This is a genomic window from Shewanella sp. ECSMB14101 (assembly GCF_000773485.1).
GTDB classification, from domain to species: domain Bacteria; phylum Pseudomonadota; class Gammaproteobacteria; order Enterobacterales; family Shewanellaceae; genus Shewanella; species Shewanella marisflavi.
This window is the reverse complement of the sequence record NZ_JSFF01000014.1, coordinates 57,672-115,342: the sequence shown is the minus strand read 5'-3', so window position 1 is coordinate 115,342 and position 57,671 is coordinate 57,672. Positions and strand designations below refer to the sequence as shown.

Sequence of the window (57,671 nt, the reverse complement as noted above, 5' to 3'; positions counted from 1 at the left end):
TCATGTTGACTTCGTTGAAGGTAGTCAACATCGCCGTAGAGTTCTTCGCTTCTAGCAGACGGTTAGCGATAGTCTTGCGCAGGCGCGTCATAGGTACACGCTTCTGGCTGCGCTCGCCAAGCGGAGCAACAACCGCTGGCTCAGCAGTTTTAGCCGCAGGCGCTGACTTAATAAAGGCTTCCACATCTTCTTTAGTGATACGTCCACCAACACCAGTGCCTTTAATCTTGGCAGCATCTAGGTTGTGCTCGGCGATCAGACGACGTACCGATGGGCTTAGCGCATCGTTAGACTCGTCAGATTCAGCCGCTTGAGGCGCTGCAGCTTCGGCCTCTTCCTTAGAAACTTCCTGACCAGCAACGGCGCCAGCAACAAACTTAGCAATAACGGCTTCCGCTAGCACTGTGTCGCCTTCTTCAGCCAGGAACTCAACGATTGAACCATCTTCAGGCGCAACCACTTCTAAAACTACCTTGTCGGTTTCGATATCGACTAGGTTTTGATCACGAGACACTTGCTCGCCAGCTTTAACATGCCATGTGGCGATGGTTGCATCAGCAACTGATTCTGGCAGTACGGGTACCTTAATTTCGATACTCATGGAAAGCTATCCTTTTTATATTGTCTATTACTACAGTTTTAATGCGCTATTAATTAAAGATTCTTGCTGCTGAGCGTGCAGAGCCGGATAACCACATGCGGGTGCTGCCGAGGCTTCACGACCTGCATAGGTTAATTGGGCACCGGCTGGAATGGCCGACCAGAAGTGGTGCTGGCTGCAATACCAAGCGCCCTGGTTCTGAGGCTCTTCCTGACACCAAACGAAATCTTTAACGTGCTGATACTGGGCGAGGATCTGCGCCATATCTTCGTGTGGGAACGGGTACAGTTGTTCTACACGAATCAGCGCAATGTTGGTCTGGTTCTCTTTACGACGCTTTTCAAGCAATTCGAAGTAAACCTTACCACTACAGAAGACCACGCGATCGACCTTGCTGCTATCAAGCTCATCAATCTCACCTATCACATTTTGGAACGTGCCTTCGGCAAGTTCTTCCATGGTCGACACGGCCAGCGGATGACGCAGCAGTGACTTAGGTGACATAACCACCAGAGGACGACGCATAGGACGCACCACCTGACGGCGCAGCATGTGATATACCTGAGCCGGTGTCGAAGGAACACACACCTGCATATTGTGGTTTGCACAAAGTTGCAGGAAACGCTCCAGACGTGCACTCGAGTGCTCTGGGCCCTGCCCTTCGTAGCCATGAGGCAACAGCATGGTTAAACCACACAGACGGCCCCACTTCTGCTCACCAGAAGAGAGGAACTGATCGATAACCACCTGAGCACAGTTAGCGAAGTCACCGAACTGGGCTTCCCAAATGGTCAATCCGCCGGGTTCTGCTGTGGCATAGCCGTACTCGAACGCCAATACTGAGGCTTCAGACAATACCGAGTCAGAAATATCGATAGGGCCTTGCATATCAGACAGCTGACGAAGCGGCAGATAGGCAGTCGCGTCATTCTGATTATGTAGCACAGCATGACGGTGGAAGAAGGTACCACGGCCAGAGTCTTGACCCGTAATGCGCACGCGCTTGTTGTCGTCCAAAATCGAGGCGTAAGCTAAGGTCTCGGCAAAACCCCAATCCAGTAGCTTGTCACCAGCAGCCATGGCCGCACGATCTTTGTAGATCTTAGCAACGCGTGACTGCAACTTATGGCTCTCGGGCACATAGCTGATCTTATCAGCCAAGGCTTTAAGGCGCGCCAGCGGCAATTCGGCAGGATAAGCCTCATCCCACTCGCGATTCAGATAAGGCGTCCAGTCAACTGTGTGCAGCGTCATCGGACGCCACTCTTTCACCACGCAATCACCCTTATCCAGGGCATCGCGATAGTCGTTGATCATCGACGTCACTTCATCTGCACCAAGCGTCTTCTCTTCGATCAGGCGATCGGCGTAGATCTTACGTGGTGTTGGATGCTTTTTAATCTTGGCATACATCAGCGGCTGAGTCGCACTGGGCTCATCGGCTTCGTTATGGCCATGACGTCGGTAACAAACCAAATCGATCACCACATCACGCTTGAACTCGTTGCGATAATCAACCGCAACCTGAGCCACAAAAGCAACGGCTTCTGGGTCATCAGCATTAACGTGGAAAATTGGCGCCTGAACCATCTTAGCGATGTCGGTACAGTACTCAGTAGAGCGGGTATCTTCAGTCAGGTTGGTGGTAAAGCCCACTTGGTTGTTAACCACGATACGGATACTGCCCCCCACTTTGAAAGCACGGGTTTGAGACATGTTAAAGGTCTCTTGGACAATACCTTGACCGGCAATCGCGCTGTCGCCGTGAATAGTGATAGGCATGACCTGCAGACCAGTCTTACAGCCGCGGCGGTCAAGACGTGCTCTTACCGAGCCCATAACCACAGGGTTAACGATCTCAAGATGCGAGGGGTTAAAGGCCAGGGCTAGATGCACATTGCCACCTGGCGTTTCGAAATCTGATGAGAAACCTTGGTGATATTTAACGTCACCCGAACCATTGAGCTCATCGCTATGCTTACCAGCAAATTCGTCAAACAGTTCTGATGGCTTCTTACCTAAGATGTTAACCAGCAGGTTTAGACGACCACGGTGAGCCATGCCCACGACAATCTCTTTGGTACCCGCTTCGCCACCGCGATAGATAATTTCGCGCATCATAGGCACTAGCGCATCACCACCTTCCAGCGAGAAACGCTTGGCACCTGGGAACTTGGCCCCAAGATACTTTTCCATCCCCTCGGCGGCGTTTAGGCCTTCAAGAATTCGGGTTTTAGTGCTTTTATCGTAATTAGCGCTACCTAATGATGGCTCCAAGCGTTGTTGAATCCAACGCTTCTCATCAGTATCCGTGATATGCATGTATTCCGCGCCGATAGCACCACAATAAGTGGTCTTCAGTGCTTTCACCAGATCACCTAGCTTCATGGTGTCGCCACCGTGAGCAAATGAACCAGTATTGAATTCACGCTCCATATCTTCGCTGGTTAAGCCGTGGAAGGCAGGGTCCAATTCAGAGACGGTTTCGCGTTTCCATATACCGAGAGGGTCCAGATTCGCATTCTGGTGACCACGGAAACGGTGCGCGTTAATCAACTGAAGAACTTTAACCTGTTTAGCGTCGACTTCGGGATCCGTCACACGAGCAGCGCTCTTGTGGCGGCCTTCTAACGCCAAACTACGGAAATATTCACGTACTTTAGAGTGGGCAGCTTCGGGTACATCTGCTGTTGCACCGTTGGCATATGGGAGGTTATCAAACACCGCTCGCCAGTCGTCTGAAACTGACTGAGGGTCCTCTTGATAGGCTTCATACATCTCTTCTACATAGGTCGAGTTCGCGCCACTCAAGTGAGACGAATCGAGCCAGGCTTTCATGATGCCTTGGTGCATTTCTATTCCTTTCAAACTTTATACACGTGTTTTTAGCCAAAGTATTGAAAATGCAATCCCAGTTAAATGCACTGCAATTGCAAAATATCTGCCGCCCCTAGAGTCCAGATTTCACGGCATGTGTAGTTCCATTACATAAAAGAGCCACTTCTCACATAGGAGAAGTGACTCTCAATGAGCTATATAATTATTAAAATTAGCTCAGTGTGTTGCATTTATACTGCTCGCTTCAGCAACATGGACTTAATGTGTCCAATTGCTTTCGTCGGGTTAAGTCCTTTCGGACACACATCAACACAGTTCATGATGCCATGGCAACGGAATACGCTGTATGCATCGTCAAGCTCAGACAAACGCTCTTCGGTCGCGGTATCGCGGCTATCGATAAGGAAACGATAAGCATGCAACAGGCCGCTTGGTCCGACAAACTTGTCTGGGTTCCACCAGAATGATGGACAAGCCGTTGAACAACACGCACACATGATACACTCATAAAGACCATCTAAGTGCGCACGCTCTTCTGGCGATTGCAGATGCTCACGAGCTGGCGTCTTTTCATCGTTGATCAGGTAAGGTTTGATCTTCTCATACTGCTTGTAGAACTGAGTCAGGTCGACAATCAGGTCACGCACAACAGGCATACCCGGCAGTGGACGTATTTCCAGTTTCTTACCCTTGAAGGTAGAAATAGGCGTAATACAAGCCAGACCATTCTTACCATTCATGTTCACGCCATCACTACCACATACACCTTCACGGCATGAGCGACGGAACGCCAACGTTGGGTCTTGAACCTTCAGCTGCATCAGGACATCCAATACCATCATATCGGTACCTTCAGCCACTTCCAGCGTGTAATCCTTCATGTAAGGCTTAGTGTCTACTTCAGGATTATAGCGATAAATAGCAATCTTCAAATTCATCTTATCTTCCTTAGTAGGTACGCTTGATTGGCGGGAAGGCTTCACGAAGCTTAGGCTCCATGTTCACCGCACGCTTGGTCATCTGCTCTGTCACAGGATCGAACAGGCTGTGGCATAACCAGTTGTCATCATCACGCTCGAGGTAATCTTCGCGTGAGTGCGCCCCACGACTCTCTTTACGGAAGTTAGCCGCGTAAGCCGTGGCGATGGCTGTTGCCATCAGGTTGTCCAGCTCTAGACACTCGATACGCTGAGTGTTGAACTCTTTTGAGTTATCAGACAACTTGGCATTGGCCAGACGCTCACGAATCGCCTTAAGCTCTTCGAGACCTTCTGCCATGGCGTCACCGCTACGGAATACTGAGAAGTTAAGCTGCATACACAACTGAAGATCTTTACGGATCTTCGCAGGATCTTCACCGTCTTTGTTACTTTCCCAACGGTTTAGACGCTCAAGTGATTTCGCGATGTCGGCATCGGTAGCATCTTTAGGATCAGCTGTCTCATCCAACGCCTTACCCAAGTGTTGACCCGCTGCGCGGCCAAAGACCACAAGGTCAAGTAGCGAGTTACCACCGAGACGGTTGGCACCGTGTACCGATACACAGGCAATTTCGCCTACGGCAAACAGACCAGAAACATCAGTTTCACTGCCGTCTTCATTCTTACGAATCACCTGACCGCTCACCTTAGCAGGTAGACCACCCATCATATAGTGACAGGTTGGCAATACAGGGATTGGGCCATCGGCCGGATCGATATGCGCGAAGGTACGAGACAGTTCACATACGCCAGGTAGACGTGCTTCGAGGGTCTCTTTACCTAAGTGATCTAGCTTAAGTAGACAGTGAGGACCTAATGGGCCATCGAGACCACGACCTTCACGAATTTCAGTCATCATAGAACGTGCAACCACGTCACGCGATGCTAAGTCTTTCGCGTTTGGCGCATAACGCTCCATGAAACGCTCGCCGTCTTTGTTTAGCAGATATCCGCCTTCACCACGACAGCCTTCAGTAACCAGTACACCCGCGCCGGCGATACCGGTTGGGTGGAACTGCCACATTTCCATATCTTGCATCTGTACACCAGCGCGCATCGCCATACCGACGCCGTCACCCGTGTTGATGTGAGCGTTAGTGGTAGAGGCGTAGATACGGCCAGCACCACCTGTCGCTAAGATAGTGGCTTTAGACTTGAAGTAAACAATCTCACCGGTTTCGATTTCGATTGCAGTACAGCCAACGATAGCACCATCTTCGTTTTTCACGAGATCCAGTGCGTACCACTCAGAGAAGACTTCAGTCTTATGCTTAACGTTCTGTTGGTAGAGGCAGTGGAGTAGCGCGTGACCAGTACGGTCGGCCGCAGCAGCGGTACGAGCTGCTTGCTCGCCACCGAAGTTTTTAGACTGGCCGCCAAAAGGACGCTGATAGATCTTACCGTTTTCGAAACGAGAGAATGGTAGACCCATATGCTCAAGCTCGATAATGGCTTCTGGACCGGTTTGACACATAAATTCGATAGCGTCTTGGTCACCGATGAAATCGGAACCTTTTACCGTATCGTACATGTGTTGTTCCCAATGGTCTTCATGGGCGTTTCCTAGGGCTACGGTAATACCACCCTGGGCTGAAACGGTATGAGAACGCGTTGGAAATACTTTAGATAACAGCGCGCAGCTCTTACCTTCTTTAGAAATCTGTAGTGCAGCTCGCATACCCGCGCCACCGGCGCCAATTACGATTGCATCAAATTCACGAACTGGAATACTCACTTAAACACCCCACACAATAACAATGCCAGCAGCCAGATAAGAAAGTGCTGCTACGACGAAGACGAATTGGAGTACGCCACGAACTGCGACCGGCTTAACATAGTCGGTTAGCACTTGCCAGATACCGATCCAGGAATGAACCAGAATGGCAACCAAGGCTAAAAGCGTAAACACTTTCATCGGCAAAGCACTGAATAACCCGTGCCATACGTCATAAGTGAGAGGAGCACTAGCGGCAATGAATCCTACTAAAAAAATAGTGTAACAAGTAAGGATCACGGCACTAGCACGAAGAAGAATAAAATCATGAACGCCACTGCGTCCAAGACTCGCTGCATTTGTTACCATACCCAAATCCCCGCAATGATTGACCATGCCGCAGCAATAACAAACGCGGCTTTCGCTGAAGCGTTACCTGAGTCCAACTCTTCCCAACAACCGGTATCCATAATCAGATGGCGTAAGCCAACAATCAGGTGATAGCCAAGCGCAGTAAGAATTCCCCAGACGACAAACTTAACGATGAAGTTATCAAATAGAGATTGAATGCCCGCGAAACTCTCAGCAGATGCGAGTGACTCACTCAACAACCAGATAAGAATGCCGACGGCAAACAGCATGATGACACCGGAAACACGGTGTAGGATTGACGCAATCGCTGTTGCAGGAAAGCGAATGGTCTGCAGATCTAGATGGACAGGTCTTTGCTTTTTCACGTTCTGCTCACTCTGCTCCATTGAGCATTATTTTTGTTATTGAACCTCTTTCGAACGAAATTTGACCAGCAAGCAAACTTACCACCTCCTCTCGCCTCAAAAGAAAAGTTGAAACAAACAGTTAACTAATTCAAAAAACACTAATTAAGCTTGTAAATAATGGTTTTCGAATTGGTTTGTTTGTAGCTCTTTCGAGCCGAAGCAAGTATACGCCCCACAAATGTCAAATACAAACATCACATTATGCAAATTTTGTTTTTTTGGTAAAAAATTCTAGCAAGTTGCTTTAATGACGGGCACTTACGTCAAATTAAGACCATGGTCTAACAAATTTAAACAGTTATTTAAATTGAAATGTGATCTAGATTCACTGTAAAGTATTGGCGTTTGACAAAGCCGCACTCACATAAGAATGAAGTAAGGAGAACGGGGTATGGCTGATAATATAGCCAAATTGGAACTACCAGGGAACGATTCGATTGAACTGCCTATTAAGAAAGGAACGGCGGGATTTGATGTTATCGACATCAGTAAACTCGGTAGCAAAGGTCATTTTACATTTGACCCAGGATTCCTAGCGACAGCATCCTGCGAATCAGCTATCACCTACATTGATGGCGCCCAAGGTATACTTTTACACCGTGGTTACGCTATCGACGAACTTGCCGTCGATTCAGATTATTTAGATCTTTGTTATTTGCTGCTTTACGGTGAGCTACCTAACAAGGCTCAATACGACAAATTTGTCTACACGGTAAAGACACACACTATGGTTAACGAGCAACTTGCGTCGTTCTTCCGTGGTTTCCGCCGTGATGCACACCCAATGGCTATGCTATGTGGTGTCACAGGTGCATTGTCTGCATTCTATCAAGACTCTCTCGATGTTAACGACGAACACCACCGCGAAATTGCGGCGTTCCGTTTAGTCTCTAAGATGCCGACTATCGCCGCTATGTGTTACAAGTATTCAATTGGTCAGCCATTTGTTTACCCACGTAACGACCTAAGCTATGCGGGCAACTTCCTAAGCATGATGTTTGCGGTCCCTTGTGAAGAGTACAAGGTTAACCCTATCATCGAGCGTGCTATGGACCGTATCTTTATCCTGCACGCAGATCATGAGCAAAATGCTTCTACCTCTACTGTGCGTCTAGCTGGTTCTTCAGGAGCGAACCCATTTGCGTGTATCGCAGCGGGTATTGCCTCACTGTGGGGACCTGCACATGGCGGCGCAAACGAAGCTTGCCTGAACATGCTAGAAGAGATTGGTACTGTTGATCGTATTCCTGAGTTTATCGAACGTGCAAAGGATAAAGATGATCCATTCCGTCTGATGGGCTTCGGTCACCGCGTTTACAAGAACTTCGACCCTCGTGCCAAAGTCATGCGTGAAACTTGCCACGAAGTGCTTGCCGAGCTTAAGGTTAACGATCCACTGCTCGACGTAGCGATGGAGCTTGAGCGTATCGCACTGGAAGATGAATACTTTGTGTCTAAGAAGCTTTATCCAAACGTAGACTTCTACTCAGGTATCATCATGAAGGCTATCGGTATTCCAACTAGCATGTTCACCGTACTGTTCGCTCTAGCGCGCACTGTAGGTTGGATTGCTCACTGGAAAGAGATGTTGGATCAGCCTGGTCACAAGATCAGCCGTCCACGTCAGCTTTACACAGGTTCGGCAGAACGCGGCTTCGTCAAACTAGATCAGCGTTAATCCCTGCCTAATCTTAAAAAGCACCCTTAAGGGTGCTTTTTTTATGCCTATCTCGCTTTATATACGCCTTTTTAAGCTTGTCCTTTTATGGCTCCTCTAAATATCACGCATCCATTATCACTCCATCCATGCCATGATGTTCTATACCTATTTTTTGCTCACATTCGGCCCGCCAAACAAGAGAGGCTTCGACTAAAATATTAAAGATACATTTTGTATCAAATCCAATTTGCGCTCCCTTGGCTAACAGTCATAACTTTAAGTAGTCAAAATCATCACTTGTTAAACATTTTCGCTACAAACCAATTAACAAGTTCATCAACTCAAGGGTTGAGTTGGTACAAACAATTGAAAAATATAGATTTAAAATTTTGGCACACCTTGTGCTTACTAAGGCTAATTGGATAAATAACATAGGTATCTTCACATGGAATCTTTTTCAAAGTTTAAGTTGGCACTTCCCCTACTATTTGTTGCCGTACTCAGTGCATGTGGCAATGAGGAAACAAAAAAAGAAGAAGAAAAATACGCCGTTCCCGTTGAAACCACGACTGTAATACAAGGTGACGTCTCCTCCTTTTATAGCACTACTGCAACCCTCGAAGCGCCTCAGGAAGCCGATGTCGTTAGCCGTATCGCGGGTCTTATCGAAGAGATTAAGGTTGAAGAAGGGGATCGCGTCACCAAAGGGCAACTGTTAGCCGTGATTGATGCGAAACGTCAACGCTACGACCTGGCGCGCTCTCAAGCCGAAGTGGAGATCATCGAACAAGAACTGAATCGTTTGAAGAAGATGGGTAATAAAGAGTTTATCAGCGCCGACTCCATGGCCAAACTCGAATACAACCTGCAGGCCGCCATCGCCAAACGCGACTTAGCAGCACTGCAAGTAGAGGAAAGCATGGTCCGCTCACCCATCGACGGTGTTGTCGCCAAGCGCTATGTCAAGGCCGGTAACATGGCCAAAGAGTTCGAGCAGCTCTTCTATGTGGTTAACCAAGATGAACTTTACGGCATCGTCCACCTACCAGAAGCACAGCTGCAGAGCCTGCGTTTAGGTCAGGAAGCTGAGCTATATGCCAACAAGCACACCAAAGAGACTGTTCACGCCAAGGTTCTTCGCATCAGTCCCATAGTGGACCCACAAAGTGGTACCTTTAAAGTCACTCTGTCTGTTCCGAACCAAAATGCCCAACTCAAGGCGGGTATGTTTACCCGGGTAGAGTTGAGATACGATACTCATAGCAATGTGATAACCGTTCCCTACAACGCTGTAGTCAATCAAGATAATCAATACGCCCTATATGTCGTCCAAGGTGACAATGCCCTGCGCCGCGAAGTCTCACTAGGTTACCGCGAAGCCGATACCGTTGAAGTCGTGTCTGGATTGGAACCCGGTGAGCAGATAGTGATCCGTGGGCAACAAAACCTCAAAGATCAGTCCTTAGTTGAAGTGATCAGCCAACTAGACGTTGCTCGCGCACAACAATAACGGGAACTCAGCTTATGTCGATTATTAATACTTCCGTTAAACGGCCGGTATCCGTGTGGATGTTTATGTTAGCCGTGATCCTGTTTGGCATGGTGGGCTTCTCTCGTCTGGCAGTGAAACTACTGCCGGATCTCAGCTACCCTACCATTACCATACGCACCCAATACGAAGGCGCCGCACCGGTCGAAGTAGAGCAGCTTGTCTCTAAGCCGATCGAAGAAGCCGCTGGTATCGTTAAAGGCCTGCGTAAGATTAGCTCCATCTCCCGCTCTGGCATGTCCGATGTCGTACTCGAATTTGAATGGGGTACAGACATGGACATGGCGAGCCTAGAGGTCAGGGAAAAGCTAGATACCATAGAGCTGCCGCTGGATGTGAAAAAGCCACTCCTGCTGCGCTTTAACCCTAACCTGGATCCCATAGTCCGTCTGGCGCTCTCCCTACCCGACGCCGATGAACAATCACTCAAGCAGATGCGTACTTTTGCCGAGGAGGAGCTAAAGCGTCAGCTGGAATCTCTTAGCGGCGTCGCGGCCGTCAGACTCTCTGGCGGTCTGGAGCAAGAAGTACATATTCAACTCAATCAGGAAAAACTGACCCAACTTAACCTTAATGCCGACAAGATCCGTGAGCGAATCGCTGCCGAGAACATCAACCTTTCTGCCGGTAAGGTGGTTCAGGGTGAGAAAGAGTATCTGGTACGTACGCTAAATCAATTTAACTCCTTAGATGAGCTTGGCCAGATCATCGTCTATCGCGACAAGCAAACCCTGGTGCGTCTGTTCGAGGTGGCCGACATCATAGATGCCCACAAGGAACGTAACGATATCACCCGTATCGGCTCGGCGGAATCTATCGAACTGGCCATCTATAAAGAGGGTGATGCCAATACGGTTGCTGTGGCGCGCAAGGTTAGCGCTAAATTAGATGCCCTCAAAAAGCTCAACGAAAAAGCGGAGCTTAAGGTGATCTATGACCAATCCGAGTTTATCGAAAGCGCGGTGAGCGAAGTCACCTCGGCAGCACTGATTGGTAGTCTGCTTTCGATGCTGGTGATCTATCTGTTCCTTAGAGACATAGTGCCGACCCTTATCATCTCTATCTCGATTCCCTTCTCCGTGATCGCCACCTTTAATATGATGTATTTTGCCGACATCAGTCTCAATATTATGTCACTGGGTGGTATCGCCCTGGCAGTGGGACTTCTGGTTGATAACGCCATTGTGGTGCTGGAAAACATCGATCGCTGTCGTAAGCTGGGAATGAATAAACTAGATGCCGCGGTAACAGGCACCAAAGAGGTAGCGGGTGCAATCTTTGCGTCGACCATGACGACTCTGGCAGTATTCGTGCCTCTGGTATTTGTCGATGGCGTAGCCGGTGCGCTTTTCTCGGATCAGGCGCTAACGGTAACCTTCGCCCTACTGGCCTCACTACTGGTCGCACTGACCACGATTCCAATGTTGGCATCGCGCGAAGGCTTTAAGGCGCTGCCCCACCTGGTACAGAAACGTGAAAAACCTGTGCTAGACACTAAAATAGCCAAGGTAAAGCATTACGGCGCAACCGTTTGCTCCTTCCCTTTCGTACTGCTATTTAGTTACTTACCGTCACTACTGCTAACCCTAGCACTGATACTCAGTCGCGCCTTCTCCTGGCTTGCAGGCTTGGTGATGCGCCCAATCAGCTTAGCATTTAACTGGTTTTATCATCTCCTCGAATACCTGTATCACAAGCTGCTGAGGCAGGCCCTGAAATTTACCTGGGTAACGCTGGCCATTGCCCTCACCCTCACGCTAGGCACCATGAGCTTGATCCCAAGGCTTGGCATGGAGCTTATCCCGCCGATGAACCAGGGTGAGTTCTATGTAGAGGTCCTACTGCCTCCTGGCACAGAAGTGAGCGAGACAGACAGAGTATTACAGAAGCTGGCTTTATCTATCAAAGACAGAGAAGATGTTAAACATGCCTACAGCCAAGCCGGTAGCGGCGGGCTAATGACTTCAGATACCTCTCGCGGCGGTGAAAACTGGGGGCGCCTGCAAGTGGTACTGGCCGACCACCAAGCCTTTAATGAGGTCACCCAGGAGCTGCGCACCACAGCGATGCGTATCCCTGAGTTAGAAGCCAAAATTCAACATCCTGAGCTGTTTAGCTTCAAGACGCCACTGGAGATAGAGGTGATTGGTTATGACTTAGCCCAGCTCAAGCAGACCGCAGATAACCTTATCAGCGCGCTGTCTGACTCGGATCGTTTCGCCGACCTTAACACCAGCCTGCGTGACGGTCAGCCAGAGCTTAGTATCCGCTTCGACCACGCTCGCCTGGCTGCCTTGGGTATGGACGCACCGACGGTTGCTAACCGTATCGCCCAGCGCATCGGCGGCACAGTCGCCAGTCAGTACACTGTCCGTGACAGAAAGATCGACATCCTGGTGCGCAGCGAACTCGAGGAGCGCGACCAGATCAGCGATATCGATTCGATGATCATCAACCCCAACAGCAATCAGCCGATCCCGCTGAGTGCCGTTGCCGATGTGTCTTTGAATCTGGGGCCCTCAGCCATCAACCGTATCAGCCAGCAGCGAGTCGCTATTGTCTCGGCTAACCTTGCCTATGGCGATCTCAACGACGCAGTAGTTGAGGCCAGAAGCATCATAGATCAGCAAAACCTACCAAGCTCGATTCAGGTACGTTTTGGTGGACAAAATGAGGAGATGGAACACTCCTTCCAGTCACTGCAAATCGCCTTAGTATTGGCAGTATTTCTGGTCTACCTCGTCATGGCCAGTCAGTTTGAGTCGCTCATTCATCCCCTGCTTATTCTTATCGCCGTACCTATGGCGGTGGGTGGCAGTATCTTTGGCCTGTTCATCACCCAAACTCACCTGAGCGTTGTGGTGTTTATCGGTCTTATCATGCTGGCAGGCATAGTGGTGAACAACGCTATCGTTTTGGTGGATCGCATCAATCAGTTGCGTCAGCAGGGCATCGCTAAGCTAACGGCCATCGAAGAAGCCGCGAAATCCCGCCTGCGCCCCATCATCATGACCACAATGACGACAGCCTTAGGTTTGGCACCTATGGCACTAGGCTTAGGCGATGGTAGCGAGGTACGTGCACCTATGGCGATCACCGTTATCTTCGGTCTGTCTCTGGCAACCCTGCTAACACTCGTGGTGATCCCGGCGCTCTACGCCCTGTTTGACCGCAAGGCATTTGATGCACCTGCCGAAGTCGCTCAAAAGGGAGAATGAGTATGAATATCACTCGTTTAGCCATCAGTCGGCCTGTGACCACCAGCATGTTCTTCGTCGCTATCTTGCTCTTTGGCTTAGCATCGAGTCGTCTGCTGCCTCTGGAGATGTTTCCTGGCATCGAGATGCCCCAGGTGATGATAGAAGTGCCCTACAAGGGCTCTACTCCCGCCGAAGTAGAGCGGGAGATCACCAATGTGCTAGAAGAGTCCCTCGCCACCATGGGAGGGATCGAAGAGCTGAGATCGCGCTCATCGCAAAATGGCGCCGAAATTGAACTCAGGATGAAGTGGGGCGAAAACGTCTCCACCAAGAGTCTGGAAGCCAGGGAAAAGGTGGATGCCGTGCGTCACCTATTGCCTAAAGATGTGGAACGCGTCTTTATCCGCCAGTTTTCTACCGCTGATATGCCGGTACTGACCATACGTATCTCTAGCGAGCGGGAACTCTCTGGTGCCTTTGACCTACTGGACAAGCAGCTTAAGAAGCCGCTTGAGCGAGTCGAAGGGGTCTCTCAGGTGAGTCTTTATGGCGTTGAACAAAAGCAAATTGAGATACGACTCGATGCCGATAAACTCAGCGCCACCGGCGTAAGCAGCACGGCATTACAACAACGTCTGAGCCAGGAAAACTTTATCGTCAGCGCCGGTACACTCAGGGCCAACACTAGGGTGTATCAAGTATCGCCTAAGGGCGAGTTTCGCGACCTTGATGATATCTCAGCCTTAGTGTTGATCCCTGGCGTGACCTTAGGGGACGTCGCCTCGATTCGCTACGCCCTGCCTGAGCGCCTGGACGGTCGTCATCTGGATCAGAAATATGCTGTCGGTCTGGATGTATTTAAGGAGTCCGGTGCCAATCTGGTCGATGTATCTGAACGGGTACTCAAGGTTATCGAAGCGGCTAAGCAAGATCAGCAGTTCAACGGCATCAAGCTGTTTATCATGGAAGATCAGGCCTATGGGGTTAAATCTTCCCTATCGGATCTGCTGACCGCAGGCTTAATCGGCGCCCTGCTCTCATTTGCTGTGCTGTATCTGTTTCTGCGCAACCTCAAGATGACACTTGTGGTGGTTTCCTCTGTGCCCATCTCACTGTGTATGACACTGGCGGGCATGTACTTCTTAGGCTATAGCCTGAACATTCTCTCGATGATGGGCTTGCTGCTGGCAGTGGGGATGCTGATCGACAATGCCGTGGTGGTAAGTGAAAGTGTGTTGCAGGAAAAACAACATCAGGGCAAAGCATCTACCTCTCAAGCAGTGCTCACGGGGGTTAACAAGGTTGCTCTGGCGGTACTGGCTGGGACGCTCACTACGGCTATCGTGTTCCTGCCCAATATCTTTGGGGTAAAGGTGGAGCTGACTATCTTCCTGGAACATGTCGCCATTGCGATCTGTATCTCGCTGGCGGCGTCACTCTTGGTCGCCAAGACGCTGATCCCCTTGATGTTAAGCAAGCTGCATTTTGAGATTGAGACCGACCCTAAGCCAAGCAAATTGCAATCTTTTTATGAGCGCAGCCTTGCATGGATCTTGTGCAGACCCAAGCGTTCAGGCGTGATTGCCGTGATCATGTTGGCATCGACTGCCCTACCACTGAGCATGGTGCAGCAAGACCAAAACGATGGTGAGGGGAACAACCGCCTCTACATCAACTATCAGGTAGAGGGACGCCACAGTCTGGATGTAACCGAGGCGATGATCAACCGCATGGAAGATTACCTCTATGCCAATAAAGAGGAGTTCTATATCGACTCAGTCTACAGCTACTTCTCTGCTGACCGAGGTCAATCGACCCTGCTATTGCAAGAAGATGCCGACATAGATATCAAGGCGCTGAAACGCAAGATACGTGAAGGCTTCCCTAAGTTCTCCATCGCCAAGCCACAGTTTGGTTGGGGCAATGATAACAATGGCATTCGCGTAACCTTAACTGGCCGCTCCACTAGCGAACTGATCACCATCAGCGAACAAGTGGTTCCTTTGTTGGCCAAGATTGAAGGTCTAAGCGATGTGCGCTCAGAGCTCAACAGTACGCAGCAAGAAGTGATAATCGAGCTGGATCGCACTATGGCAGCCAGACTTGATTTAAGCCTCAGCGAGCTGGCGCGTAATGTCTCTATGGCGCTTCGCGGCTCACCACTACGCTCTTTTAGACACGATCCAAGCGGTGAGCTGCGCATCGAGTTAGCCTACGATAGGAAGTGGCGCGAATCTTTGGAAAAGCTCAAAGAGCTGCCAATCGTCCGTCAGGGCAGTCGCGTCTATACACTTCAGAGCCTGGCCGAGATCTCGATTCGTCCACGATTTGACACTATCCGCCACTACGATCGTCAAACCGCGCTTTCTATCGGCGCTAACTTAGATGAGATGACCACTGAAGCGGCGCAAAAAGCGATAAAGCAGGTGATGGATACCGTACAGTTCCAACCTGGCTATGGTTACTCGCTACGTGGCGGCTTCCAGCGCCAGGATGAAGATCAGGCCATCATGGCGACCAATATGATCTTGGCTATCGCCATGATCTATATCGTCATGGCTGCCCTGTTTGAATCTTTGCTGCTGCCAACGGCCATCATTACCTCTATCCTATTTTCCATTACCGGAGTTTTCTGGGCACTGTTACTGACAGGCACGTCAATGTCTATCATGGCAATGATTGGGATTCTGATCTTAATGGGCATAGTGGTTAATAACGGGATAGTCTTGGTGGATCAGATAAACCAGAAAACACCCGAACTGGATCGCCTCTCCGATACCATACGCCAAGTGTGTATTACACGTTTACGTCCGGTATTGATGACGGTTGGTACCACAGTATTGGGACTTATACCGCTCGCCATGGGAGATACCCAAATCGGTGGCGGCGGTCCCCCTTATGCGCCTATGGCAATTGCCATCATAGGTGGCTTAAGCTTCTCGACGCTTACCAGTCTCTATCTGGTGCCGCTCTGTTATCAAGCACTTTATCGTATGCGCCATCAGGCAGCGATAAAACTTGGCAACGCCGATCAGTTTACCCGCCGTATCATGCCGTGGGCGCACTAAAACTTAAGGAAAAGAAAAGGCTGCTTCTTGCAGCCTTTTTAATATGCAACTATATAAACTGATTCAACAAATATAAAAAGGCTCCCCAATGAATAGCATGGCTCGCTTCACTCTAACCAGCTTACTGCTTTACTGTGTAAGCATTAGCTACACTGCCGCTGAGGATAAATTTGCACAGGTAAAAATCTCAGCCACCAAGTTAACCGAGCATATCTATATGCTTAGCGGTGCTGGCGGCAATATCGGTGTGTCCGCCGGCGAGGATGGTGTACTCATCATAGATGATCAATTTGCCCCTTTAGCCGACAAAATTAGTGCGGCGCTGGCCGATATTCAAACTGGCAAACCCAAATATATCGTCAATACCCACTATCACGGGGATCATACTGGCGGCAATGGTTTCTTCGGACAAACTGGCGCCATATTCGCCCACGATAATGTACTTAAGCGATTAGCCAGCGACGAAAAGTTTTCACCCGAGGCACTACCAAGCATCACCTATGAACAAGGGATCAAGATCCATTTTAATCGCGATACCCTGCACCTAGTGCATCTGGGCGCTGCCCATACCGATGGCGACAGTGTCGTGTTTTGGCGCAACGCACCTGTGGTGCATATGGGCGATCTCTTCTTTAAAGACAGATTCCCCTATATCGATCTGAAGGCAGGTGGCTCTGTGCTCGGCTATCGAGACAGTGTTGCCACCATATTAGCCAGGGTCGATAAAGATACTAAAATCATACCTGGCCATGGCGATCTCGCCACAAAACAAGACCTTATTCGTTTCAAAAAGATGCTAGATCTGTCTATCGACTGGATGATGCAGCAACTTAAAGCCAAAAAGTCTCTCAACGAGATAAAACAGCAGGGATTACCCGAAGCACTACAGGGGTGGGGCTGGAAATTTATCTCACAAGAAACCTGGATAGACACTCTCTATAACGGCCTAAGTGAGCAATAACGACAATGAGGAGACTTTGTCTCCTCATTTTCTAGCGAGTGCTGTCATTACTGCCTAACTCATATCACTCAAAAAGTCATCTTATAGCCAGACACTCAAAGGGTTAGCAAGTAGCATATCATTCAACTGAATCGACTAAATTCATGAAAGTAAATCCCGCCCATTGTTCGACCTTCAAACAGCCTTTTTAAAGACTCAGTAAAATCACAATTAGAAACACTACCAACTTGCGTTACTCCCTAGCTATCCTAAAATTTAAACATCCTTCATAGCAAATGCATTGGCTGTCTTGGGGCCCTCGCTGAGGATTGACTGTGAGTAATCGCAATAGGAATTTGGCTCACAAGGAACGTAACATATTGGTATTAAACCTTACGGACGAAAGGTGTTTTACCAATAAACAAACTGACTCATCCCAGTGGCAATTTAACCTTGCTTGCACCTTAGAGTGCGCTTACCAAACATTGCAACACACCCCCTGCCAGGTTGCGATAGCCATCATAGACACTGCCCATCAACAGGTTGTCTTGCACGCTGTAGAGTTACTGTCAGCTCGTCAGCCTGACCTATTATGGGTGGCGCTTTCCGTAGACAACCCCAAGAAAATGAAGGAGCTCAGCTTCTGTTTTACAGACTACTTTTTAGATCTACACCACCTGCCTATTGACTGGCCGCGACTCGAACATACCTTAGGTCACCTCTATGGCATGGCGACAATAAATGAGCAATGGAGTCACAAGCACCCTTCTAATAAGCCCGCATCCTTTTTCTTTGGTAAATCCGAAGCAATGCAAAGCTTGCGCGACACCCTCTATAAAGTTGCCAAATCCGACGAAACTGTGCTTATCGGTGGTGAAACAGGCACCGGCAAGGGGCTATGTGCTAACTTGATCCACTCGCTATCTGGACGTAAAAGCGGTCCTTTTATCACCGTAAATTGCGGCGCCCTGCCCCCAACGCTTATCCACTCGGAGCTATTTGGCCATGAAAAAGGCGCCTTCACAGGGGCCGACAGACAATACATAGGCCGAATTGAGCGCGCCGATAAAGGCACGCTATTTTTAGATGAAATAGGCGATCTCTCTCTAGAGTTACAGATCAATCTTCTGCATTTTCTTGAGGAACATTACATCGAGCGGATCGGTGGCCAAAGCACAACCGACGTAGACTGCCGCATCATCTTTGCCACTCATGTTAATCTAGAGAATGCTATTGAAGAAGGCAGATTTAGAGAAGATCTTTACTATAGAATCAATATCATACAAATAGAAATTCCCAGTCTAAGACAACATAAAATTGACATTCCCCTGCTTGCCGAGGATTTTTTGGCCAGATTGGCTCCCCCCAACCGTCGAGTTGCGTTTAACCAAAATGCCTTACAAGCCATGACCCAATACCAATGGCCTGGTAATGTGCGTGAGCTTAAAAACCGTATCCAGCGAGCCATCATCATGGCCGAAAGTGATGTGATCACCGAAGCCGATCTTGGCATTAAATTGGCCTGCCCGGCTAATGATGAGTCAGACGTAGTCGATTTTGCTAAACACAGAACCGAAATTGACACAGAACTGCTACTGGCTGCTATTAAGCGTAATCATCACAATATCTCAGCAGCCGCCCGTGAACTCAATATCTCCCGAACGACTTTCTATCGCCTCATCAAGAAGTGCAAGATAACGCTATAGCTAAGTTTATGTGGCACAAACAGAGGATCGACTTATGCCATCAATTCAATCGACAGTAATTGTCAGCCTGTCCTTGCTCTTCCTCAGCACTGGATGTCAGCAAAAAGAGGATGAGAAAGTGCATCAGGAACTCGCCTATCTTAAACAAGAAGTCGGTCAGCTTAAGCAGCAAGTAGCCATTATGAGCAGCCAGGTTAAAGAGATACATGCCATTGCCATGCAGAGCCAACAGCCACAACACAAAACCCTACCCAACCAGAATGATCCTGATGAGCAAGGCAAATTACCCTCATTAGGCGCAGCAACGGCACAAGTGGCTATTGTCGAATTTTCAGATTACCAATGCCCTTACTGTAAACGTTATATAGACAATACCTTCGCAAAAATAAAAGCCAACTATATCGATAAAGGTAAGCTGAAATATATCACCAGAGATTTCCCACTGGGCTTTCACCCCAAAGCCAAAGGCGCCGCTATTGCCGCAAATTGCGCCCAACAACAAGAAGCTTATTGGCCAATGCGCGAGGCCTTGTTTCAAAATATGCGTCAGTTGGGCGACAAACTCTATCAAGACACGGCGATGCAACTCTCACTGGACATGACCAAGTTCGCCACTTGCCTCGAAGATCAAACCATCCTGGCTAAGATAGAGCAGGATATCGTTTATGGCTCATCAGTTGGGATACGAGGCACACCAAGTTTCCTTATCGGCAAACTTGAAAACAATCGCCTTATCGAGCCCAAGCTTGTGGTGGGAGCCCAAAGTTACCAGACCTTTAGTGCCCTCATCGATACACTCGAATCTAAGCTTACCAAAACCAACTAACATTGAAGCCGCGATACTCTCGGTATTTAGCGGCTTTCCCCAAAAACCTCCTCCCCTTAAAACGCCTTAAACCATTAGACAAGGCTATACATAAAAAGGCCTAAACAGTCAGCGGATGCGCTTTATATTAGGTCTGTCTCGTCCTCTGTCACTCCTCACTTATGGACAAAGCAAAGTGTTACACATATGTAACACCGAAACGATATCCCCATAACATAAAACCAAAAAATCCCTTTAATTAACAGCAAGATAACTATTTGGCCTAATGCTTGCTGTTATAAGGCCAACGATTTGGACACTGCATCGAAATGGCCCCGTTTTCACGCCATCCCTGCAGTTACTAAAAGCGGCATACGCCGACATATGCAGTAATAGCGAGTAAACACTTTATCGAAATTGAGCCCAATTTCATCAACATAAAGTGACTAACTTACAAGACGTTTTATCCATATTAACTTATTAATAAGGTTCAATATTATGAAACGATTTAAAAACAACCGACTTATCAGGGCACTGGGTATCGCCCTCATAAGCAGCGCCAGCCTATATGGCATTAACACGACACCTGCACTGGCCAATTCTCCAATTTGGCCCTCTCCCGCCAATACGGCAGACTTCTGTATGGCGGATGAATATGTTCAAAGAGGTGGATCGGGAATGAAAAACATTATTGGCGAAGCATTAAATTGTACCGCCAATGATGTCGAAATCACCAAAGTGGATCCAAAGTTCATTGTATTACACGACGAAGAGGGCAACGAGGTATTATCAAGCGAATTGACCTGTACGCTCGGCGACCCCTTTATCTTAATTGCTGATATAGATGTCCGAGCCAATGCTGCCGAACGCTGGGATACGACCTTTTATGTTCCCCAGAAAGAAGACCAGGATCCTGACGTAATATCACAGGTTGATGATGCCTGTTCAAGATTGATACCTATTCCCGATGGCACAGACGGCAACTCATATGTGGCGCAGCAGCTCGATGGTGACGCCTGCGGTGATATTGCTAAAGCCGATCTCACTAATGATGAGTACACCTTGGTAGGTGCAAGGTTTACCATGATCTGTGAGGATGAAGATCCTGATGGTGATGGGCCCCTAACACCGGATGGTATGGCTGATTTCAATTATTGTGCCGCCTGGGACAATATTGAACGTGACAACTGTAGTGCTGCAGATGGTCAGGTGCCTAACAACAAATCCAAGTGTAAATGCGACAACTTCCCGATTGACGTATTCGTTGAGCCCAAGCCTGCAACTGTGACCAAAACAGTTGATAAAATGTCAGCGGAAGAACCTTTTGGCCTCTTTACTTACACAGTAACAATCGAAAAAGCGAAGGACGAGAACGGTAACCCAACCGGGGCCAACATTAAAATCACTGATATTCAAGACACCTATAAATCTTCCGACACAACCTACCCAGGGCCTTATTACTTTGACCTAGATGATACGGAATCCGATTATCAACAAGGCAATGTGACCCTGTTGGGCGGCGAGACAAGCTACAACGCCGCAAATGCCTGCTGGAGATTAGACCTGAGTAACACTCCAGTAACACTGACTAATTCAAGCCCAACACTGGTTTGTACCTTTAGGGTGAGAATCGACGATGTCAACCTGCGGGATGTTGATCCCTGGGATGAGGATTACTATGACTTTGTTAGCTTTAGTGCCACCGACACTGAAAATCGAGGCATAAACGTAGGCAATGATGCATGTGACTCATTTGATAGCGACCCTATAGCTGGTGATAACTGCTCTGCCGTGGTCGGCGTTAAGATCACGAATGACCTACCAAGCATAGATGTAAGTAAATCTATCTGGAGTACTGGTGCGGATCCCGAAGAGTTGACCTCAATACCTGAACCAGGCGGTACAGTCGAATTCAGAATCGAGGTCAAGAATACATCCGGTGCCCATGATTCACCTCTGACACTGCAGTCATTAAACGATTCTGTATTCGGTGAGCTCTTAACTCGAACCGAAGGTGACTGTGACACCATGTCCACAAGCATTGCCTTCAACAGCAGTTTCACTTGTAGCTTTACAGAAACGTTAACAGGTAACTTTGGCGATCAGCATTACAACGAGGTGACAGGCGTTGCGAGAGATGCTACGGAGAATCAAACAGCCACAGATAAAGGCGATGCAACACTACTATTTAGTGATGTTGATGCCATGATTGAGCTGACAAAAACGCCTGAAGTAAATAGCGTACTGGAAACGGGTGATAACCCTACTCTATATCGTACCGTGAACTATACATTCGAATTTACTAATACCTCACTGGCGGACTATGTGACCTTCTTCAAACTCACAGACCAAGAGTATGAAATGGATGGAGGAACAAAAGTGTATATCGGCAGCCTAGCAGATATTACCGCTGATTGTATTGTCGATGGAACTCCATTAAGTAACGGTATTGAGCTTGCGCCCGGTGCATCCGCATCTTGTGTTGTGGCAATCACAGACATACAGGGTAACGCCGGTGAGATATATAGAAATGAAGCAGTAGTATATGGTTATGATGACGACCATGCTCAAGGCGAGGATGACCTTATGGCTAATGCCGTAGCACAGGTTGGATTCACGCCAGAAGCGCCTGCTGTTGACCTTAAATTTGCCACCAGTATGTTAGTGGTGTTAGAAATGACAAATGGCAGTCAAATCAATAACGTCGATTTTACGGGGCTGACCGTGAAGTTACAAAGTGTCTTTGACCTAGTTGACACCGGAGAATTTAAGCTTATCAATGGTGGTGGTGATTACAATGGTGATAGCTATATTGCTTGTGAGAAAGATCATACCCTTGGCTATGCAGGTTCAGGTACTGAAACCTATAGCTGCGCCTTTACCATAGAGCTGAAACCAGGGCTGGAAAATGCAGTTGATATTAATTTTGCTGCTCTACTTGCTACCGGCGCTATAAAAGCCACATTTACGGATAAGAACGGCACAGCAGATACAGCGGACGATGTTGATCTATCTAACGATGTATTAATCCAGGTTATTACTAATGAGTCGCCATTTTAACTAATTGCCTCAGTCTATTAGCGATAACTATAACGATCATAAGTTTCAATATTGAAACTTAAAAGACAAAAGAGCGATGTAATACATCGCTCTTTTTTTGATAGTTATAGTAATCACAAAGACATTAATTCTTCCCTTTGCCTTTGTTGCCACCGCCGGTGTTGCCACTATCGCTAGCCAAAGTAACACTCACCGTTGCCGTAGACAATAACTCTCCATCACTGATGGTATAACTAAAGCTGTCACCATTTTTAAAGCTCTTTGTTGGCGTATACTTAATACGGCCATCGCTAAGTACTTGCACACTGCCCTTGGCACCTTGAGTTGCGCTCGTAACCACTAACGTATCTCCGTCAATATCCTTGTCGTTACCAAGCACATTGATGTAAATGGCCGCTTTAGACGTCATGCTCACACTGTCACTATAGGCAACTGGGGCATTGTTTTGCTGCTCCGCTACGCGATAGACCAAGGTACTAGTGCTGCTATAGGCGGTATTGACGACATCCTTAGCTGTTAACATCAAGTTATAGCTGCCGGCATTAGCGCTGGTCGTTGACGTTACGTTCACACTTACCATAGTCGTAGCGCCGCTTGCCAAGGTCACTGTATTATTGCTGGCACTCCAACCGCTTGGCGTAGCAATGCTCAAGTTATAGGTGGCATCGTCACAATCCTGATTCTCGTTGGTTATTTCTACGCTATAGTGTTGCACTGTGCCCGCATCAACTTCGGCCCCTAATACATCAGTCACATTCAGTTTTGGTGCCGCTAATTGACAACTGGCGATCGGTGCTGCTACCTGATAAGTGGCGCTGGCAGAGCTCTGGTAGCCGACGTTACTCCGGTTTAGTGCAACCATGCTAAAGTCATACACACCGGCATTGGCATCCGAAGCCGAGGTAACACTTACGCTCAGGGTTTGTGATTGGCCCGGCACCAAGGTTGCACTTGTGCTAGTTGCTTGCCAACCCGATGGCAGGCTTGCCTTTACATCAAAAGTCGAAGCAGCGCAGCTATCGGAGTCTTTATTGGTTAGCGTGCCTTGATAAGTAACCGCAGTGCCCGCTGCAACCTCGGTTGAACTATTGCTTAACAAAGTCCATTGCGGGTTTGCCGATACACAGGCAGCAACAGGTGCCTCAACCACATAAGTAGCAGTAGTGCTGGCCTGATAGCGACTATCGCTCGTATTCGCACCTTCGATGGTCACGTCATAGAAACCATCTGTAGCGGTCGTGCTTGAGGTAACGTTTAAGCTTATCGTTGTACTTTGACCCGGCGTTAAGCTCACAGATTGCTGCGTTGCATTCCAACCCGATGCTACTTGGGCAGACACTTTGTAGTTGCTGCTGCCACACTCGACACTGTCATTGTTTGTTAACGTGACTTGATAAGATACGATTTCACCAGCCTCGGCCCACACACTGCTGCTTGACGCTAGCTCAATACTTGGCTGCGCAGCAATACAGCTTTGCTGTGCTGAGTAGCTGACATTTACACCCACACCCGTGCTATCTGACCACTCAGTGGTAATGGTGACACCGGCAAGATTATCTGTGTAGCTTTTGCCCGTTAGAAGAGCAGCATCATCCAAATCATAAATTGAACTGCCTGGCGTCATATCCAGCAGCAGGCTACTGTCGATATTGTCTTCATTTCGATTTAAGTGAACCAGTACCCCTTGCGTAACGGCTTTGCCGCTTAAAAAACTATCGGAACCAATAGGCTGTCGGTATTCGAGGTAATAGTAAAGCGGTTCTCCGGTAACAGAATCCGTGCCGCGGCGAACCTTAAGGCTCTTAGCTTTGCCAGTTGGCGCCATTTCATAAGGTTCCAACAGGTAACTACCGTCCCTGTCGGCTGTAACGACCTCACCTTTATCAGCGGCTATCCAGCCAAGACGCTCCTTATTAAATGCGTTGAAATGCCCGCTAACGGATTGACCCATAAGATCTAGGCTATCGCCATATTCACTTGAAAAACAGTTGGAATCGATATCACCACTAGGACAGCCTAAAAATTTCGCATGCTGTAATCCTAGGTTATGCCCTAGTTCATGACCTATCGTCATTAGATTGAGCTCTCCAAAAATCCATGCTCTGGAGGGATTGCTGGTAGTAACGCCCAAACCCAGTGTGCCTTGACCACGTAGGCCACCACATTGATCGCTTTTTGGCATTAAAAACACTAATCGCGGATATAGACTAAGATCGATTCCATTGTTTAGCGCCGCTTCTCTTGCAGCCAGTTCTATATCAGTGGTAACGCAAGTTGTATCTATGGGAAGGGTAAGGTAGCCTTTGACGTCACCATTGAGCCAGGTCTGGCCATTGGATGCCTCCCGGTAATAATCATTGACAGTGCCGAATACCATTTGATCAACTTCTTGCGATGTCCAAGGCTCAACTGGATTATCCTGAAAGTTAAGCATTAGTACCAGCACGTTTTGTTCACCGGTCGATTTGGTTGGGATTTGATAAGATGATGTTGACGCTGAGCTTGTCTCACCGGCCGCGAGTATTAATAGGTTTTCCTCACCTTGCTCGATAGCTAAGCTGCTATTCTCAGTGTTCTCTGAATTAAACAGCCAACCTTTAGCTTTGACCTGCATACCGCTTTGCAACTTTTGTGACCGAGTATCGGCAGGTAGATACATTTCAACTCGGCCCTGGTCAGTCACCAGGAAATGACGCAAGCGATTCTCGCTTGGATCCGCAAAATCTTCATACACTGCTTCCAGCTCACCCACTAATTCGGCTTGTTGAGCTAGTTTGGCCTGGATCTCGGCAGGCATGCCACGACGCTTCGCCATAGGCAATACAGAAGAGACAACGCTGTAAGGATCAAGTATTAGAAGAGCCTGCTGTTCTACTTGTCTCTCCGCAACCAGTGCTTGAAGTTGCTGGTAAAGCGCCGCATCAGAAGCATGAGATGCACCTTTATTTGACTTAGTGGCGTTTAGGAATTGTGCAGCAACTGCTGAAAGTTGTAGCGTCTGAGTTTCAAGCTCCGCCTTATGAGTCAGACGCGCCTGTTGCTTGGCATCACGATTAGCCTGAGCCGCCGCGGAAATTTGCTCTCCATGAGAGCCGGCATGCACTGGCATGATAGCCGACGCCGACAATAGGCCAGCGCCCAATAGGCCAAAACCTAGGGTTTTAAGAAAAGGAGAATCGGTAAGCGCAACGGCGCAATGAACTGAACTCATAGCTAGGGCCTCTCAAAGTCAACATCACTTCGAAAGCTCCCAGTACAAGTACAGGGCTCTATCAACGCTCATTCGGTAACCCAGCCACCCTTTGCTATGCAATTAGGGCCTGTGGCTTTGCGTACATTAATTTCTTAATGCTTGCCGTTTCGAGAGTGCTTTCGAAAAAACCTTCTGGGCCGTGAAGCCCAGAGAACACGGGCATTCTAGCAAGTTGATTAGGTTTAACTCAACCAAAAAAATGATTATTTTTTAACCAACTTTTAAAACCTCATGAAAATCAACGCACAATGAATGTATAAATTTCACACAGGCTGACGCAACCAGAATAAACATTGGCACAACACCGACGGCAAAGGATGCTTCACCACAAATCAAGCTATATCCGACATTTTGAACCAAGAAAGACTAAAAATAAGAAATCACCTCGAAACACCAGTGACTATTTTGGCGCCTCGAAGCGGAACAGATAATAAATGATGGACTAAGCGATATCTTTAAAATGTTTTAATAACCAATAGACTGGACGAAGATCTTTACCGCCAATGGACTTTAGCGGTGCGATGAGATAATTCAACCACTGCCACTTTAACATCTGCTGCTGAGATTCCTGCCAGAGTGATTCGCCACCAGCGTTGCGATAGGCGGCAATCACAGGCTCGGCGATCTCTGGGTGGGGACCAATATAACGATAGAGGCTGTGAATATAGACTAAAAGATCTCTGATCTGCTGCTGATGCATATCGCTGTCTTTCTGATTTGCCTCGAAATCAATAAACGCCACCTGCCCATCATCCCAACAGATATCGCGCAGCGCGGGTCTACCGTGCGCTAACCCTTTCAAATGCAGCTGTGCTAGGCCTGCGGCGCTATCTTTTAATATCTGTAATTTCTCGGCCTCAGAAACATCGGCATTCAACCAGCGATTCACCGGCATCCCCACATCGGCCACCACCAAAAAATCCTCACCGCTTGCAACCAATTCAGGCACTGGAGCGCCTTGTTGTGCAAGTTTAGCCAGGGTGGCGATTTCAAGCTGTAACGAAGCGTGGGGCTGTGCCTTGAGCAAACGCATGGCACCAGTTAGGTGCTCAGCCTGCTTCAGCCAATATTTATGTCCTTGATGTTCGAAACTGACTACTCGTACACCTTGATTTTCCGCTAACAATTTTTCAATCACGCTTTGAAGGCTAGTAACAGTCACACAAGGTACTCCGATAAAAATGAACAGGGATTATCAGTGCTGGCGGAGGCAAAAGCAATATTTGGGGCAACGGACGTGGGTTCTGTGAGCAATTGGGGGGATAAAATGAAAGAGACGCGCCTGTCATCACGCGTCTCAATAAAAGGATTAAGCTTCTTCAGTCCAAGGTGTTGCCTTGGTTTCCAACAGCACAGGGATCCCTTCATTAATGGCATAGGCTAAACGGTCAGCCTTACAGATAAGCTGTTGATTAGCTTTGTCATACTCAAGCTTACCCTTACACACAGGGCAGGCTACTATCTCTAAAAGTTTCTTATCAAACGCCATGTTATTTTCCTTGTTGTACTTCTTTTCGCTGCTCAAGCAGCCTAAGCAATTGCAGTTCAAACTCTGGTGATATCTTGGCATCTACCGGCAAATACCACCAGTTAGACTTTGCAAAATCGCGACATTTAACCGCATCTTTCTCTGTCATCAACACCTTAGCGCCATGGGCAATGGCCTCAACATCCTCGAGCCGATAGGCCTGATGATCATCAAAAGCATGTTGGATAGCTGGATTAATTCCCATACTGGCTAAGGTATCGAAAAAACGCTGGGGATTACCAATTCCAGCCATAGCAACCGCATCTGCCGTTGAATCGATATCGGCCTCAATGCCATTTGCTACATTGCGCCATGACGCAGGCACTAGACCCATGGTAAATTCATCCGAGTGTGTGCTCTGCCCATTGACTAGCGTAAGGTCTACCCTCTTTTGACGCCAGCGTCCTTCTCTTAACGGCCCGGCAGGCAAGAGCAAGCCATTACCGAATCGACGCTTGCCATCGAGCACTAAGATCTCAATATCTCTTTGCAGGGCATAGTGCTGTAAACCGTCATCACTGATGATGATATCGACCTTTTGCCACTCCAGCAGTGCTCGCCCTGCCGCAACCCGGTTACTGCCAATCACCATAGGCACCTGAGTGCGCGCAACTATCATGGCGGGCTCATCCCCTACCTCACAAGCTGACATGCCAGCAAGCACCTGCTTAGTGCCGGTGAACTCAACCCCATAACCACGACTTATCACCCCGGGGTGATAGCCATGACGGCGCAGCAGCTCAATAAGATAGATGACGGTTGGTGTTTTACCGCTTCCCCCAACTGTGATGTTACCAACAACGATAACAGGCACAGGGAGTTGCTGACTTTGCTTCACGCCTAATACAAACAGGCGTCTTCTTACACTGGTGATCAGATAAAACAGACCACTAAGCGGCAACAAGAGGCAGATAAGCAACCAGTGGAAGCCTAACTGCCTGTCGTACCATAGGCGATTAACGAGATTCTGCATTAACTACCAAACTGCATCTGATAAAGGTTGTAGTAGATCCCCTCTTTCGCGAGCAACTCTTTATGAGTGCCTCGCTCAACGACCTTACCCTGATCAACGACCAGGATCTGATCGGCATTTTCAATGGTCGACAAGCGGTGAGCAATGACGATGGAGGTACGATTCTGACGCAGGTTATCCAGACCTGTCTGAATAGCCTTTTCCGATTCGGTATCCAGCGCCGATGTTGCCTCGTCGAGGATTAATAGCGGCGCGTCGCGCAGTATCGCTCTTGCAATGGCGATACGTTGTCGCTGTCCACCCGATAACATGACGCCGTTTTCACCCACCTGAGTATGAATCCCCTCAGGCATATTACTGATAAACTCCCAAGCATTGGCAAGCTTAGCAGCGTCAATGATCTGCTTCTCGGTCACCTCTCCGGGATACGCGTAAGCAATATTGGCGGCTATCGTGTCATTGATCAGGGTGACCTGCTGGGAAACCATGGCCACTTGCTGACGCAAAGAGGCCAGCTTGTAATCTCTAAGGCTGACATCATCGAGGCGAATATCACCACTTTCAAGGTCAGAATAGAAGCGGGTGATCAGGCTGGCGATGGTCGATTTCCCCGAACCGCTGCGGCCAACCAGTGCCAGGGTTTCCCCAGGGTTCACGCAAAAGTCCACCTCTTTAAGTGCCAAGCCTTCTTGATTGTCATAGCGGAAGTTAACCTTATCAAAGCAAAGGCGCCCCTCAACTCGCTTAGTTTCAAAGGTACCCTTGTCTACCTCTGTCGGCGTATCCAGAATGGCGAAGATAGTGCTACACGCAGCGATACCTCGCTGAAATTCGGCGTTAACCCGCGTAAGGCTCTTGATTGGCTGCAACATGGCGAGCATAGCCGCTAGGATAGTAGCGAAAGTACCCGCAGTGAGATCGACGCGCATGCTCTCAAGACTTGAGGCATATAGCACGAAAGCCAACGCAAAAGAGCCTATCACCATCACCAGTGGCTGACTGATCGCCTGAGCCAGTGCTAGCTTCATGGTGCGTGAACGGTTTTCGTCATTGACCTTGGCAAAGCGTTCAGATTCGGTTTTCTGTCCACCAAATACCAACACATTCTTGTGCCCTTTGATCATCTGCTCAGTAACTGAAGTCACGCCACCCATGGCGGTCTGGATCTGCTTTGATACTTTGCGAAACTTCCGACTGACCACAGCAATCACCAGCCCAATAAGCGGCCCGACAATCAGGATACACAAAGAAAGCTTCCAAGAGTTGTAGAACATCACACCTAACATACCGATAACGGTAATACCGTCTCGTACTATGGTGATCAAGGCGCTACCTGATGCCCTGGCAATCTGCTCTGTATCGAAGGTTACTCTGGAGATCAATTTACCACTGCTCTCTGCATCGATATAGCTAACAGGCAGTTTAAGGTAATGTTCAAACACCTGCTGACGCATATCCATGATCATTCGTGCACTGATATAGGAGATACCATAGGTAGATAAAAAGTTCGCTAAGCCACGTAAAGTGAACAAGCCTATCACCACAAATGGTGCGGTTTTTAACACGTCACTGTCTGAGTTAAAGCCGCCGCCCATGCCCAGATCGACCCCTTCAACCAATCCAGGGGTTGCTGGCACATTACTAGCAAACCCTTGATCGATAAAAGGTTTGATTGAATAAATAAACGTTGCGTCCACCAAGCCATATAACACTAGGCCGAACACAGACAGAAATAACACCCCTTTAAGCGGGACAAAATAAGTAAGCAGTCTCAGGAAAACGCTGCGCACTTCACTTTTCGAAGAATTTGTCATTCAGGATCTATCGTCGGTGCAAAAAAGCGTATTCTACTCTGGATTAGCAAACTCACCAAATTCAAAGCGTTGATTGTACCAAAAAGGCGCCAGATCCCGCCGATAGCCCCTGACTCGAATACCGCTCTCATCTAGGCTAATCGTCAGTTGGCCATTGTCTGATACGCTATATTGCTTGGCCTGTGCTCCGGCGTAGCGGCTCACCACATGCGGCTTTGGAAAACCATACCGATTGTTGAATCCCGCCGCATAGAGGACGACTTTTGGTTGCACAGCGCTAATAAAGGCCTGGCTGGATGAGGTGTTACTACCATGATGCGGCGCAATCAAGATATCGCTATCTAGCAAACTTATTCCAAGTAAGGCTTGCTCCCCCTCTAGCTCTATGTCACCCGGGAGCAAGACATGGTGGGTACCGTCGCCTATTCGCATCACACAGGAGCCGTTGTTACCCGCCACCGGTTGAGTCGGCCCAAGTATCTGCACATTCAATCCTTGCCAAGCTATCTGTTTAGGGCGACAGTCGATAGCACCACGATAAGGTAGATCGGTTATCAAGCTCATCTTGGGAAACTGAGTCTGCAAAAATTGCGCGCCACCAGCATGATCGTTGTCGCCATGGCTTAACACCAAATAATCGACATCACTAATGCCTTTATACTGTAAAAATGGCACTATCACCCGCTCTGCGTAACTAAAGTGGTCACCAAAAGCCGCCCCGGTATCATAGATAAACGCCCTATTTTGTTTCTCGATCACCAAACTTAACCCCTGACCCACATCCAAAAGGTGCAGCTGCCAATGCTTGTTCTCAATCAGCCTTGGTGGAACAAGCCAATAAAGACATAAAGGCAAAATTAGCGGCAGGGACAACCAACGCCAGCGATTGGACCCATAGCGCCAAACCGCAAATGCCGCCCATAAAAACAGCATGCCTGCAAGTAAGGCTGAGGCGGCCGGCAGCCAGTGCAGTGGTAGAGATGGCAGCAGATTAAAACTGCTCGTCAGGGGCGCAATGGCCCAATCGAGTAAGCTAAGCGGCAACGACAGGCTAAGACCTAAGCGCTCAGCTAAGGCCCAACACATCATAGAAACAAAAGTCAGTGGGATCACTACAAGGCTAAACCAAGGTACAAACACTAAATTGTAAAGCACACCATAAGGCGCAAAGCCGCCAAATAACAGCGCCTGTAACAGGCCAAGCATAATGCTTAACCGCCACTGAATTTGCCACAGTGCGCTGATGCGCTGCCTGATATGCCCGCTAAGCGACATGTTTTTGGGCACCGATGGTATCCGCTGGGTCATATAAAGGATCAACGCCAGCGCGCCGAACGAGAGCCACAAACCGGCGCTAAGAATACTGACGGGATCCAGTAGCAACACCACAAAAAGCGCCCACAACAAACGTTCAAACACCGAGGCGTAACGTTTTAATAAACCCAGAACAATCACCATGAACAACATGATCAGTGCCCGCTGGGTTGGCAGTCCCAGCCCAGCAAGATAGGCAAAAAGCATACAGCAGCAAAGCGCCAGCAAGGCGCTGAATTGGCGGTTAGACAGGCCGATACTGGGGCGTTGACGCGCCAACAGGTAGCCGCTCAATCCCATCACCCACAGTGCCAGAACCGACAGGTGCAAACCAGAGATAGTCACCAGATGACCAGTACCCGTTTGCCTCAATCCCTGCCAGTGCTCCTTAGTGATCCCTTGCTTATCGCCTAACATCAAGGCTCGGATGAGATCGCCATTATCCTTGCCCGTCACCGCCTGTTGTAGTTGGGTGATCAAATGAGCCCTGACTCCCTTGGATTCAGATAAACGCCTGGCTGACTGCACATTGCCCTTGCCAATAATATGCTTTGACAACAGAAACGCTTGTTGATTAAAGCCTCCCTGATTAAGCACACTGGTAATCGATTTAGGGGCCAGCGTGAACTGCCACACCTCACCAATGGCGACTTTTTGTTCGGTTTGCCAACGCAATCGTAAATATTTACTCGGGAAATTAATGGGATAGTCAGATAAGAGGCGAATATCCAGATTAATCCAGTCGCCGTTTCGATAAACTAGTGATATGATTTCGCCCCTTACTGATGGCCGTTTGCTTGTGTTATCAGGCGTTAATAGCAAAAGTTGGTGACAAAATAGGCTCATCCAAGCCAAGGCCAACAGGCTTCCGGCCAGTAGCTTAGACCATTTAAGCATGATGAAAGCGAGTAAGAGTGCTATACATGCCAAGGAATAGGTTAACAGAGATGGCCAGAGCAGCGCTGAAATGAGCGTGGCGCAATAGCCAAACATAAATCGATTCATAATGAATAATTTAAGACTGCAATACTAAGCTATGCCAAAAAAATTCATTCAGCGTTATATGCCCAAGCCTGAAACGCTGCAAAACCATAAGCATTTACAGATGTTTGGTAAGCTGCTTCATAAACCCAATCTTTGGGCACTGAATCGACGCTCCGCGCCGCTAGCCTTTGCGGTAGGACTGTTTGTAGCCTGGATCCCCATGCCATTTCAGATGGTGTTAGCCGCCGCCCTTGCTATTTTGTTTAACTGTAATTTACCTCTAGCTGTCGTGCTGGTTTGGATAACTAATCCTATAACCATGCCGTTTATGTTTTACGCCGCTTACCTCCTTGGCGCAAAGCTCCTGCATCATCCCCCCCAAGAATTCGTGTTTGAAGCCAGCTGGCAGTGGATAGAATCTTCACTCTTTACCATAGGCCCCCCCTTCCTGCTTGGCTGCATAGTACTAGGACTTATCTTTGCTGCCTTGGGCTACTTTATCGTCCACAACCTGTGGAAATACTCCATTCTGTTTAAATGGAAAAATCGTCCTAAATAATCCCTGCTGACATCGGCAACTTTTGCGCTGCCACTGCGACCAAGCAATGTATTGATTCACCGCCAACGAAATTGAGACACATCAAGGATGAAGCAAGCAGGAGATGACACTAAGGTCTGCTTTGGCATTTGTAGCAGATAAAACAAAACACGCTGCAACTTCCTGCTTTGACATTCAAACTTAGCTTCTGGCGTAAACTTAAGTTAGAATAAACAAGTCATTTACATAAATAATACATTTCTTCTGCTCGACGACATGCCTTGAATGACATTACTTGTTAAAGATAATCAAAAAAAATGCAGGTAGGCCATGTACTTAGGTTCAAATAGAAAACATATTGCGATCTTTTCTCTATTCTCCTTTCTCTTCCTGATCGCCACCATATTGACCATCACTGCGCTGGCAAAATATTTTGTGGATAATGAGATTCAACAAGCAGAAGAGAATTTACGTAAAAATCTGGCTCTAATCCGCTTTAATTTTGAAGCGACCATCTATAAAGATACCTATCTGGCAGACAGTCTCGCCACCGTCGTCACCATAGATCCTGAGTTTGCAATGACAAACTGGGATGTCATCGCAGGTAAACTGCTAGGTAAGGCCCAGTACGTGAGAAGCGTAGCCATTGCCCCCAATAACGTCATCTCCTTAGTGTATCCGCTTGAAGGCAACGAGGCCGCTTTGGGTTTCGATTTCAGAACCCAACCGGCACAACTAAAAACCGTGCTACTCGCTAAAGCACAACAGTCTGTGTTTATCGCAGGGCCGGTGAATTTGGTTCAGGGAGGATTAGGCCTAATTGCCCGTTACCCTATTTTTGCTGATTACCCCATAAATAACCAATACTGGGGCGGCGTGAGCGTCGTCATGAATTACAACCAGCTACTTCATGACACTGGCATCACTCAATTTCAGGGTGGCGATATTGCCATCAAAAAACAGATCACGGCAAATGAAGCCGAAGAGGTCTTCTATGGCGACCCAAGCATCTTTGACAAACCTGATGTGGTCTACCCGGTGAAGCTTCCCAGTGGCACCTGGAGTATGGCGGCAAAACTCCGTATCGAAAATATGGCGGAAATCACCAAACTGCGAATGAGTGTCATCAGTGTCGGGGCTGTTGCTGCCTTTATTCTGTATCTCGTGAGCATATTTCTATTTCGCACTTATCAAAGTACCCATAAAGCGGCGTTACATGACGAGCTGACCCACCTCCCCAACCGCCGTTTCATTATCACTGAACTTGACCAGCTGATTAACAAGCAGAATCAGCCCCAATTTACGCTGCTCAATATCGATCTTAATGACTTCAAAAGGGTTAATGACGACTTAGGCCACGAAGCGGGTGATGAACTACTGAAATATATCGCCAGTCGTCTCGTGGCAGAGGTAGGGATAAAAGGGACCGTCGCCAGATTTGGCGGCGATGAGTTTTTAGTCTTACTCTATGATCTTAATGATGAGCAGGCGATCGAATCGATAATGAACCAGATCACTGCTTCAATTGAGTCACAGCCTTTTAGCTGGCAAGCTCATCATCTCACGCCATCGCTCAGCATAGGCTATGCCATCTACAAGGGGCAAAATGCCGATATCAAAGAGTTACTCTCCGATGCTGACAGGCGCATGTATCAGCAGAAACGCGCCTACCGAGAAAATCGATTGGCTTAACGTCCGGCCAGAGCCTGCGCCGGATGAATGCGGCTTGCCTTCCATGCGGGATAAAGAGTGGCCAACAGGCTCATCAACAGCGCTAAACCGATCACCAGTAACACGTCCTGTAACAACAGTTGTGAGGGAAGAAAGTCGATAAAATAGACATCGGCCGACAATAACTGCACGCCCAATACCTGCTCTATCGCGCTGGCTATGGTACTCAAATTCAGCGCCAGGGTGATGCCTAAGCTTGCCCCAATAAGACAACCTAAGATGCCGTTGAGCGCCCCTTGCACCACGAAGATCCCCATGATGGTCGCTTTTGCCATGCCCATAGTGAGCAAGATAGCGATTTCAGACTGTTTGTCACGTACCGCCATCACTAAGGTCGACACAATATTAAAGCAAGCCACGGCGATCACTAACGCCAAAACTAAATACATCACGGCTCGAACCAATTGAATGTCCTGGTAGAGATGTCCCTGGGTTCGGGTCCAGTCAGACAGGTACATATATTGCTGTTGGCTATAACCTAATGAGCGGATCAATCTTGGCGCCGCAAACACATCATCGACCTTAATACGTACGCCACTCACTCCCTCATCAATCCCAAGGAGCTCTGCCCCGTAGGCCATAGGAATGTAAGCCGTGGTGAGATCTAACTCTCCCCCCTGCTCAAAGATCCCCACCACCTTAAATTGATGACTCTTGGCCGAACCGATTCGAGAACCGCCCTCTTTTTTCGTCGCAAAATTGGGCGTGTAGAGGCTCAAGGTGCTACCAAGAGAAAGATCTAACGCCTTGGCAAGCCCTTTACCCAACACGATATTATTGGTGGATTCGCCTAGAGCCTGCCAGGCGTCGCTTGGCATAAAATCGGCGATAGTGGAGACCTTAGCCTCCAACTCCGGCGAAATCCCAATGACAGTCAACCCTTGAAAGCCACCAGGCTTTTGAATTAACCCCTGCAGGCGCACAAATGGCGCCGTTGCGACGATTCCCGGGATCTGTTGTGCATCCTTGGCAATTTGTGTCCAATCATGTAGCGGCTCGTTCACCCCAATTAACTCACCATGGGGCACCACGCCCAGTAAACGCTGCTCAAGTTCCTGCTCAAAGCCATTCATGGCCGATAGCACTGTGATCAATACAGCAACGCCTAGGGCAATCCCCGCCGTCGAAGCAAAGGAGATAAAGCTGATAAATCGATTCGACTGACGCGCCATATAGAAGCGCCAGCCTACCCAGAAGGCAAGATGCTGTCTCATGCCATCTCCCAGGCGGCAAGCTCACCATCTTGCATCTTAAGCTGTCTATCCATGCGCTCGGCAAGTTTAGGGTCATGGGTTACCACCACAAATGCCGTACCCAACTGACTGCCTAATTCTCGAATCAGCTCATAAACGGTATCACCACTGGCAGCGTCAAGGTTACCTGTAGGTTCATCGGCCAGCACAAGTTTAGGGCGATTGATCAAGGCGCGGGCAATGGCAGTACGTTGTCGCTCACCGCCTGACATCTCTGCCGGCGTATGATTGAGCCTGTGAGCCAATCCCACACGGGTTAGCAGTTCGGTCGCCTGTTGCTCCACTTCTTGACGTGGTCGCTGCTGAATGAGTCCTGGCATGGCCACATTCTCAAGAGCGGTAAATTCAGGTAACAGATGATGAAACTGGTAGATAAATCCCAGTTCCTGATTACGTATGGCGGCCTGACGTGAAGGCGTTAGCTGATATAGATCTTCACCATCGAATAGCACCTGACCGCTACTGGGTTTGTCCAGTGTGCCCATAATATGCAGCAAGGTACTCTTGCCCGAACCCGAACTCCCCACTATGGCTATCTGCTCGCCCCGATAGATGCTTAGGTTCACGCCGTTTAGCACTTGAGTATCTATGCTACCCTCGTGATAGCGCTTGCTGACGTTACTGACTTGAAGTAACAAAGATTTTTCTGGTTGCGTCATAGATCACTCATACCTTAAAGCTGTGGCCGGTTGTACACTTGCCGCCCGCAGCGCGGGATAAACGGTTGCCAAAAAAGTGATAGCTAAGGTGCCGAGAACGATAAAAGAGAGCTGACCTAACTCCAACTGCACCGGCAGGCGTTGCCCTGCCCCTAAAATAGCTATCCCAAACATAGAAAAAAGCGTGTTGATATTCACGGTGGCCAGCACACCTATCACTAAGCCACCGAGTAACCCCAAAACGGCATTGAGTGACCCCTGGATCATGAAGATCCCCATAATACTGGAGGTTGTCAGCCCTTGTGTTTTTAGCACGGCGACATCTGTGGTTTTGTCCACCACCATCATCACCAGCGCCGACACGATATTAAAAGCGGCCACGGCAATGATTAGACTCAACATGAGCGACATCATGTTCTTCTCCATCTTCACGGCAGAAAACAGATGACCATAATTATCGCGCCAGTCACTGGTAGTAACAGGCTCACCAGCCGCCTCGAAAGCCGCCTTCACCTGAGGAGCCAGTTTGCTGGCCATAAAGGGATCGTTTAAGTAAAGACGTAATGACTTAATCGCCTTAGGGGGTTGGCGCATTAATCGCAGTGCATCGTCATGATGCACATAAGCCAGGCTAGCATCGACCTGTGAGCCCATCTCGAATATGCCCGATACCAAAAAATTACGCTGACTGGGCACAGGTCCAAGTGGCGAGTAGACAACGCCATCACCGCTCAACACCCGCAGCTTATCGCCGATGGCGACATCTAAACGGCGTGCCAACTCGGCGCCGATTACGATGCGATATTTGCCAGATTCTAAGCTAGTGAGCGAACCATTAAAGTGACTATTTAATCGCGCTAGATTTTCTTTTTCCAGCTCAGGGTAGATACCATAAATTTGCACCGCACTGATATTGGTCGGCGCCTGTAACATCGCCTGAGTCGCTACGCTCGGGCTAATGGCCAATATCTGCTTACCATCCACCAGCCTATTGGCAACCTCCTGCCAATTCTCTAAGGCCTGTTCGCTGTGCACCGTCAGTTGTGGCACTGCACCGAGAATACGCTGCTTAAGCTGCCCTTCCAGTCCATTCATCACTGAGCTGACAATGATCAAGGCAGCAACACCGAGCAAGATCCCCGACACCGCAAACACTGTGATGAAAGAGGCAAAGGGGTTAGCCTTACGTGCTCGCCAATATCGGTAACCTATGGTCCAAGATAACGCTAAATTCATGTTTGGCAGGGTCTCTTCACGCCGGAGCCTTGATAAATCATTAAGATGCGCACGATAATAGGGGTAATGGCACCCTAAAAACAAGAGGCAATCCGTTGAACAGCCAATCAAACTCCTATTTTAGCGTCGCGCATAGGTTCGCCGCTTACCTATCGCCCTGGCCGGAGGAGCAACCGCTGCCAAACGAAGCCCAGCTAAAAGCCATGCTGCCACTGGGGATGCAGTTGATTAGCGAAGTGAAGGCCATGGAATCCGATTGCCTGCTACAGCTTAGAAATCTGGATGATGACGCCCGTATTGTGGTCGATTATCTTAAACTGCAATCGCGTAAAATCGACTTGGTATTACAACATATACTGGAACAGCAACCCCATGAGGGCGAGCGCTGTACGGGTTTACATTTTGGTGGCAGCGGCGTACATCTGACAAGTCCATCTCAGCTTGAACCCGGGCGGGCCTATCGCGTCACCCTCCACATCAAAGAAGCCTTAATATCCATGCTTTGCATCGCCCAGTGCACACGCTGCGAGAGCGATGATACACAAAGTGGTTTTGACTGTGAGTTAACCTTTATTGAAATTCTCGATGAAGACGTTGAACAACTGGTCAAGGCCAGTCTGAATATTCAACAAAAACAACTACAACAACGTAAAAAGCAACAACAGAACCCGAGTTAGTTTTCACTGGCACTGGCGGGGCTAAGTCTCTACAATGACGGGCATCATTGTCGATTTTTGGCCTTAGTCTGTTTTCATGAATGCTTTTTCCGTTCTCACCCCACCGAAAGTCAAAGGGGTTAAGTCACCCCAAACCCTGAGCCAACTGACAGGTGCCGCCCAGGCCATCAGTCTGGCGAAGCTATGCGCGCAACATGACGGTCTCACCTTAGTCGTGACGCCAGACACGCCTAGCGCCCTGAGACTCGAGGCGGAGCTAAGCTACCTGCTGTCGCCAAGTTCGATACCTGTGTTGCTCTTTCCCGATCGAGAAACCCTGCCCTATGACAGCTTTTCACCCCATCAGGATCTGGTATCTCAGCGCTTAGAGACTCTGTCGCGTATTCCCAGTGCAACTCAGAGCCTAGTCATAGTGCCGATGAGCACCCTGATGGTGAAATTGCCGCCGCAGTCGTTTTTAACCGGTAATGTTCTGCTGCTTAGCAAGGGGGATAACTATCCCTTAGAAGCCGTTCGTAGCAAACTGATAAACACAGGCTACCATCATGTCGAACAGGTCTATGAACATGGTGAGTTCGCCGTTCGCGGCTCAATTATCGACCTCTTTCCCATGGGATCCCAGACCCCTTATCGTATCGAGCTGTTTGACGATGAAGTGGAGTCTATCCGCCAGTTCGATCCGGAAACCCAGCGCTCCAGCGGTGAAATCGATGCTATCCGTCTACTGCCGGCCAAGGAGTTTCCCACCCATGACGAGGCTATAGAGGGATTCCGTCAGCGCTATCGCCGCCAGTTCGAGGTGGTCGTCAAGGAACCCGAGTCCATCTATCAGATGGTCAGTCGTAAGGTGATGCCGGCGGGCATTGAGAGTTATCTGCCGCTATTTTTTGATGAAACCGCCAGCCTGTTCGATTACCTCCCCTCTGGTTGTCAGTTGGTGGAGATAGGCGAATTAGAGGGCGCCGCCAAGAGCCACCAGCAGGAAGTGCATCAGCGCTATGAAAATCGCCGAGTCGATCCCTTAAGGCCACTGCTGCCCCCTAAAGATCTCTATCTGCTCACCGAGCAAGTCTTCGAGGCCTTTAAGCAACTGCCGCGTTTTTTGATTAAAGGCAATGATTATGCGGGCACCAGCGTGCCGGCCAAGCTCGATGCCCTGCCTGACGTGGCCGCTAATCATAAATTAAAGCAGCCGCTGCTCGCCCTGAAAACATTTGCCGACAGCGGCACGCCGATATTGTTTTGCGTGGAATCTGAAGGTCGACGCGAAGCGCTACTAGATCTACTGGCCAAGATTGAAATAAAACCAGTCCTTTTGGATCACATAGATACCTTTGCCCAGCAGCCACAGCCATTTGGTTTGATTGTCGCGCCGCTGGCGCAGGGCGCCATCTATCACCCCAAGAAAGGCCCTCACTGGGCGCTGATTTGTGAGACTGAGCTGTTTGGTCAGCGCATCGCCCAGCAGCGACGTCGCGATAAACAACGTCAAGTTAGCCAAGATGCGCTCATTAAGGATCTGGCCGAGCTAAAGGTGGGTCAGCCTATCGTCCATCTGGATCACGGCGTCGCGCTCTATCAGGGCCTGGAAACCTTGGACACAGGCGGCTTGGTCGCCGAATACCTTAAATTAGAATATGCCGGTGGTGACAAGCTCTATGTACCTGTCGCCTCGCTCAACCTGATCAGCCAATACAGCATAGGCGCAGATGATGCGCCCCAGCTCAATAAACTAGGCAATGAAAGCTGGACTAAGGCCAAGCGTAAGGCAATAGAGAAGATCCGCGACGTTGCGGCTGAACTGCTGGATGTCTATGCCAGACGTCAGGCTCGTCCAGGTGAAGCCTGCCGACTGGATCGCGAAGAGTATGCTCAATTTGCCGGCAGCTTCCCATTTGAAGAAACCGTGGATCAGGAAACCGCCATAGATGCCGTCCTCACCGACATGTGCAACCCCATCTCGATGGACAGACTTGTGTGTGGCGATGTGGGATTTGGTAAGACAGAGGTCGCCATGCGCGCCGCCTTTGTGGCGGTCAATGACGGTAAACAGGTAGCGATACTCGTCCCCACTACCTTGCTCGCGCAACAGCACTATGAAAACTTCAAAGACAGGTTTGCTGACTGGCCAATTAAAATTGAGGTGATGTCTCGCTTTAAGACCGCTAAAGAGCAGCAAACCGTTCTCAAGCAATTAGAACTTGGTCAAGTCGATATTGTGATCGGCACCCATAAGTTGCTGCAGTCTGAGGCTAAATTTGAAAATCTCGGCCTATTGATCATCGATGAAGAACACAGATTCGGCGTACGCCAGAAAGAGAAGATCAAGGCGCTGCGCGCCAATATCGACATTCTCACCCTGACCGCCACGCCTATCCCGAGAACCCTCAACATGGCGATGTCTGGGATGCGAGATCTCTCCATAATCGCCACGCCACCAGCCAAACGTCTGGCGGTCAAAACCTTTGTGCGCGAATATGACGATGCCACGGTGCGCGAAGCTTTATTGCGTGAAATCTTAAGGGGCGGCCAGGTTTACTTTTTGCACAACAGCGTCGAGACCATAGAGAAACGCGCCCGTGAAATTGAGGCTTTGCTACCCGAGGCGCGAGTGATCACCGCCCATGGTCAGATGCGCGAACGCGATCTGGAAAAGGTGATGTCAGACTTCTATCACCAGAAATACAATGTGTTGGTCTGCACCACCATCATAGAAACCGGTATCGATGTGCCAACGGCCAACACTATTGTTATCGAGCGGGCCGACAACTTCGGCCTGGCTCAGTTGCATCAGCTTAGGGGCCGCGTAGGTCGCTCGCACCATCAGGCCTACGCCTATCTGATGACGCCTCATCCTAAGCGGATGACCAAGGATGCCATTAAGCGACTTGAGGCCATTGGTGCCCTTGAAGATCTCGGCGCGGGCTTTATGCTGGCCACCCAAGATCTTGAGATACGGGGCGCCGGTGAACTTCTTGGCGACGAGCAGAGCGGCCACATCTCTAAGATCGGCTTTACGCTCTATATGGAGATGCTCGAAGATGCGGTGAAGTCCCTTAAAGAAGGCAAAGAGCCCTCGCTGGATCAAATGTTAAGGGGCCAGTGTGAAATCGACCTGCGCATCCCCGCCTTGCTGCCGGAAGATTATGTGGGCGATGTGAATATACGCTTATCTCTTTATAAACGTATCGCCAATTGCAGTAGCTCTCAGGCGCTGGACGAACTCAAAGTGGAGTTAATTGACCGTTTCGGCCTACTGCCGCAAGCCACCAAGAACTTGCTTGAGATCTCCCTGTTTAAACATCAGGCCACGGCTCTTGGCATTGCCAAGATCGAGATGCACGCCAAAGGCGGTAGCCTGGAGTTTAATGATGATCACTGCGTCGATCCTGGCTTTATTATCGGCTTATTACAGAGCCAGCCACAAAATTATCGTATGGACGGCCCAAGTAAGTTAAAATTCCTGATGCCGACAGAGACAGATAAGGATAGGCTAGACCTCTTGTCGCTGATCATCTCTCAACTAATGCAACATCGCCTTGGAGAACCGCGTGCTTAAAAAGAGTCTTTTATTGGTAACCACCCTCACCTCACTGTCTTTTCCAACTTGGGCAGACGCAGAGCGTTGGTTTGAAGTGGAAGTCTACCTGTTTGAGCGTCAGGGAAGCCAGCTGGAAGAAACCTTGTCAGCACCGACGAGCCGCCATACTCGTCAACCCATCGACATGATCTCCCCCCTGTTTGCTACCGATATCACAGGGGCAAGTTTGGGATTGGAAGGTTGTAGTGCCCAGCAATGGTTAGAAACACCTGATGCGTGCGACAAACAGTTGCAACAGGCACAGGTCACCCATCCAAGCAGCATTCCCGTTACCATAGGCGCAGCGACGCCACAATATGCGACACCAGGTGCTGGCACAGTATTACTGGCCGATTCTCAGTCACAGTTTGGCGACATGATAGCCACCCTAAAACGAGAAGCGGGCCACAAGGGGTTGCTACATATGACCTGGCAACAATCTATGTTGCCGCGCCATCAAGCCAAACCTGTGCGCCTCTTTGCTGGAGAAGATTACTCAGATCGCTTTAATGAGAGCGGCTTTGCCACCAATGGGACTCAAGCGTCACAAAATGAAGCGATTCCACAGTTTAACTTCGATCTAAATTTCGACGACAAACAAGCAGAGCCTATCTGGGCACTCGATGGCACGCTCAATATCTATCTGAATCACTATCTTTATGTGGAAACTGGTTTAACACTCCATAGAGAAGGGAGCAAACGTCAGCCACAATTGGCTGATGAGACAGCAATGCTCCAGGTCCCCTATTTGCACAGTATCTATATGACGCAAAACAAGCGGGTGAAGAGTGATGAAATACACTACTTTGATCATCCGAACATGGGAATGATTTTACAGATCAGAAAGATGGAGCAGCCCAGCGAATCTGGCTCGCTTTAGTACAAAGCTAGGCTGATATTCACAAAGCTAACTCATAGAGAGAAAAATCGAGGTCGATCTCATCTTCCTCGATTTCTTCGACCAACACCATTAACCACCGCGCTTCCAGATAGCTGCCATTATGCTCACGTCATAATAGCAATGGTGTTAAGCATCAATTCGAGCATCGCTTAGTGCTTTGGTGTAAACCCTGAAGAAATACCAGTAAGTGAGAACACCTTAGCGGCGAACTTGCGTCAATAGACAGAAAAATCGAGGTAGATCTCGTCAGCCTCATCTTCTTCGACTAACACATTGTCTACTACAGACTGAGGCGAGCCCTGCTCACTCCAGGCAATAAAACGATCTACCGCCGAGCCACCACCTTGCAATAAAATCATCACACGGCCATCTTCAAGATTTTTCGCATAACCTGTCAGCCCCAGCTCATTTGCCTTAAGCTGACTGTAGCGCCTAAAACACACGCCCTGAACCTTTCCCGATATTGTCAATAATACCCGCTTCATCTGCGCCTCATTCTTCTTATCATCTAACCCTTTGAAGATAACCCAATCTGGTGGGATGGGCAAAAAACAGACAAAAAAAACAGCTAACTAATAAAGTGGTTAGCTGCATCGGGCGACATACGCAAACTGGGAAAAGGTCTTTAAGACCATCATGTAACAATATGTATCATGTTGTATCATAAAATGGATAAGTGATGCTAGATTTGAATGGCAAGAAATGACTATTACATACGATTGCGCTGTCATCTGAACACAGAATAATCAACTAAACCTTACTCAAGCTTCCTCATAAGTCGCTAGCAATCTGTCACTAGCAGCAGAAATCCCCATTAAAAGGTCTAAATGACGCCCATAAAAAAGGAGCCATCAGGCTCCCATTTCAATAGGTTTAGTTTACTGCTGCTCTTTAAAGGCTTTAATCTCAGTCAGGTGCGCAGACAAGGAAGGAAACTTATGTAACTGCTCTTCATCCCATACTATGGGATAAAACGGGGTCAACGCATCGGCAACCGCCTCGTTGTCATGCACCTCATCCTGACGGGATAGGATACACATGCCGCGTCCCTTGTGCTTCTCTCTGAACTGGCTGACACACTTGCTGGCGATATCCGCATATTCCTCAGGCCTGTCAATTTTTCCCACCATATTGTCTTCCGGATGTAGATTAGGATTTATCATCACTGTCTTAAGACCATTCAAAAATCCTATACGCTCTGCCCAGTAGCCTCCAAGGCCGACGCCAATTGCCAGTGGCGCTGGGTCATCACTCTGTTTCAATTGACGACTCACCTCATTAAGCAGATATTGCATATCATGCTTGGGATGAAGCGTGCTGTAACTGACCAGACGCACATCGGGATCGACAAACTGCAACTGGCGCATTTTTTCATGATTACCTGGACTGGTGGCATCAAAACCATGGAAATAGAGGATCATCCTGTTACCTGCTGATAAAGAGTGAATATTAACTTTAGCTAACTCATCACAAGCTGTTGTTGCGCTACATCAAATTTAGCCCATACAAATCTGCTCTGCTATCCTTCTTGCCTCAAGATAGCGAGATTCATCCTCAAGCGCCTTGGCCACCTGAGTGCTATTAGCCAAGAGTTTACGCGCCGGTACTTGCGGGCCCTGCTCCGGCCAGGTAAAAGAGGTAAGCAGCTGATTGACGCCTTCACTATCGTTACAAAGCAAAATCATGTCACATCCGGCCTCAATGGCCGCCTTTGCACGCTCGGGATAGCCGCCAACAACACCTGCGCCTTTCATACCCAGATCATCAGAGAAGATCACGCCATCAAACTTGAGCTCTTCCCTTAACACCTGCTTTAGCCAATAGGCAGAGAAACCTGCCGGATTGTTATCCACCTTAGGATAGATAACATGAGCCGGCATAAGCCCTTGCAGGCGCTGCTTAGCCATCAATTGTTTAAATGGCTTCATGTCCAAGGCGCGGATCTCATCTTCACTACGCTCATCAACTGGCTTGGCGATATGTGAATCGGCCGCCACACTACCGTGGCCGGGGAAATGTTTCCCGACCGCGGCCATTCCAGCATCGGCCATTCCCTGAATAAAGGCATCGGCCAGCACAATAACCTCATCGGGCTTATCGCTAAAGGCGCGCTTACCGATCACCTGGCTGATACCGTTCAGATCCAGCACAGGAGCAAAACTCAAATCGATATCACAGCTCAATAGCTCCACAGCCATCAGAAAACCCAGCTCGGTAGCCCACGCCTTCGCCAAGGTCATATCCTGTTTTGCAGCCGGTAAGATATCCCCCATCGCTGGGATCTTGCTAAAACCATCAATAAAGCGCTGAACCCGACCCCCTTCGTGATCCACGGCAATGAGGAGTTCAGGGCGCACGGCACGCATTGAAGCCACCAGCTCACAAAGCTGCTGGCGATCCTGATAATTGCGGGAAAACAAGATGACGCCGCCCACCATAGGGTGCATAAGTTGGCGGCTCTCCAGCTCATTCATTTGAGTGGATAACAAATCCATCATTAAATAACTCAAAACTCCCCCTAAAAAAACTGTTAAACAAGCTTAATAATCAAACTTTAGTAAAAAACAAGTTGAATAACTAGATGACATAAGTCTTTGTATAAATTTGATAAAGCAGCCTTTATCTCACTCATGAATCAAGAGACAAACTCATTAGCAATAGTATGCCTAATGCGAAAGTAATTCCTAAAAAAAACTAATGCGAAAGCTGCGACTAAAGTATGGGATACTTAATAATTGATAATCTTAATGTGCTCGCAAGATTAGCACAACAGGGCAATATTGACGCCCCTTGGGCATGAATAATTTATTTAGCCTAAAATCACTGAGACTGAATAACGAAAATAATGAATACGACAGGGTTTTATAATGATTAGCGTTTTTGACATGTTTAAAATTGGTATCGGTCCCTCAAGCTCCCATACCGTTGGCCCCATGAAAGCGGGGAATATCTTTATTCAAGATTTAGAGAAACATGGTCACCTTGCAGAAACAGATGAGCTGAGATCTGAGCTGTTTGGCTCCCTAGGGCAAACAGGTAAAGGCCACGGCACAGGTAAAGCCGTGATCCTCGGCCTCATGGGCGAAGCCCCCGAAACCGTCGATACAGACAAAATCGATGCTACCCTGGCACAGGTACACGACAGCCAAACCTTAACCATGCCCAATAACAAGGTGGTACGCTTTAGTCGTGAAGATGGTATTACCTATCACAGACGCAAGAGCCTACCGGCCCATGCCAACGCCATGACCCTATACGCCTATGCAAAAGGCAACTGCATCTATCAGCGCACCTACTACTCGGTAGGCGGCGGCTTCATCTTAGATGAAGATGAGATTCTCGCTCAAGACGCCTCCCCCGCCTCGCCCATCGAAGCAGCGCCCTATGACTTTAACAGTGCTGCCGAGCTTCTCGACATGTGTGTCGAAAACGGCCTGAGCATCTCTGCGCTGATGATGGAAAACGAACTGTCCATCGCCAGCGAAAAAGAGGTGAAAGAGCGCCTGTTGACCATATGGCAAACCATGAAGAGCTGTGTCGAACGTGGCTACCAAAAAGAGGGCATACTCCCAGGTGGTCTTAAACTCAGACGCAGAGCGCCAGCGCTTTATCGTCGCCTCAAGGCTGAGAGCAAGACTGTCGTCGATCCTCTTACTGCCATGGACTGGGTCGATCTGTTTGCGCTAGCGGTAAACGAGCAAAATGCCGCAGGCGATCGCGTAGTAACCGCGCCAACCAATGGTGCTGCGGGCATCATCCCTGCCGTACTTTGTTACTATGACACCTTTGTTCAAGAGGTGGATGTGGATATCTGCTGTCAGTACCTGCTGACCGCTGCTGCCATCGGTATTCTCTATAAGAAGAATGCTTCCATTTCAGGCGCCGAGGTAGGCTGCCAGGGTGAAGTCGGTGTAGCTTGTTCTATGGCCGCTGCAGCGCTTACAGAGATCATGGGCGGCACGGTAGAACATGTGGAAAACGCTGCCGAGATCGGTATGGAGCACAATCTGGGTCTGACCTGTGATCCTGTCGGTGGCTTAGTGCAGGTGCCTTGTATCGAACGCAACGCCATGGGCGCGGTCAAGGCCATTAACGCCTCACGCCTGGCGATGCGCGGCGACGGTAACCACAAGGTCTCACTCGATAAGGTGATTAAGACCATGATGGATACGGGTAAAGATATGCGCAGTAAATACAAGGAAACCGCCAAAGGCGGACTCGCGGTAAATATCGTAGAGTGTTAATCCACTGCTTAAAGAAAAACTCGCCTTAAGGCGAGTTTTTTTATGGGACAACTACAGCTTGTTAGCGTATGGGCAGTTCCACATCCGCAAAAAGATTCTCAATCAGTTGTGGATCTCTGAGCGCCACCGCTTTTTCTACAACCTCTTTGGTCAGATGCGGCGCAAAGTGCTCGATAAACTCATACATATAGTTACGTAAGAAGTTGCCCTTCCTAAAGCCTATCTTGGTCGTGCTATGGGCAAACAGATGGCTGGCATCTATGGCCACCAAATCTTTATCAATCACAGGGTCGACCGCCATCGAGGCGATAACCCCCACACCTAATCCTAGTCTGACATAGGTTTTTAACACATCGGCACTGGTGGCGGTAAATACCACGCGAGGGTCGATACCAGCGCGGTTAAAGGCCTTTTCAATTTCAGACTCTCTGTCGAAACCAAAGACATAGGTCACCAAGGGGAAACGACCGAGGTCTTCAATGCTTATCTGAGTACGTGACGCCAGCGGGTGATCTTTGGTCACCACAATTGAGCGGTTCCAGTGATAACAAGGCAGCATGATCAGATCGGAATAGAGGTGCATCCCCTCAGTGGCAATGGCAAAGTCCGCGTCACCACGTGCCGCTAACTCGCTAATCTGAGAGGGTGTGCCCTGGTGCATATGCAGATTAACCTTAGGATAACGGTCAATAAAGGCACGGATAATACTGGGCAGCGCATAACGGGCCTGGGTATCTGTGGTAGCAATATTCAACTCCCCCTGATCCGGCTTGGTATACTCTTCCGCGACCTTTTTAATACTTTCTACCTTACCCAGAATATCATTGGCGATATTGATCACCTGCTGACCGGCAGGAGTCACATGGGTAAGATGCTTACCACTGCGGCCAAAGATCTGAATTCCCAACTCATCTTCTAACATCCGCACCTGTTTACTAATCCCAGGCTGAGAGGTGTAAAGGTTCTCTGCTGTCGCCGATACATTAAGGTTGTGGTTAACCACTTCGGCAATATATCTGAGTTGTTGCAGCTTCATCGTCTATCCTTTGCAAAGGCCGGCTTCTCCAAGGGAGTCACAGCCAGAATTCAGTACGCTAACATAATAGTTATGTATAAGAATTAGTTATAGTACAGGCATAAAATTAAATCAAAGGGGAATATAGCATAGAGGTGAGATGAATCACACGACATTAAGATAAAGCTAGTCTAAGATAACTATGCTAGCGTATTGATTTATAGTAGCATTAATGGAATTACAAAAAGAATGGTAGCTCTATGATATTTACTTTGGTTCTGATCCTCATTGGTGCGTTGCTGCTACTGGTTATTGGCATCAATGTGATCCAACAACAAAAAGAACGCGCCGAAGCCGAACGCAGAACTGAATTAGCCAGACAGAGAGCCATTATCGACGAAACCGAGAACGTGCTTTCATGCACAGGCATGTTCCCCTGCTCTACCAATCTGGTTCTGATCCTCTATAAGCGTGTACAAGAAGCGTTGACCTTGTCAGTCTCTCTCGGTGGCCCTCAAGCTAACGATTACAAACGTCGACTCACAGATCTCAGTGGTCAGATTGAAAACTTACAAAACGCTCAAAAACAGACACCCGCCATCGAAGGTTTTCGCCTGCCGGATACCGATAAGCAGATCTTAGATTTAGTCAAAGTACTTAAGAAGCTCAAGGCGATATTGCGCGCCGAGCACAATAAGGGCAAAGTTGACCCGAACATTTTTGCTCAAGAAGAAGCTCGCGTCGATAACCTGCAGCTGAGAATTAATGTCGATTCCATGCTTTCCCGCGCCCGCAGCGCCTGTTTTATGAAACAATATGGTTCCTCTAAACAGATGGTCACTAAGGCGTTAGCCACGCTGCACACGATCAAGGCGCTGACGCCAAACGATCCTTTTATCACCAATAAAGTGGACGAAGCCAAATTACTGCTCGATGAGATCATGGGCGCCCAGGAGATGGCGCAACCTAACGCGCCGCAGCAGAAGAGTGACGAGGATGATATCGACGTACTGTTCCAGCCGAAGAAGAAATGGTAACAGCCGTCGCTACGACACAAAAAAACCACCGCATTGCGGTGGTTTTTTATAGCTCAAACACTTTGATATCGGAACGCTTAGGGCGCCAGTCGGTCGATATCCCAGCCGTTTTCTTTACCGCTTGAATCTTTACGGGTATAGAGGAAACGATCATGCAGACGATATTCGCCGCCTTGCCAAAACTCTATGCTGCTAGGACGCACCCGATAGCCACCCCAGAACTTAGGTAGTGGTACTTCGCCCTGGCTAAATTTAGCCTTCATCTCGGCAAACTTACTCTCCAATGCCTGACGGGCTGATATCTTGCTGGACTGTTTAGATACCCAGGCGGCAATCTGACTCTCTTTAGGACGCGTCACGAAGTACTTGAGCACCTCTGCAGTCGAGAGCTGCTCCGCAACCCCTGTCACCGCAACCTGACGCTCCAGAGCATGCCAGGGAAACAGCAAGCTCACCTTGTTATTCTGCGCAATCTGCTCCGACTTACGACTAGCAAGGTTGGTAAAAAACACAAACCCCTCGTCATCGAAGCGTTTTAACAACACGATGCGCTGAAACGGCTGACCATCGGCGTCGACAGTCGCTACCGACATGGCGGTAGGATCCGGCAGGATCTTGGAATCCCTAATCTGCTCTATCCACTTCTCGAACAAGACCATAGGGTTATCCGGCAGTTCTTCTCGATGCAGCCCACCCAAGGTGTACTCACGTCTAATATCACTTAAGTTCGACATCTGCTTCCTTACCCGTCCTGATTTAGCTTACTTCTTATGTGCGCAGGCCCATACGTGCAGCATCTCTAGCCCTAAGGTTGCACCCGCAAGGGCCGTAATTTCGGCGCTGTCATAGGCGGGGGCCACTTCGACGACGTCCATGCCCACTACATTCATGCCACGCAGACCACGGATGATCTTCATCGCCTTGTCGCTGGTGAGACCACCACAAACAGGAGTGCCCGTGCCAGGTGCAAAAGCAGGATCCAAACAGTCGATATCAAAGGTGACATACAATGGCATATCGCCGACACGGTCTTTAATCTGGGCAACAATCTCATCCGCGCTTAGCTCATTGGCAGCGGCCGCATCGATAACCTTGAACAGATGGCTTGGCTTGTCATATTCGGTACGGATCCCCACCTGCACTGAGTGAGAGGCATCGATGATCCCTTCATTAGGCGCGTGGAAGAACATGGTGCCATGGTCGTACTTGCTGCCTTGGCTATAGGTATCTGTGTGCGCATCGAAATGCAGCAGCGCCATCTTGCCATGTTTCTTATAGTGAGCACGCAGCAGCGGCAGGGTCACAAAATGGTCACCACCAAAACTGAGCAGCGCCTTACCAGAATCAAGGATCGCCGTGGCAAAGTCTTCGACACGCTGGGTGAAATCGGCTGCATCGCCACAGTCGTATACGAGATCGCCGGCATCGACCATTTTTAGGTGATCGGACAACTTAAAATCCCATGGCCAGCGGCACTCTTCCCAGGCCAGATTCACCGACGCCTGACGAATAGCGCCAGGTCCCATGCGACCACCCGAGCGACCTGTAGTGGCCATATCAAACGGCAAGCCCAAAACCACCACATCAGCATCGCTTTCAAGCGGTTTAAAATCCAGTGGTTGTCTTAAATAACCAAATGCATTTGAGTAAAGCGAGTAATCAGGCTTATCTGCAATAGTGGTCATATTTGCTCCAAATAATAGAAGTAAAGATCACAGCGTAACTGGCAATAACTGCTCACAATCGCGCTGCTTATAGTGTTTTATATAAAGGCCTAGGCCATCTGCCAAAGTTAATTCACCGCTGGCCTGCAGGCTATACTGCTCGGCGCAGTATCCTGGCTCCTGGGCCTCAAATCCTGAAACATCCCAACTTACCGGATTTAAGCGGTTTAGCAACTCATTTACTATACCGCCAAGATCTTCGCCGAGCGACAAATTCGTTTCCAGGCTCACATAGGAGCTCGCCTCTTGTGGGGTGATGTGCACCGTGAAATAGTCATCCCCCCTAAGGGCATTGAGTGAATAACCCAGTGGCGAGAACAGGTGCGCATCAAAATAAAAACCCGGTAACAGCTGAGATAAATTGAGCCTGGTGGCTATCCCCTCGGCCGTTTGCCTGTCGCACAGCAGATAGTCGGCCAACTCACCACGAATATGATACATCTGCACCGTTTGAACCGCCTTAAGTTGCACCATCTCTCCAGATAAAAAAAGCTGGTGATGATGACCATCCAAATGGCCAATGCGATAGGCATCGCCGCTTAGCATCCCCCTAAGCCGGGCGATATCGTCTTCAAAGCGGCTGCTTTGCAAGGCGGGTAAAATCTCGCTTTTACGCTGGTAACTCAAGCTGGCAATCTGAACATTACCGAGTGATTCAACCAGACTCAGTACCGTCTCTATAAGCCGGGTATTACCGCAGGTGATGAGCACCAGATTATCGTGCCAGACAAACAAGCTGGACTCGCTGAGCAGGTACGCATCGCACTGCTCACAGCTCAGCTTGGAGAGGATCTCTGTATCACTCTTTAAAAGAGCGCGGCGCCAAAAGTCATCGCCCAAACCTCTTAGCGACGGACTAGCTGCCACTAAGGTTAGCGATAAGCGTTTCTCCGCCCCTTCAAAGTACATCGACTCGCTCCTTATCGTCTTAAAGGATCTCGGCTGGCGTTAGCCGAGATCCCTAGGCGAAACAGGCTAGCTTGCCAATCAGGAGAAATCTTCCAGATAGGTGTAGCCTTTCAGTCCAATCTGCAGCTCTTCAAGAATATTGGCGCGCTCATCTTCTTGAATATGCAGGTTTACCAGCTCTTCATAGGTACGCATGAAAGAGACAGCGTCTAGGTTCACATAACGCAGCACATCGGCCACGGTATCGCCAGCCAGTACTGACTCAATATTCACCAGACCATCATCGTCCAGTCGCACTACGGCAGAGTTGGTATCACCGAACAGGTTGTGCATATCCCCGAGGATCTCCTGATAGGCACCCACCAGGAAGAAACCGATAAGATAAGGACTCTCTGCACTCCAAGCCGGGACTGGCAGGGTAGTTTCAATACCTTGACCATCCACGTACTGATCCACTGTACCGTCTGAATCACAAGTAATATCCAGCATCACGGCGCGGCGCTCAGGCGCCTTATCCAGGCCACTCAGCGGCATTATTGGGAACACCTGATCAATACCCCAGGCATCTGGCAATGACTGGAACAGTGAGAAGTTCACGAAGAACTTATCTGCCAGTTTCTCATTGAGTTCGTCGATAACAGGGCGGTGGAAACGGTATTTACCACTCATCACACCCTTTAATTCGTAACAGACGCGCAGATTCATCTGCTCCGCCCAAGCTCTGTCGGCCAGACCCATCTGCCCCAAAGCAAATAGCGAATGGACCTCAGCCAGATCGCTTTGCACATCATGGTAGATCTCAATCAGGGCACGTTGATCGGCGCGGCCGCTCACTTCTCCCCAAGAGTCCCACATATTCTTCAGCTGCTGCGGCGCGTCATCATCCGGAGCCTGTAACTGCTCAGGCTGATAGGCTTCGGTGCCTATCACGTCGGTGATCAAAACCGCATGATGAGCCGTCAGGTAACGACCAGACTCAGAGATGAGGCGTGGCATAGGCTGATCGTGCTCGCGGCACATATCATTGAGCACACTAACGATATTATTGGCATATTCGGTCAGGCCATAGTTCATCGAGTTACTGCTCTGGCTACGGGTACCGTCATAGTCAACGGCCAAGCCGCCACCCACGTCGAAGCACTTCACATTGGCGCCCATCTTCTGCAGTTCACAGTAGAAACGCCCCGCTTCGCTGACACCGCTGCGGATGTCGCGAATATTGGCAATCTGCGAGCCCAGGTGGAAGTGCAGCAATTGCAGGCTATCCAGCATGTCGTGGTCTTTAAGCGAGTTGATCACGTTCAACACCTGAGCCGCTGACAAACCAAATTTTGATTTTTCACCGCCGCTGGCCTGCCATTTACCCTTGCCTTGGAAAGCCAGACGCACACGCAGACCCAAACGAGGAGTCACGCCCAGCTTCTTAGCTTCGTCGAGAACAACTTTAAGCTCAGATAGCTTCTCAAGTACGATATAAACTTGATGGCCCAGCTTTTCACCGATCAGTGCCAAGCGGATATATTCGACATCTTTGTAACCATTACAGATGATCACCGAGCTGGCCTTCTGCGCCATCGCAAGCACAGCCATCAACTCAGGCTTACTGCCGGCTTCCAGACCCAGCTGCGGCACCTCTTTAGACACTTGGCTGGCTAAGATCTCTTCTACAACCGTTTGCTGCTGGTTAACCTTAATAGGATAGACAAGCAGATAGTCTGATTGGTAGTCGTAACGAGTGATCGCCTGATTGAAGGCATTACACAGGCTATTGACCCTGTGATGTAAAATTTGTGGGAAACGCACTAAGACGGGCAATGCTACGCCGGATTTAACCATATCCTTGGCGAGTTCATTTAAACCAATAGTGTGCTCAGGATGATTTGGATCGGGCGATACCGTCACCTCACCGGCCTCGCTTATGCCGTAGAGCCCAGAGCTCCAGTAATTTACGTTATAACCAACATAAGCATCTTTAATAGACCAATTACTCATATTTTCTCAACCTGTCTATTTACATTTATATTCGGCAGATACTTTGTCTGCCAACACATTAATGTTACTTACTATCGCACCTATCAGGTAAATAAGCCGCAACATCAACACCGTTTCTTGGGTGTCAGATATCGAAGTTATCCTTCGAGTCCCCGCCATATTAGTTAACTCAATTTATACTTGTCTAAAGTAAAAAAAGGCGCGCAATTAAACCCCTGAATTTAACTAAATGCAAGTATCATTATCACATTAATTTATTACAAGGTTTTTTGCACCCAAACAGGCGACAATACTGACTTTTATCCCTGACAGGTGTTCAAGCTTTTTTACAGTAAATTCAGCTTGCTGCCGCTTAGCAGCATGCTGATTAACGCCCCTTTATCGGCGCCTTTCTGCCCACTCGGCTCACTGACCTTTAGCTCAAACCCCTATGTCACCAAAACGCATCTGCACCCAGGGCGTTAAATTAATGAGATTAACCCCCTTAGGCTAAAGCATCTTGCTGAGAATTCCACTATAATCGCCACACTTAAACTTGTTAGTAATGTCATAGAGAACCCCATGATAGAGATAGGAAAGAGTTGTACCCTGGAGATCGCCAAACGTGTCGACTTCGGTGTGTACTTAAATGCCCACGAATTTGGCCAAGTCTTGCTGCCTAATAAAGTCGCACCTAAAGAGTGCGAGGTCGGCGACAAAGTCGAGGTGTTTCTCTATCTGGACTCCGAAGATATGGTGATCGCCACCACTAAACGTCCTAAAGCTCAGGTGGGGCAATTTGCCTATCTAAAGGCCATCGCAACCGGCCCTTACGGCGCCTTTCTCGACTGGGGACTGGATAAAGACTTGTTTCTTCCCTTCGGCGAACAGCACAGAGAGATAGAAGTCGGTCGCTCTTATCTGGTCTATGTCTATGTCAATAGTGCCGATGAGCGCATCGTCGCCTCATCGAAGATCGATAAGTTTCTTGATAAGACACCGCCCCCGTATCGTAACGGCCAAGAGGTGAATCTCATCATCGCGGGCACCACAGATTTGGGCTTTAAGGCGATTGTCGATAATGCCCATTGGGGTGTGCTGTATAAAAATGAAGTTTATCAGCCCCTCAAATTTGGTCAGCGAGTCAAAGGCTTTATTAAACGCGTGCGCAGTGATGACAAGATAGACTTAATCCTGCAACGCGGTGCAAAAGATGAGCTTGATAAGCACGCCACTGCCATCTTGATGAAGCTCAATCAAGCCGGTGGCTTCCTGGCACTTACCGATAAGACGGATGCTGACGTCATCTATGCCCAACTTGCCATGAGCAAAAAAGCCTTTAAGAAGAGTATCGGCGGCTTGTACAAAAGTGAGAAGATCACCATCGAAAACGACGGCATACGTTTGACCGAATAGAAGTTGAGCATTGGAGGCGCCAAGCCCCTGATTGTCTTTGCATAAAAGCATAGCTCTGATATAACAGGGCTATGCTTTTCTTATATGGATATCTTAACCATGAAACTCACCTCCCATGAAGCACGTGTCATCGGCTGCCTGTTGGAAAAAGAGAAAACCACCCCAGAGCAATATCCACTCTCTCTCAACGGTCTGACCTTAGCCTGTAATCAAAAATCCAGCCGCGATCCTGTGATGAACCTGTCGGAAGCGGACACTCAGGCAGCTATCGATTCTTTAGCCAAGAAACGCCTGATTGCTGAGCAAAGCGGCTTTGGTTCCCGAGTGGTGAAATATAAGCATAGATTCTGCAACACCGAATTTAGCGATCTCCAACTCAGCGATGACAAGGTCGCCATCATCTGCCTACTGCTATTAAGAGGCCCACAAACGGCGGGCGAGCTCAGAACCCGAAGCAACCGCCTATATGGATTTACCGATGTCGGCCAGGTAGAGCAGGCATTGGAGGCGCTATCGAAAATGGAGCCCCCCTTGGTACGTCAACTGCCTAGAGAGCCGGGCAAACGGGAATCTCGCTTTGTCGAGCTATTTAGCGACACCGCCGAGCAACTCCCTACACAAGCCTTTACCCAGCCAAAAAATGAGCCACCAGGTGATGCTCTAAACCATGCACTAAACGAAAGAGTCACCCAGCTTGAACAGGAAGTCGCCGAGTTAAAACAGCAACTTGCCGAGCTTGCTGGTAAAATTTAACGACAATCTGACACACATAGACAAACTTAGAGATGTTAGGCTGGGTGCAAATTTAGTGATAAAGGAATCATATTTGGAAAACGTAACCCCCCGGAGCTCATGGAGTGCGGCCTTGGAACTAGCCAAATTCGAGCTTAAAAAAATCCTCTTTAGCACTCGCGGTATGATAGGTTTGGCAACGTTCGCGCTGGTCTGGTGCCTTATTCTCTGGTATCCGGTAAAACAAGCGTCTATCTATCTGTTCTCACCAGATTTTAAACAATTACTCGAAGGCGTATTTGGCGCTGCCAATGTAGGCGAACTGCTGTCATGGAACGTGGCGGAAATGGCCATTGTCTGGGTTGCCGCTCTCTATCTGTTCCCTATCTTTAGCCTGTTCGTGGGCGCCGATCAGTTTGCCTCCGACAGGGCCAGGGGAAGCTTTCGTTTTCTCACCTTGAGAGTCAGCCGAGATACACTGTTTTTCGGACGTGTCACAGGGTACCTGCTAATCCAGGGAATTTTGCTCCTATTGACTCTGGTAGCCACCCTGCTGCTGGTCGCCTATCGTGATCCATCCCTTGTCTGGCTGGCCATGGGCTCCGGGCTCTTGGTATTTACCAATATCATGATAGTCTTGCTCCCCTTTACTGCGCTGATGGCCCTGTTGTCATTGCACGCCAACTCGGCGAGGCAGGCCAGTATCTATGCGGTTTTGATCCTTGCGGGTGGCACTATCATCAATGGGATAATCTCCCATTACCTACCGGATCTCAGCGCCGCTCTGCAATGGTTGATACCTGGCGCGCAGCTCTCAATGATGATCAATACCAAAGGACTCAGCAGTCTCGCTGTGGCGGCCATTCCTTTGCTTCAAGCCTGTGTACTCCTGCTATTAGGAAGAAGTTATATGGCGAGGATCGCACTATGAATCTGATCACCTGCACACACCTTGGTAAACAATACGGCAGCAAACGAGCACTTAATGATGTCAATCTTGAGCTAACCTCGGGTCAGCCCATTGCGCTGGTTGGCCCTAATGGCGCCGGTAAAACCACACTGTTTTCGCTGCTATGCGGCTATATTCGCCCAAGCGAGGGCAAAGTCACCATTTTAGGCCATGCACCGGGTAGTAATGCACTACTTGGTAAGGTAGCCGCCCTCCCCCAAGACGCAAGACTCGATCCTAACCTCACTGTTGAGGCACAACTGGGTCTGTTTGCCCGCCTTCAAGGCTTTAGCGGCACAGACGCGCAGCAAGAGGTCAAGCGTGTATTGGCTC

At 48.9% G+C, this 57,671-nt stretch carries 42 protein-coding genes and 1 riboswitch (2 of these 43 cut by a window edge); of the genes, 19 read left to right on the top strand and 23 right to left on the bottom strand.

Going from position 1 to position 57,671, the window contains the following annotated elements; translation table 11 throughout:
• The 6 genes from odhB to sdhC all read right to left on the bottom strand — a co-directional run.
• Positions 1 to 601, bottom strand: the 5' portion of a protein-coding gene (gene odhB, locus NY07_RS12105) for a 2-oxoglutarate dehydrogenase complex dihydrolipoyllysine-residue succinyltransferase (RefSeq protein WP_033539617.1). Its footprint begins 587 nt before the window's first position; only the first 601 of its 1,188 coding nucleotides appear in the window; its start codon is at positions 599 to 601; the stop codon falls past the left edge of the window.
• Positions 602 to 631: 30 nt separating this feature from the next.
• Positions 632 to 3,454, bottom strand: coding sequence for a 2-oxoglutarate dehydrogenase E1 component (gene sucA, locus NY07_RS12100; RefSeq protein WP_033539616.1), 2,823 nt, complete (start codon positions 3,452 to 3,454; stop codon positions 632 to 634).
• A gap of 215 nt (positions 3,455 to 3,669) precedes the next feature.
• Positions 3,670 to 4,377, bottom strand: coding sequence for a succinate dehydrogenase iron-sulfur subunit (locus tag NY07_RS12095; protein ID WP_033539615.1), 708 nt, complete (start codon positions 4,375 to 4,377; stop codon positions 3,670 to 3,672).
• 10 nt (positions 4,378 to 4,387) lie between these two features.
• A complete protein-coding gene (gene sdhA / locus NY07_RS12090) occupies positions 4,388 to 6,154 on the bottom strand; it encodes a succinate dehydrogenase flavoprotein subunit (RefSeq protein WP_033539614.1) in 1,767 nt (588 codons plus the stop codon).
• Positions 6,155 to 6,502 carry a succinate dehydrogenase, hydrophobic membrane anchor protein gene (gene sdhD, locus NY07_RS12085; RefSeq protein WP_033539613.1) on the bottom strand — a complete coding sequence of 116 codons (348 nt, stop codon included), beginning with the start codon at positions 6,500 to 6,502 and terminating at the stop codon, positions 6,155 to 6,157.
• Positions 6,496 to 6,891, bottom strand: a complete 396-nt coding sequence (gene sdhC / locus NY07_RS12080) for a succinate dehydrogenase cytochrome b556 subunit (protein ID WP_033539612.1) — start codon at positions 6,889 to 6,891, stop codon at positions 6,496 to 6,498. Before sdhC ends, sdhD begins: the two co-directional genes overlap by 7 nt.
• Positions 6,892 to 7,303: 412 nt before the next feature.
• On the opposite strand from sdhC, the gene NY07_RS12075 reads away from it, so the two are divergent.
• From NY07_RS12075 to NY07_RS12040, 8 genes are all read left to right on the top strand, one after another.
• Positions 7,304 to 8,590, top strand: a complete 1,287-nt coding sequence (locus tag NY07_RS12075) for a citrate synthase (RefSeq protein WP_033539611.1) — start codon at positions 7,304 to 7,306, stop codon at positions 8,588 to 8,590.
• Positions 8,591 to 9,017: 427 nt separating this feature from the next.
• On the top strand, positions 9,018 to 10,082 hold the full coding sequence (locus NY07_RS12070; protein WP_033539610.1) for an efflux RND transporter periplasmic adaptor subunit: 1,065 nt from the start codon (positions 9,018 to 9,020) through the stop codon (positions 10,080 to 10,082).
• 14 nt (positions 10,083 to 10,096) lie between these two features.
• Positions 10,097 to 13,339 (top strand): efflux RND transporter permease subunit, encoded by a 3,243-nt coding sequence (locus NY07_RS12065; RefSeq protein ID WP_033539609.1) that lies wholly within the window; start codon positions 10,097 to 10,099, stop codon positions 13,337 to 13,339.
• A gap of 2 nt (positions 13,340 to 13,341) precedes the next feature.
• Positions 13,342 to 16,389, top strand: coding sequence for an efflux RND transporter permease subunit (locus tag NY07_RS12060; RefSeq protein ID WP_033539608.1), 3,048 nt, complete (start codon positions 13,342 to 13,344; stop codon positions 16,387 to 16,389).
• 88 nt (positions 16,390 to 16,477) lie between these two features.
• A complete protein-coding gene (locus NY07_RS12055) occupies positions 16,478 to 17,350 on the top strand; it encodes an MBL fold metallo-hydrolase (RefSeq protein WP_033539607.1) in 873 nt (290 codons plus the stop codon).
• Positions 17,351 to 17,664: 314 nt separating this feature from the next.
• Entirely contained in the window at positions 17,665 to 19,035 is a 1,371-nt protein-coding gene (locus NY07_RS12050) for a sigma-54 dependent transcriptional regulator (protein WP_033539606.1), read from the top strand.
• Between the two features lie 34 nt (positions 19,036 to 19,069).
• On the top strand, positions 19,070 to 19,861 hold the full coding sequence (locus NY07_RS12045) for a thioredoxin domain-containing protein (protein WP_033539605.1): 792 nt from the start codon (positions 19,070 to 19,072) through the stop codon (positions 19,859 to 19,861).
• Between the two features lie 477 nt (positions 19,862 to 20,338).
• Positions 20,339 to 22,900 carry a hypothetical protein gene (locus tag NY07_RS12040; RefSeq protein ID WP_052125641.1) on the top strand — a complete coding sequence of 854 codons (2,562 nt, stop codon included), beginning with the start codon at positions 20,339 to 20,341 and terminating at the stop codon, positions 22,898 to 22,900.
• Between the two features lie 124 nt (positions 22,901 to 23,024).
• Here the strand turns inward: NY07_RS12040 and NY07_RS12035 are convergent, their stop codons facing one another.
• The 6 genes from NY07_RS12035 to NY07_RS12010 form a co-directional block, all read right to left on the bottom strand.
• Positions 23,025 to 26,111 carry an Ig-like domain-containing protein gene (locus tag NY07_RS12035; RefSeq protein WP_033539604.1) on the bottom strand — a complete coding sequence of 1,029 codons (3,087 nt, stop codon included), beginning with the start codon at positions 26,109 to 26,111 and terminating at the stop codon, positions 23,025 to 23,027.
• A 71-nt stretch (positions 26,112 to 26,182) separates the two neighbouring features.
• Positions 26,183 to 26,267: riboswitch (cyclic di-GMP riboswitch) on the bottom strand.
• A gap of 328 nt (positions 26,268 to 26,595) precedes the next feature.
• A complete protein-coding gene (locus tag NY07_RS12030; RefSeq protein WP_033539603.1) occupies positions 26,596 to 27,315 on the bottom strand; it encodes a serine/threonine protein phosphatase in 720 nt (239 codons plus the stop codon).
• Positions 27,316 to 27,462: 147 nt separating this feature from the next.
• Positions 27,463 to 27,642, bottom strand: a complete 180-nt coding sequence (locus NY07_RS12025; protein ID WP_033539602.1) for a Trm112 family protein — start codon at positions 27,640 to 27,642, stop codon at positions 27,463 to 27,465.
• A gap of 1 nt (position 27,643) precedes the next feature.
• On the bottom strand, positions 27,644 to 28,654 hold the full coding sequence (gene lpxK, locus NY07_RS12020) for a tetraacyldisaccharide 4'-kinase (protein WP_033539601.1): 1,011 nt from the start codon (positions 28,652 to 28,654) through the stop codon (positions 27,644 to 27,646).
• Entirely contained in the window at positions 28,654 to 30,468 is a 1,815-nt protein-coding gene (msbA, locus tag NY07_RS12015) for a lipid A export permease/ATP-binding protein MsbA (protein ID WP_033539600.1), read from the bottom strand. Before msbA ends, lpxK begins: the two co-directional genes overlap by 1 nt.
• 33 nt (positions 30,469 to 30,501) lie before the next feature.
• Positions 30,502 to 32,775 (bottom strand): DNA internalization-related competence protein ComEC/Rec2, encoded by a 2,274-nt coding sequence (locus NY07_RS12010; RefSeq protein WP_052125639.1) that lies wholly within the window; start codon positions 32,773 to 32,775, stop codon positions 30,502 to 30,504.
• Positions 32,776 to 32,818: 43 nt separating this feature from the next.
• On the opposite strand from NY07_RS12010, the gene NY07_RS12005 reads away from it, so the two are divergent.
• A complete protein-coding gene (locus tag NY07_RS12005) occupies positions 32,819 to 33,325 on the top strand; it encodes a DUF2062 domain-containing protein (protein WP_033539598.1) in 507 nt (168 codons plus the stop codon).
• A 309-nt stretch (positions 33,326 to 33,634) separates the two neighbouring features.
• A complete protein-coding gene (locus NY07_RS12000) occupies positions 33,635 to 34,996 on the top strand; it encodes a diguanylate cyclase domain-containing protein (RefSeq protein WP_052125637.1) in 1,362 nt (453 codons plus the stop codon).
• Here the strand turns inward: NY07_RS12000 and lolE are convergent.
• The 3 genes from lolE to NY07_RS11985 are packed head-to-tail and all read right to left on the bottom strand — an operon-like array spanning position 34,993 to position 38,183.
• On the bottom strand, positions 34,993 to 36,249 hold the full coding sequence (lolE, locus tag NY07_RS11995; RefSeq protein ID WP_033539597.1) for a lipoprotein-releasing ABC transporter permease subunit LolE: 1,257 nt from the start codon (positions 36,247 to 36,249) through the stop codon (positions 34,993 to 34,995). The two genes, NY07_RS12000 and lolE, sit on opposite strands and share 4 nt — an antisense overlap.
• Positions 36,246 to 36,947, bottom strand: coding sequence for a lipoprotein-releasing ABC transporter ATP-binding protein LolD (gene lolD / locus NY07_RS11990; protein ID WP_033539596.1), 702 nt, complete (start codon positions 36,945 to 36,947; stop codon positions 36,246 to 36,248). Before lolD ends, lolE begins: the two co-directional genes overlap by 4 nt.
• A 3-nt stretch (positions 36,948 to 36,950) precedes the next feature.
• Positions 36,951 to 38,183: a lipoprotein-releasing ABC transporter permease subunit gene (locus NY07_RS11985; protein WP_033539595.1), complete on the bottom strand. Its 1,233-nt coding sequence runs from the start codon at positions 38,181 to 38,183 to the stop codon at positions 36,951 to 36,953.
• A 95-nt stretch (positions 38,184 to 38,278) separates the two neighbouring features.
• On the opposite strand from NY07_RS11985, the gene NY07_RS11980 reads away from it, so the two are divergent.
• The 3 genes from NY07_RS11980 (at position 38,279) to NY07_RS11970 (ending at position 43,320) form a co-directional block, all read left to right on the top strand.
• Positions 38,279 to 38,860 carry a hypothetical protein gene (locus NY07_RS11980; protein WP_033539594.1) on the top strand — a complete coding sequence of 194 codons (582 nt, stop codon included), beginning with the start codon at positions 38,279 to 38,281 and terminating at the stop codon, positions 38,858 to 38,860.
• A 76-nt stretch (positions 38,861 to 38,936) separates the two neighbouring features.
• Complete coding sequence (gene mfd, locus NY07_RS11975) at positions 38,937 to 42,419, top strand: transcription-repair coupling factor (RefSeq protein ID WP_033539593.1); 3,483 nt, start codon at positions 38,937 to 38,939, stop codon at positions 42,417 to 42,419.
• A 13-nt stretch (positions 42,420 to 42,432) separates the two neighbouring features.
• Positions 42,433 to 43,320, top strand: a complete 888-nt coding sequence (locus NY07_RS11970) for a peptidoglycan binding protein CsiV (protein WP_232479425.1) — start codon at positions 42,433 to 42,435, stop codon at positions 43,318 to 43,320.
• Positions 43,321 to 43,556: 236 nt separating this feature from the next.
• Here NY07_RS11970 and NY07_RS11965 read toward each other — a convergent pair whose 3' ends face one another.
• From NY07_RS11965 to nagZ, 3 genes are all read right to left on the bottom strand, one after another.
• A complete protein-coding gene (locus NY07_RS11965; protein ID WP_033539639.1) occupies positions 43,557 to 43,826 on the bottom strand; it encodes an acylphosphatase in 270 nt (89 codons plus the stop codon).
• Between the two features lie 393 nt (positions 43,827 to 44,219).
• The gene (gene ycfP / locus NY07_RS11960; RefSeq protein WP_033539591.1) at positions 44,220 to 44,762 is read right to left on the bottom strand and encodes an alpha/beta hydrolase YcfP; all 543 of its coding nucleotides are present in this window, start codon (positions 44,760 to 44,762) and stop codon (positions 44,220 to 44,222) included.
• Positions 44,763 to 44,837: 75 nt separating this feature from the next.
• Positions 44,838 to 45,851 carry a beta-N-acetylhexosaminidase gene (gene nagZ, locus NY07_RS11955; RefSeq protein ID WP_033539590.1) on the bottom strand — a complete coding sequence of 338 codons (1,014 nt, stop codon included), beginning with the start codon at positions 45,849 to 45,851 and terminating at the stop codon, positions 44,838 to 44,840.
• A gap of 357 nt (positions 45,852 to 46,208) precedes the next feature.
• Here nagZ and NY07_RS11950 point away from each other — a divergent pair, with 357 nt between their 5' ends.
• On the top strand, positions 46,209 to 47,585 hold the full coding sequence (locus NY07_RS11950; protein ID WP_033539589.1) for an L-serine ammonia-lyase: 1,377 nt from the start codon (positions 46,209 to 46,211) through the stop codon (positions 47,583 to 47,585).
• A gap of 61 nt (positions 47,586 to 47,646) precedes the next feature.
• On the opposite strand, the gene cysB is transcribed toward NY07_RS11950, so the two are convergent.
• On the bottom strand, positions 47,647 to 48,621 hold the full coding sequence (gene cysB / locus NY07_RS11945; RefSeq protein ID WP_033539588.1) for an HTH-type transcriptional regulator CysB: 975 nt from the start codon (positions 48,619 to 48,621) through the stop codon (positions 47,647 to 47,649).
• Between the two features lie 239 nt (positions 48,622 to 48,860).
• Here cysB and NY07_RS11940 point away from each other — a divergent pair, with 239 nt between their 5' ends.
• A complete protein-coding gene (locus NY07_RS11940) occupies positions 48,861 to 49,637 on the top strand; it encodes a hypothetical protein (protein WP_033539587.1) in 777 nt (258 codons plus the stop codon).
• A gap of 77 nt (positions 49,638 to 49,714) precedes the next feature.
• On the opposite strand, the gene pdxH is transcribed toward NY07_RS11940, so the two are convergent.
• From pdxH to speA, 4 genes are all read right to left on the bottom strand, one after another.
• Complete coding sequence (pdxH, locus tag NY07_RS11935) at positions 49,715 to 50,371, bottom strand: pyridoxamine 5'-phosphate oxidase (RefSeq protein ID WP_033539586.1); 657 nt, start codon at positions 50,369 to 50,371, stop codon at positions 49,715 to 49,717.
• Between the two features lie 27 nt (positions 50,372 to 50,398).
• Positions 50,399 to 51,322 carry an agmatinase gene (speB, locus tag NY07_RS11930; RefSeq protein ID WP_033539585.1) on the bottom strand — a complete coding sequence of 308 codons (924 nt, stop codon included), beginning with the start codon at positions 51,320 to 51,322 and terminating at the stop codon, positions 50,399 to 50,401.
• Between the two features lie 27 nt (positions 51,323 to 51,349).
• Positions 51,350 to 52,270 carry a hypothetical protein gene (locus NY07_RS11925; RefSeq protein WP_033539584.1) on the bottom strand — a complete coding sequence of 307 codons (921 nt, stop codon included), beginning with the start codon at positions 52,268 to 52,270 and terminating at the stop codon, positions 51,350 to 51,352.
• Positions 52,271 to 52,348: 78 nt separating this feature from the next.
• A complete protein-coding gene (gene speA / locus NY07_RS11920) occupies positions 52,349 to 54,262 on the bottom strand; it encodes a biosynthetic arginine decarboxylase (RefSeq protein ID WP_033539583.1) in 1,914 nt (637 codons plus the stop codon).
• 561 nt (positions 54,263 to 54,823) lie between these two features.
• Here speA and NY07_RS11915 point away from each other — a divergent pair.
• The 4 genes from NY07_RS11915 to NY07_RS11900 form a co-directional block, all read left to right on the top strand.
• Positions 54,824 to 55,657 (top strand): CvfB family protein, encoded by an 834-nt coding sequence (locus tag NY07_RS11915; RefSeq protein WP_033539582.1) that lies wholly within the window; start codon positions 54,824 to 54,826, stop codon positions 55,655 to 55,657.
• 99 nt (positions 55,658 to 55,756) lie between these two features.
• Positions 55,757 to 56,410: a YceH family protein gene (locus tag NY07_RS11910; protein WP_033539638.1), complete on the top strand. Its 654-nt coding sequence runs from the start codon at positions 55,757 to 55,759 to the stop codon at positions 56,408 to 56,410.
• A gap of 55 nt (positions 56,411 to 56,465) precedes the next feature.
• Positions 56,466 to 57,320: an ABC transporter permease subunit gene (locus NY07_RS11905; RefSeq protein WP_088905936.1), complete on the top strand. Its 855-nt coding sequence runs from the start codon at positions 56,466 to 56,468 to the stop codon at positions 57,318 to 57,320.
• Positions 57,317 to 57,671: the start of an ABC transporter ATP-binding protein gene (locus NY07_RS11900; RefSeq protein WP_033539580.1), read on the top strand. It continues 551 nt past the right edge of the window; the window shows 355 of its 906 coding nt (coding positions 1–355); the start codon lies at positions 57,317 to 57,319; its stop codon lies off the right edge, out of view. The genes NY07_RS11905 and NY07_RS11900 overlap by 4 nt, the downstream gene beginning before the upstream one ends.

Bases quoted from the DNA above. Each gene is read 5' to 3' on its own strand.
- sucA (WP_033539616.1), bottom strand. From the start codon at position 3,454: ATGCACCAAGGCATCATGAAAGCCTGGCTCGATTCGTCTCACTTGAGT.
- NY07_RS12095 (WP_033539615.1), bottom strand. From the start codon at position 4,377: ATGAATTTGAAGATTGCTATTTATCGCTATAATCCTGAAGTAGACACT.
- sdhD (WP_033539613.1), bottom strand. From the start codon at position 6,502: ATGGTAACAAATGCAGCGAGTCTTGGACGCAGTGGCGTTCATGATTTT.
- sdhC (WP_033539612.1), bottom strand. From the start codon at position 6,891: ATGGAGCAGAGTGAGCAGAACGTGAAAAAGCAAAGACCTGTCCATCTA.
- NY07_RS12075 (WP_033539611.1), top strand. From the start codon at position 7,304: ATGGCTGATAATATAGCCAAATTGGAACTACCAGGGAACGATTCGATT.
- NY07_RS12070 (WP_033539610.1), top strand. From the start codon at position 9,018: ATGGAATCTTTTTCAAAGTTTAAGTTGGCACTTCCCCTACTATTTGTT.
- NY07_RS12065 (WP_033539609.1), top strand. From the start codon at position 10,097: ATGTCGATTATTAATACTTCCGTTAAACGGCCGGTATCCGTGTGGATG.
- NY07_RS12060 (WP_033539608.1), top strand. From the start codon at position 13,342: ATGAATATCACTCGTTTAGCCATCAGTCGGCCTGTGACCACCAGCATG.
- NY07_RS12055 (WP_033539607.1), top strand. From the start codon at position 16,478: ATGAATAGCATGGCTCGCTTCACTCTAACCAGCTTACTGCTTTACTGT.
- NY07_RS12045 (WP_033539605.1), top strand. From the start codon at position 19,070: ATGCCATCAATTCAATCGACAGTAATTGTCAGCCTGTCCTTGCTCTTC.
- NY07_RS12040 (WP_052125641.1), top strand. From the start codon at position 20,339: ATGAAACGATTTAAAAACAACCGACTTATCAGGGCACTGGGTATCGCC.
- NY07_RS12035 (WP_033539604.1), bottom strand. From the start codon at position 26,111: ATGAGTTCAGTTCATTGCGCCGTTGCGCTTACCGATTCTCCTTTTCTT.
- NY07_RS12025 (WP_033539602.1), bottom strand. From the start codon at position 27,642: ATGGCGTTTGATAAGAAACTTTTAGAGATAGTAGCCTGCCCTGTGTGT.
- lpxK (WP_033539601.1), bottom strand. From the start codon at position 28,654: ATGCAGAATCTCGTTAATCGCCTATGGTACGACAGGCAGTTAGGCTTC.
- msbA (WP_033539600.1), bottom strand. From the start codon at position 30,468: ATGACAAATTCTTCGAAAAGTGAAGTGCGCAGCGTTTTCCTGAGACTG.
- NY07_RS12010 (WP_052125639.1), bottom strand. From the start codon at position 32,775: ATGTTTGGCTATTGCGCCACGCTCATTTCAGCGCTGCTCTGGCCATCT.
- NY07_RS12005 (WP_033539598.1), top strand. From the start codon at position 32,819: ATGCCAAAAAAATTCATTCAGCGTTATATGCCCAAGCCTGAAACGCTG.
- NY07_RS12000 (WP_052125637.1), top strand. From the start codon at position 33,635: ATGTACTTAGGTTCAAATAGAAAACATATTGCGATCTTTTCTCTATTC.
- lolE (WP_033539597.1), bottom strand. From the start codon at position 36,249: ATGAGACAGCATCTTGCCTTCTGGGTAGGCTGGCGCTTCTATATGGCG.
- lolD (WP_033539596.1), bottom strand. From the start codon at position 36,947: ATGACGCAACCAGAAAAATCTTTGTTACTTCAAGTCAGTAACGTCAGC.
- NY07_RS11985 (WP_033539595.1), bottom strand. From the start codon at position 38,183: ATGAATTTAGCGTTATCTTGGACCATAGGTTACCGATATTGGCGAGCA.
- mfd (WP_033539593.1), top strand. From the start codon at position 38,937: ATGAATGCTTTTTCCGTTCTCACCCCACCGAAAGTCAAAGGGGTTAAG.
- NY07_RS11965 (WP_033539639.1), bottom strand. From the start codon at position 43,826: ATGAAGCGGGTATTATTGACAATATCGGGAAAGGTTCAGGGCGTGTGT.
- ycfP (WP_033539591.1), bottom strand. From the start codon at position 44,762: ATGATCCTCTATTTCCATGGTTTTGATGCCACCAGTCCAGGTAATCAT.
- NY07_RS11950 (WP_033539589.1), top strand. From the start codon at position 46,209: ATGATTAGCGTTTTTGACATGTTTAAAATTGGTATCGGTCCCTCAAGC.
- cysB (WP_033539588.1), bottom strand. From the start codon at position 48,621: ATGAAGCTGCAACAACTCAGATATATTGCCGAAGTGGTTAACCACAAC.
- NY07_RS11940 (WP_033539587.1), top strand. From the start codon at position 48,861: ATGATATTTACTTTGGTTCTGATCCTCATTGGTGCGTTGCTGCTACTG.
- pdxH (WP_033539586.1), bottom strand. From the start codon at position 50,371: ATGTCGAACTTAAGTGATATTAGACGTGAGTACACCTTGGGTGGGCTG.
- speB (WP_033539585.1), bottom strand. From the start codon at position 51,322: ATGACCACTATTGCAGATAAGCCTGATTACTCGCTTTACTCAAATGCA.
- NY07_RS11925 (WP_033539584.1), bottom strand. From the start codon at position 52,270: ATGTACTTTGAAGGGGCGGAGAAACGCTTATCGCTAACCTTAGTGGCA.
- speA (WP_033539583.1), bottom strand. From the start codon at position 54,262: ATGAGTAATTGGTCTATTAAAGATGCTTATGTTGGTTATAACGTAAAT.
- NY07_RS11915 (WP_033539582.1), top strand. From the start codon at position 54,824: ATGATAGAGATAGGAAAGAGTTGTACCCTGGAGATCGCCAAACGTGTC.
- NY07_RS11910 (WP_033539638.1), top strand. From the start codon at position 55,757: ATGAAACTCACCTCCCATGAAGCACGTGTCATCGGCTGCCTGTTGGAA.